This is a genomic window from Acinetobacter terrestris, assembly GCF_004331155.1.
GTDB lineage: Bacteria > Pseudomonadota > Gammaproteobacteria > Pseudomonadales > Moraxellaceae > Acinetobacter > Acinetobacter terrestris.
Genome location: NZ_SJNZ01000016.1, coordinates 1 through 57671 on the forward strand (window position 1 = coordinate 1; position 57671 = coordinate 57671).

A 57671-nucleotide genomic window follows, 5' to 3' on the forward strand; every position below is an offset into this window, starting at 1 on the left:
AAATTTCTGTCCAACATGGTGTACTTTAGCAAGTTGCTCAAAATCCTGTCGCACGACGGGTTTAATAAGCTGATGAAATACGGTATTCTGATGTGACAAAACCTGAATCCTGGTCGTTAAAGTGTTTGTTTGCACTCATATTTTAACGATTTGGACTCAGGTTTTTTATTTAAATCAAACTATGGGACAGCAGTGCTATCCATAGTCCTTTTTATGAAAATTTATCAACACGTTTTCAGAGTGGCTTGCATTTAGATGCGCTTTTTTTTGATTGCTTATTTATTATTTCAAAATGATTTTTCTCTATCTTTAAAAATTTATGGCTATGAATAGCGTAGCTTGATATCAGACAGGTATTTGCAGATTTAATTTAAAAACAAAAAATTAAGATCATTGTTTTTATGGTGACTTAAATTGTTATGAATTATTTAGGCAAAAAAAAGCCCGCTTTAATGCTGCGGGCTTTTTCGTATTTGGCTCTCCAACCTGGGCTCGAACCAGGGACCTGCGGATTAACAGTCCGTCGCTCTACCGACTGAGCTATTGGAGAATCTGCCTGCGATTATAAGGAGATTTTGTAGAGGGTCAAGCTAAAAGTGTCATGATTCCTTAATTTTTGTGCTGTATGCTTTTTATTTAGACAAATAAATCAAAAACATTAAAAAAACTTGCACAGCCAAAATCGGCTTGTTAGATTGAATGCATAACAGAGCGTTTGAATGAAAGTTCAAACAGTGTGGATTTAAAACCAACTTGCCAGCACTAAAATGGCTAAACAGGAGAAAGCGAATGCATACGCTGACGATTGCCGAAATCTTTTCAAATTTATCTTTTTATCAAGACAACTACCTTTCTATTATCCAAGATCCCGAGCGCTATCAGACTGCGGTTGAAGATGCTTATATCCAGGTGTGGCCTGTCGGCACTCAAGCCTTATATCTGGGTGACTTATTACAGCTTTGGTTTAGCGACAAATGGTTAATTAATTCACCTTGTCAATTGCTGCTAGATCGTTATTCCAATGGCCGTAAACAACCTTTGCAACGTGATCATGATCTGTATTTATACCAGTTGAATGGCAGTGCCTTGTCTGGACGCAATAATTCCAAAGTGTGGTCGGTATCGGAGCAGAAGAAACTTGCTATATCGCTTGATAGCGTATTTAAATATTTATGTATTTATAGAGGAACGTCACGTCCGGAAGTGTCTTTCCCAGAGTTAACAAAATCACTTAAGTCTGCTGTTTAATGATGATCAGATGCGAAGAGCTCAAGGCCACTTAAGGCGTGGTTTAAGCTCTATTCAGCTTTAGCATTATTATTAAATGCCATCATTATTTAAATGCCATCATTATTTAAATTGCATCTTCCGTATTAATGAATAATCATACACGTTGCAGTGGCATGTGCATAAAGTTTGCCGTCTTAATCCCATAATTGAGCTTCGGCAATGCCCAAATTTTTACTGATATTAATGGTTTTGGCTACGGCTTTAAGTTCAGTATTTAAGGGAATCGGACGGCACATTTTGACATTTAGATCGATGGTTGTATAACTTAGACCGGTCTCTAGCATGGGAAATACAGCACAGCCATTCACTGAATCCAAAAACGTCGCAGCAAAGCCACCATATACCCTCCCCATAGGGTTCAGATGACGTTCATTCGCTTTGACCAAGAATGTTATATGCCCAAGTTCAACTTCAATTGCTGACATGGGAATGGTTGCCGCCATAGAAGGCATGGCAGGTTGTCATTACACATCTCTTGCATAATCTGCAATCCTGAAAGATGGTTAATATTCATTGCCTGTCTTTGTTGTTTTAAGTTTTAAAGTGGAATTTAAATTCTAGATGGATGGGTAGATATTGAATCATCAATTAAAAATTGTATGATCGCATTATGCAGAGCCTTTTGCTTAAGCTTAAAGCAGAACTATTAAAATAATAAAACCAATCAGGAGTGCTGATGAAAGCAAGATGTTTATGCGGTGCAACTCAATTTGAAGTAAAACTCAGGAACCATGAAGTTGCTGCCTGCCATTGTTTGATGTGCCGCTGCCAAACCGCTGGACCCTTAATGTCTGTAGACGTAGAGAATATAAATTTTATCGACCAGCAGCATTTATCCGTTTTTAGCTCATCAGAATGGGGAGAGCGAGGCTTTTGTCATGCGTGTGGCACATTCATTTTCTGGCGCAGTAAAGGTCATTCATTTGCCAATATTAATGTATTTACTTTGGAGCAACCGCCAGAGGATCTGAATTTCAATTTAGAGATTTATGTGGATCATCGGCCGGCATTTTATTCATTCAATAATCAAACCAAAAAAATGACCGGAGCTGAGGTTGTCGCCCTATTTAATAGCAATCAATAAAAAATATAAATTTAAGCACTGATAAGGAGATTGGCTAAAAATATGAAAGAGATCGTTTAAGCTGATGATGAGAATATTTGATTAACCCATTGAATGAAAGAATTTGATAAGTACAAAAAAACCCGCGATTAACGCGGGTTTTTTCTTAAAGACTGAAGAAAGTCTTTAAATTATTTTGCAGCTTTTTCAGCTTCGATAGAAGCAATCGCAGCGTCAACGCCTTCGATTGAATCAGCAGCTTTTTTGATACGAGCTAATGCATCTACAAGCACTTCGTCAGCAGTTGCATAAGAAATACGCATGAAGCCGCCAAGACCGAATGCATCGCCAGGAACAACCGCAACACCAGTTTCTTCCAATAACCATGCAGAGAATTCTGTGCAAGATTTAAGACCTTTTGCACGAATCAATGGTTTGATGTTTGCATAGGCATAGAATGCGCCATCAGCAGGAAGGCAAGAAATACCGTTGATTGCATTTAAGCCATCCATCACTAAGTCGTGACGACGTTTAAATGCCTCAATCATAGGCTCAAGCACGTCTTGAGGACCATTCAACGCAGCTTCAGCAGCAACTTGTGAAATAGAAGTTGGGTTTGAAGTTGATTGAGACTGGATTTTTTTCATTGCGCCAATAAGTTTAGCAGGACCCGCTGCATAGCCAATACGCCAGCCAGTCATTGCATACGCTTTAGATACACCGTTCAGCACGATTACGCGGTCATAAAGGTCTGGAGCAACAGTTGCGATGTTGTAGAACTCGTCATCCCAACGGATTGGTTCGTACATGTCATCTGAAGCAACCATAACTTCTGGGTATTTACGAAGAACTGCAGCCAAAGCTTCTAATTCAGCTTTAGTGTAGATCATACCGGTAGGGTTAGATGGGCTGTTCAGCACCACTAAACGGGTTTTGTCAGTGATTGCAGCTTCTAGTTGAGCAGGAGTGATTTTGAAACGTTGTTCTTCACCACATTTAACTACAACTGGAACACCTTCAGCGATGATCACCATGTCAGGGTAGCTGACCCAGTATGGCGCAGGGATGATCACTTCATCACCTTTGTTTAACAAGGCAAGTGCCAAGTTAAAGAATGACTGTTTACCACCGCAAGAAACCAAAATCTGGTTTGCTGCATAGTCAAGGTTATTATCGCGTTTGAATTTCGCGATAATCGCTTTTTTAAGACCTGGAGTACCGTCAACAGCGGTATATTTGGTAAAACCGTTGTTAATCGCAGTAATTGCTGCATCTTTGATGTGTTGCGGGGTATCAAAATCTGGTTCACCTGCACCCAAACCAATTACGTTTTTACCAGCAGCTTTAAGTTCAGCAGCTTTATTGGTAACAGCAAGTGTAGGGGACGGTTTGATGGCATTGACACGATCAGAGAGACGTACGTCCACGGCAGTATTCCTTCTTATAGGGATTAAAAAATAAAAAAGCACACTATCTTAGCCTAAAAAACAGGAGAAAGGGGTGCAAGAAATATACGATATGTAAAAAATATATTTTTATGAATAATTGTTTGAATGGTTTTGGCTTTAATAGAGACAATTTTATGTTTTTATAAGAATAAAAAATAACTTAAAAAATTGAATATTTAGAAAGAACTTTAATCTGCATAAAAAGACTGGATGAAATAAAAAAGTTTAAACATAAAAATGGCTACATTGAAGTAGCCATTTTTACGATGCAATTTAAATAGAATAATTACATGAAACGAGATAAGTCTTCTTCAGGACGCGCAGTGAGTACTTCAACCCCTGTTTTGGTTACTAAAAGAGTGTGTTCATATTGTGCAGATAACTTATGATCTTTAGTTACTACAGTCCATTTGTCACCTAATAATTTAGTTTGCCAAACACCAGCGTTCACCATCGGTTCGATGGTGAAAGTCATCCCTTCTTCCAGCACCATGCCGGTATTTGGTTGACCGTAATGAAGGACTTGAGGTTCGTCATGGAACACAGTGCCAATACCATGACCGCAATATTCACGCACCACACTGAAACGCTCAGATTCAACATATTTCTGAATGGCATTACCAATGTCACCAATGGTTGAACCGGGTTTAACCGTTGCTATACCACGGTACATGGCTTCTTGCGCTACTTTACATAGACGGTTAGCCAAAATGGAGGTTTCACCACCGACGATGTACATCATGTTGGTATCGCCGTGGTAACCGTCTTTAATGACAGTCACATCAATATTTAAAATATCGCCTTTCTTTAACACTTTAGCGTCAGATGGAATGCCGTGGCACACCACATGGTTCACAGATGTACAAATCACATGCTGGAATGCAGGACGGCCAGGCGCTGCACCGTAACCTAAACATGCTGGAATGGCATCCTGTTTGTTGACAATATAGTCATGACAAATCGTATCAAGCTCAAGGGTCGTCACACCCGGAACAATATGCGGTTTGATCATATCCAGAATTTCAGCTGCTAGTCGTCCCGCTACACGCATTTTTTCAATTTCGTCAGGGGTTTTAATGAGTCGACGTGGAGCTTCGTAAGTACTGTTCATGATCTCTAAAAACTTTTGGAAATTTGTATGTGACTATGGTATAAATAGCCGCCCATTTTATCAAATGCTTTTTCGTGAATAAATTTCACGGGCTTTGTGCGATGGGGCAAAAAATCCGCACATATATCGACACATTTCTCTGGGTGCTCTGCAAAGAGTGGAGAATGCGGATATATGGAGGCCTAACCCAAACTTTAAGGTATAGAAAATGGCAGATTACAACGTAAGCATGCGCGACCTTCTTCAAGCTGGCGCGCACTTTGGTCACCAAACTCGTTTCTGGAATCCAAAGATGCGTGAATACATCTTTGGTGCGCGTAACAAAATTCACATCATCAACCTTGAACACACTGTTCCTGCGTTAAATGATGCTTTGAACTTTGTTAACAATCTTGCTAGCAAAAAGAACAAAGTATTGTTCGTTGGTACTAAACGTGCTGCATCTAACATCATCCGTGAACAAGCGCAACGCGCTGGTCAACCATATGTTGATCACCGTTGGTTAGGTGGTATGTTGACGAACTGGAAAACTCTTCGTCAATCAATCAACCGTTTAAAAGACCTTCAAACTCAATCTCAAGACGGTACTTTCCTTAAGCTTACTAAACGTGAAGCTTTAGAGCGTACTCGTGAGATGGAAAAACTTGAACGTGCTTTAGGCGGCGTTAAAAACATGGGTGGTTTACCTGACGCATTATTCGTAATTGACGTTGACCACGAATCAATCGCGATTAAAGAAGCTAAAAACCTTGGTATTCCTGTAATCGGTATCGTTGATACAAACTCTAACCCAGACAACGTAGACTACGTTATCCCGGGTAATGACGATGCAATCCGTGCTGTTACACTTTATGCTTCTGCTATGGCTGATGCGATTCTTGCTGGTAAAGAATACGCTCAATCACAAGCAAACGCTCAAGCGAAAGCTGAAGAAGTTAAAGAAGCTCCAGAGGCTTAATGCGTTTTGACGCAAGGTTGTCATTTTTGCGACATGTAATGGTGGCAAATTAAGCGTCAAGAAAGCAGAACGGCCCAGAGAACACTTTGGGCCGTTTTTGTTGAACAGATTCATTTTTCTACCGTATTTAGGAGAACAACATGACTGCAGTTACTGCGAGCATGGTAAAAGAATTACGTGACCGTACTGGTCTTGCAATGATGGAATGCAAAAAAGCATTAACAGAATCGAATGGTGATGTTGAATTAGCGATTGATAACCTTCGTAAATCAGGTCAAGCAAAAGCTGCTAAAAAAGCAGGTAATATTGCTGCTGATGGCGCGATCACGATTGCTCAAGAAGGCAACAAAGCGCTTCTTTTAGAAGTAAACTGCCAAACTGACTTCGTTGCTAAAGACGAAAACTTTGCTGGTTTTTCTGCTAAAGTTGCTGCTGCTGCGCTTGCTGCAAACGAAACTGATGCTGCTAAAATTGCTGAATTGAAACTTGAAGATGACCAAACTGTTGAAGAAGCGCGTATTGCTCTTGTTCAAAAAATCGGTGAAAACATCCAAGTTCGTCGTGCGAAAATTGTTGAAGGCGAAAACCTTGCAGTTTACAAACACGGTTTAAAAATCGGTGTTGTTGTGTCTTACACAGGTGATGCTGCGACTGGTAAAGGTATTGCAATGCACGTTGCTGCGTTCAACCCAGTTGCTGTAAATGCTGAAGGCGTATCTGCTGATCTTATCGCTAAAGAAAAAGAAATTGCTGAAGCGAAAGCATTAGAATCTGGTAAACCAGCGAACATCGTTGAAAAAATGGTTACTGGTTCAGTTGAAAAATACTTGAACGAAGTTGTTCTAGAGCGTCAAATGTACGTAATCGACAACGACAAGAAAGTTGCTGACGTTCTTAAATCAACTGGTACTACAGTTGCTCAATTCGTTCGCTTCGAAGTAGGTGAAGGTATTGAGAAAAAAGCAGAAATGAGCTTCGCTGAAGAAGTTGCTGCTGCTCAAGCTGCTGCAAAATAATATTAGCTTAATTTTTTAAGTTAAATTGTTTCGAAAAAAGCCCCGTTTGGGGCTTTTTTTATAAAGATGATTTATGTGAAGACAATTAAATTTTGAGGAACAATAAAATGGCAAATAAAACCAATCTGGGGATTGGTGCAGTTATTATTGTCTTAATAGCCGCCTATTTCGGAATTGATTTACAAGAACAACAGAATTCTTCAAATCAGCCATTCGGCAATTTAAAACCACAAACTGAAATTTTAGCGAAAACAGAACATCAAAAAGAGCCTATAGAATCAAAATCAGTAATTTCATCTACTCAAAATGATGATGAAAAAATTCAGCGGGCATTTCAGCAACAAAAAAGTGATATTCAGGTCCAATCAAGTGGGCGAGTGAAAGCAATTTTACGTGACGATAATAATGGTTCACGTCATCAAAAATTTATTCTGGAATTGGGGCATGGGCAAACAGTATTGGTCGCTCACAATATTGACTTAAGCCCGCGTCTGGATGGCTTGGAAAAGGGTGAAATTGTCCAATTTTATGGTGAATATGAATACAGTGATCAGGGTGGTGTAATTCACTGGACGCATCATGATCCACAAAAAAGTCATGCTGACGGCTGGTTGAAGTATAAAGGAAGAACCTATCAATAAAAGTTCTTCGAAAGGCTAAAATGATAATGGTGTCTAAATTGCTGTCATTTGCGATTTTTGACGTTTTTTCCATTTAGGTATCAATTTACCTAGATAGGCATTCATACACCATACAGGGCCAATGAGAAGGAATTGGAGGTCTTTAAGGAAAGAAGGCTTTTTTCCTTCGATTTTATGCCCATAAAACTGTCCGATCCAAGCCAAAATAAAAATTGCGATATAGAATCCAACACCCACCGGCAAGATAAAAATAAGCCATGCCATTACAGCGAGCAGAGCAGCCATTGCCACCGCAAGTACCAGATCAAGACGCGCATAAAAGACAAAAGTTAAGACCAGGATCAGGGCCGTGAGTAATGCGCTGAAATGAGCAAGAATTCCAATGATTGAAAAAAGAATGGCAGGCACACACACCCAATGAATGGCTTTGTTGGTTTTGTCTTGATGACTCTCACTATATTCATCTAACCATTCGCTTATTGTTTTCATCATCCACTCCAGCTGGATTTAAGTTGCATAGACTTATTTTTGTTTAAATAAAATATAAACCAGAACGAGGAGGGGGTCAAAATTCAATTATCGCAATTTGTAAGCAGCTTTTTAAGTGAACTAAAAAAGCGTTATAGCGTATAGGTGTTTTATAGTGAGAGATGGCTTATGCAACAAAAGCAGGGGGTAGGTGAATTAAGCCTGCTTTTTGATAGATATTAAAAAAGCCACATTACGTGGCTTTTAAGTCAAATGTATTAGGAGGCGAGCATCATCTTAAGAATTTGGACCATCCACACGTTCGATATTTACTTTCGCAGTACCTGCGTTAGTAATACCCAACTGTTTCGCAGCGCCATAAGACAAGTCTAGAACTCGGTTGCCATGGAATGGACCGCGATCATTCACTTTTACCACAACACTTTTACCATTGGTTTTATTGGTTACACGAATATAGCAGTTCAATGGCAGGCTACGGTGAGCTGCAGTAAGACCATTCATATCGAATGTTTCACCACTTGCTGTTTTACGACCATGAAACTGGCGACCATACCAAGATGCTGCACCTGTCTGGCTAAATTTGCGAACTGTATTTGATGCAACAGTGTTTAGCTTTTCAATCACTGAAGGCTCGTCTTCAGGGATTTCAATTTTTGCTGCAATAGTTTGACGACGGATTTTATCGCCAGAACGCTCAGTGATTGAAAGACTATTTAAATTTGAGAAGTGTGAATTGAACTTTTGAGCGTCTTTATTGAGCACACGTGTGGCCAAGCGAGAGTTGTCATGATCAGTATTGAATGATGACTGAACCAATTCCGCTTGAGACTGACTCAGGGCAAAAGCGGTCGTTAAAGCTAAAATATATTTAACCGATGAATGCATTATTAAACTCCTAAAGACCGTTGACTTAATTTCATTTAAAAGCTTGAAATATAAGTAATCAAGTCTGTTAATTCTCTTTTGCAACTACATTTGACGAGATGGATAATATTCATGCCATGCTAAAGCTGTCTACTCTTTAACTGAAATTATTACAAAAAGGACAGAAATAGAACGTTTTTCGGTTAAAAAATAATCAATATTGTAACATCATATTTAAAATGCCTATTTTGTGCGCCATTTTGCACAAAAAAAGCTTGACTTTAGTTATTTTTGGTAAAAGCCAGTCTTAACGACTGGCGATTTCAGTGCCTAATTGCCATACAGCGGTGGCATACATACGGCTCTTGTTGTATGTCGTAATCACTTGAAAATTTGGGTAAGTAATATAGTAAATTGGTGCATAGCTGTCTTGAAGCTGAATAATATTTACCATATCCAGGTCATCAATTTTTACAATCGGATTTGTTGGTGTAACACCTTGATTCTTTAAGACTCCATACGGAGTAGGTTGTTCCAGGTTTTTGGCGATAATCGATTCCGGATTGTTTCCGGTATAGCGTGCTGAGAAGCCAATCGGTTGATTACGTTGCCAGCCATATTGAGCCAGATAATTGGCAATCGAACCAATCGCATCTACCGCTGAATTTCTGAGGTCAATATGCCCATCGGCATCATAGTCAACGCCGAGCTTGGTAATGTTACTTGGCATAAATTGCGGGTAGCCGATTGCACCGGCATAAGAACCTGTCACTGAATTGGTCGGAACGCCATCTTTATATGACCATGCAATCAGTGCAGAGAGTTCATCTTGAAAATATTGTGCACGGCGTTCGTAACCAAAACCTAAAGTGGCCAATGCATCACGAGTAACAAAATTGCCTTTATTTGCACCGAAACCTGTTTCTACACCTAAAATGCCTAAAATCACCGATTGAGGCACGCCAAACTGTTGTTCAGCACGGTTTAACGTATCGGCATACTGATTTTTAAAACGTACCCCGCGCTGAATGGTGCTTTCAGCCATAAAGTTGGTTTTATATTGATACCAAGGCTTACTTTCACCCGGGCGATTCATAATATTAATAATATTCGGCAGATTTTTTGAGCCATTCATCGCCCAATCGACTTGCTCGCCACTTAAGCCATAAGTCTGCATGGTTTTTTGTTTAAAGCTGTTATAAGCAGGCTGATTGTAAAAATCATTGGCCTGACAAAAACTGGTGATAGAAAGTGCACCGAGAAGTAAAGGAAGACGTTTAATTTTGTTATAAAAGTTGATACTTAACATATTACTCAAAGTTCCAAAAACATAATCAGTGTGTGTAAATTGACATCACGACGCTAAAAGCACGCATTACAAATATAAGGGTTGAAAATCCATCTCATGAAAGGTAACGGAATTTTTCAAGTGGTTAAGATAGCATTGACTGAGGCTGCATCAACCCGTACATATACAAAAAAAGACAAAGATCGTGAGGCCATGCCTAAGGTAGCGTAATTGAAACTTGTCCTTTGGGCTGTACTTTGCTGTTTTAAGTGCAAGGATAAAAACAAAAGATACGCTTAATTAGCCGATCAAGCCTGCTCTTTTACCTCGTTTGCAATGATACGGCCTATCAAAGCATCAGGTAAGGAATTTAGCAGCAATTTAGCTTTCTTAAGCGGTATTTGATTAAATAACCATCTGAATATATTCCCCGGTGGAACAGGTGTTTATTGCGGGCAAATCATCCGATATTGAGCTGTGACGCAAAATAATGTTTGCTTCTTGGTTTTTGTAGCGAATCTACAAAAAATTCCATAAGGAAGCGAAAGATAGCGCGGACTTATTGCATTTTATTTTTATTTAAAAATTCGAATATGACGCTACTAAACGCAAATTTATCCATAGAAGCTTTATCTTTATTATCATTGCGATAAAAAGATGAAGTGGATAAAAAATTCTGCGCTGAACAAAACAGTGTAGAGAGTAGAATTGGGCTGAATTTAAATTTCCTCATCACTTTATATGGAAATAATTTACAGGTAAATGTAGCGGTGGGAAAGATAGAAACATTCTGTTTCTGAAATCATCGTATACACAGCGCATCTGTAAAATTTGCGCAAGATAGATACCCATAAAAACGCTATTTATTCTATTCATTGTTTGATAGCACGATTTTTCCATAAAAAAACCCGGCGATTGCCAGGTTTTCGATTTTTTTAAATGCTTAAGGGTGAAATTTAAGCATGAAATAAGGTGTCGTGATATTCCGCCAGTGCCAGAAGCTCAGCTTTATTCAAATTTGGAATGATTTTATCCACCGCAATATGCACGGCTTTAATCACTGCAGCAGAGCCTATATCGGCAGCTTTGCGCTTGATCATGCCTAAATCCAGGGTCTTGTTAAAGTCACTCATAAAATGACGCACAGTCGCTTCAGCAAATTGCTTATACGATTCAGTGAGCGCTGCTTTACTGACTTCATTGCCGGCTTTAATTTCCGCATAGCTATGTTTAAGATTGGTCACCAAACTGGCATCTAAAAGTTCGCCTACACGGAAGTTGCCTTCCGCATCTTTAAATAAGCTTTTTTCAGAAAATTCAATTGATTGCTTGACCACATCATTTGAAGATTTACCCATCAATTGTTTCAATAAAACAGCAACGGTTGACTTGATATAACCCGCAAGTTTTTCAGCCGTATCACGTTTATCACTGGCCGGAAAACGACGCACAAGTTCAGTCAAAATACTGTCAATGATTTCTTCATTAATCAGCAATGCTGTTTTGTCGCGTAGAGGGTAAAGCGGTTCACTCGAATTTTTCTTTTCCTGAGCGGTTTGAATACTTGTTAATAATTCTGCAGACGGAATAAACCCAAAAAATGGCATGTTAAAAAACCTCAATGTTCTTCATTTTATTGTCGCGCCAAACGAATGGGGCGAGGCATCCATGTCGCATCCGATACACGGCAAGGGTTGATGTCTAATCCACCACGACGTGTATAAGTTGCATAAACCATCAGTTTTTCTGGCGCAAGGTTCTGCCAGATGTCGGCAAACATCTGTTCCACGCATTGTTCGTGGAAGCCATTATGCTGACGGTAAGAAATAATATAAGCTAAAATGCTGCGATAACAAGGTTTTTTACCCCGATATCGAATAAAAACTGTGCCCCAGTCGGGCTGGCCAGTGACTGGGCAGTTACTGCGTAATAAATGTGAATACAGCTGAATTTCAACTTCGTCACTATTTTCTGGATCTAATTTTAATAAAGTTGCATCTGGGTGGTTCTCTAAGCGTTCAGGGCTTAGATCATCAATACAGATACCTTCAGGTTTGGAAATCTCCAGATCATCAGCCTGAAATAAAGTCAGGCTGATTGGTGCACCTGCCGCTAAGGATAAATCTTTTTCAACCGTGGCAATAAAAGCGTCTTTTGAATCGAATTTGCTAAAGTTCATACTATTAAAGTAGAGCTTGAGTGATTTGGACTCAATCAGGTTAGGTGAAGATGCCGGTAGGGTAATGCGGCCAATTGCGACCTGTGGAATGCCCGCTGCATTTAACCAGGAAATTTCAAAAACATGCCACCAGTCTTTACCTTGCTGAATGCCTTCAACATGGGCATATTTTTCACGTGCTTGGGCACGCGCAATTGGAAACAGAATATCGGGTTGATATTCTGTTGGATAATTGGTGTCTTTACCTAAGAGAGAATGTTCTACACTCATTATTCACGCATTCCTGAACCACGAGAAAGTAAATAGTAAGCTATGCCATAAAGCGCAACGCAACATAAGCTAATGACGCTCAATGAAACGGAAACATTGACATCACTATGACCTAAAATGCCGAAACGGAAGGCATTAACCATATATACGATCGGATTAATTAAAGAGAGATTTTGCCAGAACGGACTTAAAGCACTAATGGCATAGAATACACCACCTAAATAGGTGAGTGGAGTCAGCACAAAGGTTGGAATAATTGAAATATCGTCAAAAGATTTCGCATAAACCGCATTAATTAACCCACCGAGTGAAAATAATAATGAGGTAATTAAAACGGTATATATAGTCACGAACCAGTTGGTGATATATAAGTCAGTAAAGAACAGGCTCATGGCTGTCACAATAATACCGACCAAGACGCCACGACACACACCACCAATCACATAGCCCCAAAGAATCATATGCAGTGGCACAGGACTCATAATTAGTTCTTCAATGCTTTTTTGGAATTTTGCGCTAAAGAAACTGGATGATACGTTGGCATAACTATTGGTAATCACCGCCATCATAATCAGGCCGGGTACAATAAACTGCATATAGCTAAAACCGCCCATTTGACCAATGCGTGAACCGACTAAATTACCAAAAATCACAAAGTACAAACTCATGGTGATGGCAGGCGGTAACAGGGTTTGTGGCCAAATGCGCATAAAACGACGCACTTCTTTATGAACTAAGGTATAGAGCGCAACACTTAATTGATTGAAGTTCATTGCGCAGCTCCTTCAAGATTTTTTTCGACCATTTTCACAAACAGTTCTTCTAAGCGATTCGATTTATTACGCATACTGCGGACTTGAATGCCTTGGGCTTCCATAAGCTGGAACAGTTCATTCACAGTATGTGCTTTGTCCATGGTGACTTCTAAAGTGACAGGATCGATTAAATTAAAACGCACCCCAATAATTTCAATATTAATGGGTTGAATCGGTTCAACCAAATCAAAAATAAAGGATTCTTCACTCAGCTGATTCAAGAAAGATTTCATGCTGGTATCTTCTTTAATCACACCACGGTCGATAATGGCGATCCGACGACACAGCATTTCAGCTTCTTCTAAATAGTGCGTGGTTAGAATAATAGATGTGCCATTTTCATTCATTTCGGTGAGAAAATCCCACATTGAACGGCGCAATTCAATGTCTACACCCGCAGTCGGTTCATCCAGAATAAGCAGTTTTGGTTGATGCATCATGGCACGGGCAATCATGAGACGGCGTTTCATCCCGCCAGAAAGCATACGTCCTTGAATGGCACGTTTATCCCAAAGACCAAGTTTTTCTAAGTATTGCTCAGCCCGTTGTTCCGCAATTTTTTTTGGAATGCCGTAATAACCGGCTTGAGTCACTAAAATATCAAAGGTTTTTTCAAATTGACCAAAGTTAAATTCTTGCGGTACAACGCCTAAACATTGCTTGGCTTCAGAAGGATGAGTGTCCAAATTATGGCCAAAAATCTCAACCGTACCTGCGGTTTTTTTGGTGAGTGAGCTAATGATACTGATGGTGGTTGATTTACCTGCGCCATTGGGTCCGAGGAGTGCATAAAACTCACCTTCAGGTACAGTTAAATCGATACCTTTCAGTGCCTGAAAACCATTTCGGTAAGTTTTAGATACGTCTCGCAAGGTCAATGCATCAGTCATGAAGTTCTCACATGGTGAATAATATGAGTATTGTGAGTGATCTTCGCTAATAAACCAAGTAAATAAGGAGGAATTCTATGTTGCATTTATGGAACATTGTTTAAAGTCTGAGCACAAAAAATGACGACTTCTATATAGTTGCTTTACCTTATGGTTTTTTTTGTTATGATGTGCACGCGCGCTCATAGCTCAACTGGATAGAGTACAGGTCTCCGAAGCCTGTGGCGTGGGTTCGAGTCCCGCTGAGCGCACCAAATTCAATAATCATAAGTTCTCATATCTTCTCAAAAGTATTGATATATAATAGTTTCTAGAAAAATAGATTCTCATCGTTTCTCACCTTTTACCGCAAAGATAACGGTATTTTATGCGGTATATACCAAAAACCTAATTTAAATGTATCGTAAAGAAGCCAAAATCGTCGTAAATCTTACCGACTCAAAGATTAGATCAGCTATTTCAAAGCATGAAAGCACCAGATAAAGCTATAAAGTTCTCAGAAGGTGGTCGGTTTATACTTATTAATAGATAAAAAAGGTGGCACTTATTTACGCTACGATTATGTACGTCCAATTATAAAAAAGATCAACGATTGGTATTGGTGCTTATCCAACTATTAATTTGGCAGATGCACGCCGTGTGCTTGAAGAATTTAAAGAATTAATTGCTCAAAATATTGACTCTGCAATTGAACACAAAGTCTAAGAAGAAAAGCGCGCTTTACTTACTGAATAACTTTTGAACTATTAGCGCATAAATTTAAGAAAACTGAATCTGTTGCTGCTTCGACTGCAAAATCTAATGACTATATACCAGTATCTATTTAATGCCTTCGGTAACAAGCTAATCAATAAAATTACATTGCGTCAGACTCGTCAAAAATGCTGTGCCATTTTACTTGATTCAACTGAAGAATGATCTATAGATTAATCCATGCAATGATCTACTCAAATTTGGAATTATCAATTGTATTTTTTTTATACAATTATTTTAGAGTGTTAACGAGTCTTGCCAGAAAAATTGTATCAGCTTATAGTAAAACTACAGTAGGTCGTACATGACGCTACAAAGTAGTTGGACGGATCAATGACAGCTCGTTGAGTTTGCAACCTTAGGGTTGAACAAGAAATCAGCACTAGCCTTCCAACATAAAAGCCCGCAGCAATGCGGGCTTTCTTATTTTTATATCAAAAATATTTTTATGATTGAAATTTTAACCAGTTTAAGTGTGTAGTAGGGAAGAGATACTGTTTCGAGTGACTTTTAACTTTTTTGTCTACGTGATTTAAAGTAAATCTCCGATATCTGGATATAAAAAATTACATTGCCAAAAAATCTAACATTTGCAAGTCCTCTCTATGAAAAAACATATGCTATAAAAAGAGTCATTAAATCAAATAAAAAGGGAAATCCTATGAATGAAATGATTGAGGTGAAGGTAAAAGACCAGTTTAGCAAAATACATGAAGTGTATGCATCACTTCGAGCTATTCCTGAAAATGCTGATTCGAATAAACTATCAATATTTCAAAGAATTGAACATATTGTTATAAATGGTGAAATTATTCTGCCGAGTATTGAATTGCTTTTTGAGAGTTGCAATTCGGACAGCATTTATCGCATTGTCGAGTAATGCCAATATGGTTAAATATATAGTTTATTCAAATCGTAAGTCCCTAAAATAAAAAACTCACCTAACAGGGTGGGTTTTTTAATACGTTTCAGTTTAAATGGGTGGTTTCTATTTGTTTAAGTGCTATTAATACATAACGATATAAATAAAAAAAAGCCCACCGAAGTGAGCCAAGGGCTAAAACTTATAATAAATTTACTTCGACATCATATTTATCAAATTCTTGAATAATGCTTTGAATGACTTTAATTCCAATTTCATCATTACAGCTAAATTGTTCATCCTTACCGTGTGCGCTGTCATAACATTCGATCTGTTGGATCAGCCAGCGATTCTCGACCTCTGTGTTATGAATAATGACTCGCACAGGTTGCAGGTTGTCACTCACTTGGCGGGGCAATACACTGGTAATGGCAAGTTGGATGTTGGTCAATTCATCTGTAGCACTTAGAAATGTCAGCACCCAATTGCCAACTTTTTTTAAGTACATGGGATTGTCAGCTGAATGAAATTCTAAATAATGTAGAGACGTCATAATGAATTCCCCTGAAATACTTACTATATGAAGTTTTTAGAAAATATTCGCCATTAAGCAAAGGTCGTATTTCGAGGTTTTTTCAGATTAGAAACTTATATAATTTGATTGTATTGATCTAAATCCTATTGTTTTTTTTAAATAAAAAATAAATTCCCTAGTTTAGCTAAGACCTGAAATGAATCATAAAACAGAAAAATCCTCTTAAATTTTATGAGGCATTGAGCTTTTGTAGAGAAAAATTAATTTGCTTTAAACACTGATTCAAGTCATGAGAGGAAATACGACTTTCTTGTAATTCTGTAATCCATTGCATCTGACACAGTTTTAAATTGCGTAAATCCTGAGTTTGCAAAATACGGTTAATTAGTTGTTTTGCCATTAAGCCACAGTTTTGTTGTAGGCGCTGTGCCATTAATTGTTTTACCTCTTCGAAGCTTAATGCGTCTAAGCGCACTTCTATTTCATTTTGTGGTGCTGTCAGTTGAGAAATAGGTTCAACGATGCTTGAAAGAGAGGGAGATAAAACAGTTGTGCTAATCGGTTCAGCAAACTTCTCTGCAAGTGTTGTTGGGGTTTGAGTCGGGAGGCTGGTTTCAATTTCACTCTTCATTTCAGCTGAAGAAACTGTGGTTTGAGTTTGCTCAATAGCAGAATAGGTAATTAAACCCATATCGAGCAATTGTTGGAGCAATTCTGCAGATGCGATACGACGTTTAAACTGTTCATTAAGAAGATTAAAATCTTCTGTTCCAATGAGCAGTAACAGTCGGCGTTGCCGGGCATTCAAATCCATTGAACGTTGTTTTAAACTTTCAAGGCCTAATTGCGTTTTGTGATATTGAGACATGCCTTAATTTACGCTCCAAAATAAATTAAGGCAGATTATATTCAGTCATAATGACAATAATATGTAAAAAATATTACAAATCAAAAGATTATAAGGTCACGATCTTTGCATTTTCGATTGCCTTACGTAAGTAAGGGTCTAGGTCTTCTTGACGAAGCAGCCATTGCATATAATCTGCGGGTAAATCCGCAATGGTAGTACCACGGTGTTTACCAAAATTAATGCTACGTGGAATACGCGCATCTTCAGATGCTTGATAAAGTTCTTCAATGGTTTTAATTTTTAGATGATGGATTTCATGCATCAAAATATTCGCCGTTAAAATAATATCCATATCGGCACGGTGTGCTTTTTTAATCATATCGCGGGCTTTTGCGCTGCCTTTGGTAATCATATAAATGAGCGCGGAAATATTATGTGCTTCAGCATCGGGCCAAACTAAACGTGCAAGAGCAAGGGTACAAATGGCTTTAATGTTTTTGCAATCTACGCCACATTTTTCAAGTGCACGAATATCGTAATCAATATTGTGACCAATAATATAAATGGTTTCATTTGGAAGGGTGAAAGTCTTATAGTGAGGCTGGTCGACTAATTCAGACTCTAAAATATGATGTACCGCCATCGCCGCATAAGAAATGGGTTCATCTACACGATAAAGCTGGTCAAAAATTTGGGTCTTATCGAGGGTCAGTTTGCCTTCATTAATTTCAACAGGGGCATACGCAATCTCAATCGGCTGTCCATTTAGTGTATGGGTTTCTGTATCGAGAATAATTGCTTGCATGACCTGGTCCATAACTGTAGCGGAAGTTTGAACAAATTTAACACTTTCAAATGTACTGACACAAACCGAAAACAGTGACTTTTAGCGATTCTTTCTTATTTCTGCCCAGAGATGATGTTTAAATCGTCTTGTTTTAATTTCTCGCTCGAAATGTCTGTTTAAGCAACCGTAAAAATACACTTTGATTTCGGCTTAATTCATTGAGTTTATGAACGCGGGCACTATAAATTTGATAATAATTTTAAATAAAGTTTGATGAATATTCTGTTAGCAATTAATAAAATTAAAAACGATGTGAACTTAGTTAATGAGTTTTATTTTTTAATGCTTGTTCAAATTAACTAAACAGAATTTAAGAATAATAAGATGAATAGTTGTATATTCCACCCAATCAAAAGTGTTGAATTTTTGTAAACATGACTGAATTATAATTTTATAAATCAATAACTTAAACTATATAAATAATTATTCAATTTTATTGTGCTTATTTGGTCGGAAATTCTCTTGTTCAAAATCAAGAATAAAGGTAATAGTTCTTATCTACATGATATTTGAATCATCACAACAAAAAAATGTATAGGGAAATGCAAACATGAAAAAAACATTGCTTACGGTGTTAATGAGTAGTTCTGTCCTATTTTTAACTGCATGTGGAAGTGACGATAACGATTCGGTCTTCAATGGCCCAAATAATGGAATTCCGGTCAATAATATCCAAGATCCTGTAGTGAAGGTGACAGCCTATACTGGAGATGGTATGCCGGAAGTAGCTGCAGATAGCCAGCTGATGACATATAAAATGCTAGGAGTGGATAATAAAGAAGTTATGGCAACAGCTTTAGTATTTGTTCCAACAACTGTACAACCTGCAAATGGTTGGCCGATTGTGGCTTGGGCACATGGAACTACAGGGGTAGCAGATAAATGTGCACCAAGTCAGCAAGGCCTAAAGGGCACTCAATACCTTCTACAAAAATTGCTTGCAGCAGGCTATGTGGTCGTGGCCCCGGATTATGAAGGTTTGGGTTCACCAGGCAATCACCCGTTCCTACATTTAAAAAGTGAAGCGTATTCGATTACTGATGCAGTCGTGGCAACACGTGAGTACCTAAATCGGCAAGGTAAAAAAGCTGCTCCACAATGGGTAACGATTGGCCATTCTCAAGGCGGGCACGCTGCTTTGGGTGCAGCACAGTATGCTTCAAGAGCAAAGCTTGATTATAAGGGAACGATTGCTATTGCACCGGCATCAAACCTTGCAGCAATATTGCAGGGAGGTGAAAATGCGGTGAAAGATCAGCCTACAAATATACAAATACCTGTTTTAGCGTCTTTAGATACATATACTTCTTTGATTGTTGCTGGAATGCAAGAGCATAAGATTTCGGTCAGTTATGCTGATGTCTTTAAAGCAGATACTGCAAAAATTGCACCTATTGCAGAAATAGAATGTTCAGATCTGGTGGGGGCAGCTTTGGGTAAAGGCATGACGGATTATGTTTCATTACCTGAGCATTTGGGTTCCTTGAATGGTTATGGGCGAAATCAGGATAACTTTATGTTGATCCCGGTGATTCAAAACTTCTTAGCCAAAGATTCACAGCCAGGTACAGTAAAACTAAGTCAGCCAGTTATTATTTATCAAGGTGGAAATGACCCGACAGTGCCTCAAGCAGCAACTGATCTGCTGAAAGCAAATGCAGAAGCTAAAGGAACGAAAATTCAATATATAACCAATGCAGACTGGGACCATGGTACGGTGTATACATCTAACTTTGACAGTTTTGTAGCCAATGTTAAAACTCTGTTTGCACAATAGTCCTTAACTTTTTGATGAGTTTCTGTTTAGAAAGCAGCCGAGATTTGACCTTGGCTATATAAAGGATAAGGAATGTTGAATCTTTAATGCCAATTCAATAACTTGATTTGACTTAAATAGCTCATGTTTCATATTTACATGAGCTATTTTTATTTAAAACTGAGCAAAGTTCATTCTCGATATTTATAAACTTCATGCTACAATACGCGCCAATCTTAGCACGGCTTAAAAGCCCTAATTTATAGGACCTCGCTAATGTTTGCCAATATCTCGATTTCTGAATTTGACCCAGAATTAGCTAAAGCAATTGATGCTGAAGGTGAGCGCCAAGAAGTGCACATCGAGCTAATCGCTTCTGAAAACTATTGCTCTCCAGCAGTTATGGAAGCTCAGGGTTCAAAACTCACTAACAAATATGCGGAAGGCTACCCTGGTAAACGCTATTATGGCGGTTGCGAATATGTAGACATCATCGAACAATTGGCGATTGACCGTGCTAAAGAACTCTTTGGTGCTGACTATGCTAACGTTCAGCCACATGCTGGTTCACAAGCAAACTCTGCTGTTTACCTAGCGCTTCTTAACCCGGGCGATACAGTTTTGGGTATGAGCTTGGCTCACGGTGGTCACTTGACTCACGGGGCTAAAGTTAGCTTCTCTGGTAAAACATATAACGCGGTTCAGTACGGCTTAAATGTTGAAACTGGCGAGATCGATTACGAAGAAGTTGAACGTTTGGCTGTAGAACACAAGCCACGCATGATCGTTGCTGGTTTCTCTGCATATAGCCAAATTGTAGATTGGCAACGTTTCCGTGAAATCGCGGACAAAGTTGGCGCTTACCTGTTTGTAGATATGGCTCACGTTGCAGGTCTTGTTGCTGCGGGTGTTTACCCAAGCCCAGTACAAATTGCTGACGTTACAACAACAACTACGCATAAAACACTTCGTGGCCCACGTTCAGGTTTAATCCTGGCTAAAGCAAACGAAGAGATTGAGAAAAAACTTCAATCTGCAGTATTCCCAGGTAACCAAGGCGGTCCACTGGTTCATGCTATTGCAGCTAAAGCAATCTGCTTTAAAGAAGCGATGGCGCCTGAATACAAAGAATATCAAAAACAAGTTGTGGTAAATGCTAAAGCAATGGCTGAAGTATTAATCGCACGTGGTTATGACGTTGTTTCTGGTGGTACTGAAAACCACTTGTTCCTATTGTCTTTAATTAAACAAGACATTACAGGTAAAGAAGCGGATGCCTGGTTAGGTGCTGCTCACATTACTGTGAACAAAAACTCTGTACCAAACGATCCACGCTCTCCGTTTGTGACTTCTGGTATCCGTATTGGTACTCCAGCAGTAACAACACGTGGTTTTGGTGAAGCTGAAGTACGTGAACTTGCTGGCTGGATCGCTGACATCCTGGATGCCAAAGGCGACGAAGCGGTAATTGCGAAGGTTAAAGAAAAAGTTGCAACTGTCTGTGCTAAATTTCCTGTTTACGCAAAATAAGTGAACAACTTGAGAAGCCCCCTCAAGGGGGCTTTTTTTATATATGATCAAAAGTCATATTTTTCAAATATCATATTTCTGCTATAACAGAATAATACTCCATAAAAGATATAACTCATTTTGCTATTGCTGTAATGACATCTTTCTTTCAAAGGAATCAGGTAAATGGCTAAACCAACAATTATTATTTCACAACAAGATCTTCAGCGTTTAGAAACCATGCTTGATCATCAATCTAAACTGAGCCCAACCATGCAACATCTTGAAGATGAGCTTGCGCGTGCTGATGTTGTTGCTCCCCAAGACGTCCCTGAAAATGTAGTGACCATGAATGCGCGTGTGCGTATTGTTATTGCGCCAGCTCGCGAATCTACGGATATTACCCTGGTTTATCCACATGATTTTCGCGGTGAAAAAGGACAAGTCAATGTACTTGCACCGGTAGGCGCAGCAATTTTGGGCTTGGCAGAAGGGCAGGAAATTGAATGGCCACAGCCTGATGGTCATTTAATGAAAGTGAAGATTGAAAAAGTGTTGTATCAGCCAGAACGTGCCGGCGATTATCTATAGTCTTTAAATGATAAAAATGCTGCGTATATGAGACGCAGCATTTTTATTGAACTTTACTGAACAACAAATATTGTTTAAACGAATAGTCTTGAAGCCATAAAAAAGGCAAAGTAAAAACTTTGCCTTTTTTTGATCTGTACCGATCTTAGTGGTGGTGACCACCAGCGCCGTGTACATGACCGTGTTCTAATTCTTCAGCAGAAGCTTCACGAATTTCAATGATTTCAACTTCAAAAGTTAAATCTTGACCAGCAAGCGGGAAGTTTGCATCAACAACAATGTTGTCGCCTTCAACAGCTTTAACAGTCACGATTTGAACGCCGTCATCAGTTTGAGCTTGGAACTGCATGCCCGCTTGGATGTTATCTACACCTTGGAACATTTGAGCAGGAACTTCTTGTACTAGTTCTGGGTTGTATTCGCCATAACCTTCAGCAGCAGGAACGTTTACTGTGAATTTTTCACCAACAGTTTTGCCTTCCAAAGCATTTTCTAAACCAGGGATGATGTTACCTGCACCGTGCAAATATGCAAGTGGTTCACCTTGTGATTGGTCGAGAGTTTCGCCTTCTGCGTTAGTCAACGTGTAGTGGAAAGAAACCACGAGGTCATTTGCAATAGCAGTCATGTTATTGATCCATTCAATTTTTAAAGGAGACATCATAAAGTGAAAAGCAGATTTTGTAGATGATATTTATCAAAAAATTGCATTTTCTACGTTTTTAATGACATTTGGTTAATAATAGGGACGCTTTTTAAAATTTCAATGCAATTTTATCTTTGGACCTGTTTTTCTTGTGACAAAATCCTTAGCGGTCAAAAGGCCGGCATGGGGGTAGCCATGAATAGCGGCTTGATGCAGTCGATATAAAGAGATATACATCGATTTCGCAATAAAACCTTGCACATTGACTTGTCCGAGTAATTCGCCGACGGCTTTATTGTGGCTTAATGACACCAGTGAGCCTTTGTCGGAAAATTTGAACATTGGCTGTGGTTTGCCTTGAATCCGGGCTTTCATGGCATCCACCAGAAAACTGGCTTGCTGGCTAGCCACTTGAGCGCGCGGGCCGAGTACAGCTTCGTCAGCAGCGGGCTGGCAATGGGCACAGTCGCCAAAAGCAAAAACGTTCGGATCGGATAGGGTTTGCAGTGTTGCATACACTTTGAGGCGCTGAATATTGTCTTTTTCAAAGCCGGTTAATTGTTCTAGCACCGCAGGCGCTTTAATTCCTGCCGCCCAGACTTTCAGTTCTGCCTCAATTGATGTTCCATCAGCAAAATAGACTTTGTCCTGATCGACTTTTGCAACCCGATGTTTGGTCAGTACCTTAATTCCAAATTGCTCTAATTGATGGCTGGTATGTTTGGCGATCGTCTCGGAAAGCGCTGGCAAGACACGGTCGGCAGCTTCAATCACGGTAATATTGACATTTTTCGGGTCAATTTTATTTAAGCCATATTTAAAGAATGTCTGTTTGGCTTGATACAGCTCAGCTGCAAGTTCGATCCCGGTTGCGCCTGCACCAATAATCGCGATATTCAAGGCACGCGTAGTTTCATGGTTTTGTGCTTCTAAATATAAATGCAGTAAATCTTGCTGAAACACATCGGCCTGTTTTCGGCTGTCGAGGAAATGACAGTGCTGTTTCACGCCTTCGGTATTAAAGTCATTCGATGTCGAACCCACGGCAATAATCAGCGTGTCATAATCCAGACGAATATTTTTTTGAATCTGATCGGGTCTAGATAACTGCGCTGCTTCAAGCGTGATTTGTTTGGCTGTCTGATCAATTTCAGTAAAGTTGCCTAAGACAAACTCATAATGATGTTTGGAGGCATGGGCGAAATAATTGGTTTCTTCAGTATGTGGATTAAGTGTACCCGCAGCAATTTCATGTAAAAGCGGTTTCCAGATATGGGTGAGTTTCTGGTCAACCAAGGTGATTTTTGCTTTATTGCTTTTACCTAAGGTATTGCCCAGTTGGGTGGCCAGTTCCAAACCGCCTGCGCCACCACCCACAATTACAATTTTATGTAGATTACTCATTTTTGACCTATTTGTTATTTTAAAGACGAAAAAAAGAAGATGGCATCAATATGCCATCTTCAATTCATTGCTTTTGTTTAGATTGTTATACAGCTTACATAAAATAAAGAAATGTCACGCAATTAGCCTAGAGGATAAGTTTTAACTTCGACTTCATCACTGGAAAAAAAAGTGAAAAGCTGTTTAAACCAAATCGCAATTTTCTGGAAGAAATTGGCTTCTTCAATTTGCACGTCATTTTCAATGTCAATGGTTCGAATCAGCTGGTTATTTTGATAAACCTGCACGGTCGCCAGCTGCATGACTTTAGCTAATGGGGCAGTCAGGAATTTTTCTTTGATTTCGACATTTAGGTGGGTTTTGGTTTCTTGTAATGGGTTAATCACCTGAATGGTTCCATTGCCTGTATTCAGCATAATGCGCTGGTTCACGGTGTCATAGGTTTGCAGATCAATCGCATAAGGCTGGTCATATAAAGAAGTCGTCACAATCTGCGGTTTGCTGGTTTCCAGTTTGAACATTTTTAACGTCGATTTAATCACCGGTAATTCAGCAATCAGCTGCTTGTCTTTAATCGCAACTTCATTGCGGGTATAGGTATAAGCCATGTTCAGCAGGGTGTGGGCAACTTCAGCACGTTTTAAAGCATTTTTTGTGCCCATGACCACCACAATCAGACGGCGTTCCGGCAGTGCCGGATTACCGGTAGAGCGGTGCGCTGTGAGTGCCAGGTTATAGCCGGCAGCTTTGGTAAAGCCAGTTTTTAAACCATCCACACTTGGGTCAAATTTAAGCGCCAGATTGGTTGCACGGTGAAAACGCTGGTTATAACTGAAACTTGGCATCACTGAATAATGCAAGTATTCAGGGGTCTGTAATGCAAGTGCCTGACCCAGAAGAGCCATGTCATGTGCTGAGGAAAAATGATCTGGCATGGTAATACCAGGCGCATTAGCAAAATGTGTATCATTCATTTCCAAGGCTTTTGCCTCTTTATTCATGCGTTCAACGAAAGCTGGAACATTACCTGAAATACGTTCAGCTAAAGTCACGGCCGCATCATTGGCTGACATTACGATCAAACCTGCCAGAAGCTGATCAACGGAAATCTGTTCACCTTCTTTTAAGTACATCTGTGATTCATCCCACTGCACCATTTTTACCACGGGGGTTGCAGTAATGATTTCATCCTTTTTTAAACGACCCGCTTCAATTTCTTTGAGTGCTATATAAGCCACCATCATTTTGGTCATGGATGCGGGTGCACGTTGCACGTGGCTATTGTGCTCGGCAATGACTTGTCCGGATTGGGTATCCAGAATGGTCCAGGCCGGCGCTTCAACGCTTTCCGGAACAAGGTTCAGTAATGCGGCATTGACTATCGTGGAGCACAATAAACTAAGAGATGCGAGGAGGTAGATGACAGCTTTCAATGATGTTCCTTTATTTGCCAATCCATTGACTTTAAAAACGCAAAAAATATTGGGCATGCTATGCCTTTTTTTTAACTATGGCTAGTCGGAATTGTAGACAATTGCGACAGTTCGCATTGCTTTACAAAAAAATGCTAAGCTAATTGCCAAGATACCTTTTTTATTTTGTATTGCCCATTATGTTGCATTATCAAATCGAATTTGACGATTATCGTCAGCATTTAGTTCACGTGACAGTTCGCTTTTTAGCAGACCCTACCCAAGTGTTATCACTACCGACCTGGATTCCGGGAAGTTATTTGATTCGCGAATTTTCAAAACATATTGAAGCGGTCAAAGCCTATGATGAAGATGGCCGCATTCTACAGATTCAAAAATTTGAAAAGAATAAATGGCGTTTATTTAATACCGATCATGAACTGATTACGGTTGAATATGATGTTTATGCCTATGACCTGTCTGTTCGCGGTGCATATGTGGATCAAACCCGTTTATACGTGAATCCAGCCTGTACCTGTCTGGGACTGGAAGGTCAGGAAGATAAAGCCATCGAGGTTGAAGTGTTCTTACCGCCAGAATTGAAACATTTTCAGTTGGCTACAGGTTTGGAACATAAAAGCCTGGTGAAAGGTCGTCATACTTTAAAAGCCAAAAACTATGCACAGCTGATTGATTCGCCATTTGAACTGGCAGAGCAAACCCGTTTTAGTTTTGAAGCCAATGGTATTCCTCATGAGTTTGTGGTTTCGGGCAAACATGCCATGAATGCACAACGTATGCAGCAGGACATTGAAAAAATCTGCAGCACAGAAATTTCAATGTTTGGTTCAGCGCCATTTGAAAACTATACCTTTATGACCATGGCAACCGGCAATAGTTATGGTGGTTTGGAACATCCAAATAGCACCAGCCTGATTACGCCACGTGATGACCTGCCAAAAGCGGATGAGCCAGAAGAACCATCGAAAGACTATCAGCGTTTCTTGGGTTTATGCAGTCATGAATATTTCCACTCTTGGCTGGTGAAATTTATTCGTCCTGAAAACTTTGTCAATTACGATTTGAACAGGGAAGGCTATACCTCACTGCTTTGGATCTTTGAAGGCTTTACTTCTTATTACGATGACCTGATTTTGCTGCGTAGCGGTGTGATCAATCAGGAATCGTATATTGCTTTATTAAAAGCACAGATTGACCGTTACCTGCAAAACCCGGGGCATGCGATTCAAACCGTGGCGGAATCAAGTTTTGATGCATGGGTGAAATTCTACCGTCAGGATGAGAACTCGAATAATGCAGGTACAAGCTATTACAACAAAGGTTGTCTGGTGGCGTTGTGTCTGGATTTAGGATTGCGTCTTAAAGGTTCAAGCCTCGATGCGTTAATGCGTAAGCTGTATGAAAATGCACAAAACGGCATTCAGGTGAATGAACGCACCGTTTTTGATTTGTGTCAGGAATTGACGGGTCAAAGCTGGCTTGAGCAAATTAATCATTTGATTAACACCACAGACGAATTGCCACTGGATCAGTTGTTCCCTGAATTTGGTCTAAGTTTTGAATTGAAAAATGAAAAAGCTTTGCCATTCGGGCTAAAAGTTGCAGATAAACCTGAAGGTGTGGTGATTCAGCAGGTTCGTCGTGACAGTGCAGCAGCGAAAGCCGGTCTTTCTGCCAATGATGTGATTATTGCCATTGATGGCTTAAAGGCGTCTGAAAAACTTCTTGAGAAATATTCAAAACAAGAAGGTACTTTCACTGTGTATGCATTCCGCCGTGATGAGTTCATTCAGTTTGAAGTTCAAGGCGGGGCAATTGATTTGACTACTGTTGAATTGAAAGTTGAAGATCAGGCAAAAGCAGAGAAGTGGTTGAAGGCTTAATTTGCTAGTTTTATTAAAGTTATGTAAAACCGATGCTTAGGCGTCGGTTTTTTATTAGAAAATATGAATCAGAAAAGTTTAAATTGGGGAATAGGAATTACAGTCGTTTGGTTGGCTGTGATTGTTGCCTTTTGGATTTTTGGAGGGTTGGAATCACCATCATCGTTAAATGAATTGGGTGATTTTCTGGCAGGAATATTTGCACCTGTGGCTTTCTTTTGGTTGATCTTGGGTTATGTCCAACAAGGGAAGCAGAATAATTTAAATAGTGAAGCTATAAAATTTCAAATGGAAGCAATGAACAATGCTATAAAACCTATATTACAAATTCTTCAAACTAAATACTTGTCGAAAAACGAATATACCAAAGAGCTTTCAACACCAAAGATAGAATTGATACCTGCTGCACATATCCATTTTGTATTAAAAAATATAGGGTGGAAAGCTGTAAATATAAGATTCGTGGATAAAGATGATCAGGCAGAGATATACAGATGCAATACTTCAATTTTGGATACAGATAAAGAAATTGAGTTGAAATTTGAACTAAAGGAACACGAATTCAGAAGTCTTCAATATAGTGGAGATGTCTGTATACCTTTAAAATTAATCTTTACGAATGTATATGGGGTTAAATATATTCATTATCATGATTTTAATCTTTCTAAACGTGCAATGGATAGTGTGAGTGTTGATGTCATGTCTTTTTTAAACTAAAGCTCACTTATGCAGGCTTTATTTTTAGAACGAATAATTAACCCCCGACCACGTCCCCGATGCGCTTTAGTATTTGGACGTGTCGTGCCATTTACTTTTGATTGAGTTGGTTAGGTTTGGGTAAGCAATACATTTTTAATGTTAATCAATTTAACTCCTCCCATTTCTCACCTTACCGAGCTTTAAGGACAACATTTATATCTTGAATTCTCCCACAATGTCCCGCTGGCGATTATCGCTCGAAAATCCTTAAAGTTTAGTAAAACTTAAGTGAGGAGTGTCTAGCTCCTAATGATAACTTTTTCGACTTATTCGGACAAAATTTGTATCGTATTCCTTTATGAATGATTTATTTGCATGATACCCAACATGTTTTAAGTAATTGGGTTGTAAAACAGTAAATCGAACAGTTTAAATTTTAATCACCAAGACAAAGTGTAAAATAATTAAGTATTTGATAAGTATAATTTATATCTTGTTTTGGTTCTAAATTGTCGAACATGCAATTAGGTGTGCAAATGTAGTCGCAAAGACTGGCTAAGGCTGCTCATATTCGAAAAAAGTCGAAATTTCAAGTAGAATAGAAACATTGGTGAACAACACCGATATATACGAATTTTCAGCCAAGAAGCAATATGAAAAGATATTGTTGTTTAGCTGAGGTGTAATGAGCACCGATACTTTCGATGTTTTATTTAAGCAAACCGGTTCGCAGAGCTGGGCCAAAAGCTCGGTTCTCAAAACTCAATCCAACGCAAGGGGCTATATATGGCTGGTGGAAAGTCAACTATCATTTACACTCTGACTGACGAGGCGCCATTGTTGGCGACTTATTCGCTGCTGCCGATCATTGAGACCTTTACTAAGCCGGCCGGCATCGAGATTGTCAAAAGTGACATCTCTGTAGCCGTTCGCGTGCTCGCAGAATTTTCAGACTGCCTAAATGAAGAGCAGAAAGTTCCCGATATCCTCGCGGAGCTAGGTCATCTTACACAAGATCCAGATACCAACATTATCAAACTTCCAAATATCAGTGCCTCTGTTGGTCAGCTAACAGCGTGTATTAAAGAACTTCAGTCGAAAGGCTATGCAATCCCGGATTATCCGGAAAACCCAACCACTGAAGAAGAAAAGTCAATCAAGGTTCGTTATGGCAAGTGCTTAGGCTCTGCTGTAAACCCAGTATTACGTGAAGGTAACTCTGACCGTCGTGCGCCTGCTGCAGTGAAAAACTACGTTAAGAAGCACCCGCATTCAATGAGCGAGTGGAAACAGTGGTCACAAACTCACGTTTCGCACATGAATGAAGGTGACTTCTACCACGGCGAAAAGTCAATGACACTTGACCGCGCGCGTGACGTGAAGATGGAATTGATCACAAAAAGTGGCGAAACCATTGTTCTTAAACCAAAAGTAGCATTGAAAGATGGCGAAATCATCGACTCAATGTTCATGAGCAAAAAAGCACTTTGCGACTTCTACGAGAAAGAACTTGAAGACTGTCGTGAAGCAGGCATTTTGTTCTCTTTACACGTTAAAGCAACCATGATGAAAGTTTCACACCCGATCGTATTCGGTCACTGTGTGAAAATTTATTATAAAGACGCATTTGAGAAGCATGGCAAGTTATTTGATGAGTTAGGTGTCAACATCAATAACGGTATGGCGAGTCTTTACGAGAAACTGGAAACTTTACCAACGTCTGTACGTGAAGAAATCATTGCTGATTTACATGCATGTCAAGAACACCGTCCAGCGCTTGCGATGGTTGATTCTGCAAAAGGCATCACTAACTTCCATTCACCAAACGACGTGATTGTAGATGCTTCTATGCCTGCAATGATTCGTGGTGGCGGTAAAATGTGGGGTGCTGACGGCAAACCTTACGACTGTAAAGCTGTAATGCCTGAATCGACTTTCGCACGTATCTACCAAGAAATGATTAATTTCTGTAAGTGGAATGGCAACTTCGATCCAAAAACGATGGGTACTGTACCTAACGTTGGCTTGATGGCGCAAAAAGCGGAAGAATACGGTTCACACGATAAAACTTTCGAAATTCCTGAAGCGGGTATTGCCAACATCACTGATCTTGAAACGGGTGAAGTGTTGATGTCGCAAAACGTTGAGCAAGGTGATATCTGGCGTATGTGTCAGGTGAAAGACGCTCCAATCCGTGACTGGGTGAAACTTGCGGTAACTCGCGCGCGTAACTCTGGCATGCCTGCGATCTTCTGGCTTGACCCGTACCGTCCACACGAAAACGAATTGATCAAGAAAGTTGAAAAATACTTGAAAGATCACGACACGACTGGTCTTGATATCCAGATCATGTCACAAGTCCGTGCAATGCGTTACACACTTGAACGTGTTGCTCGTGGCCTAGATACCATCTCTGTAACAGGTAACATCCTACGTGACTACCTGACTGACTTGTTCCCAATCATGGAATTGGGTACTTCAGCGAAAATGCTTTCGATCGTGCCGTTAATGGCGGGTGGTGGCATGTACGAAACAGGTGCAGGCGGTTCTGCTCCTAAACACGTACAGCAGTTGGTTGAAGAAAACCACTTACGTTGGGATTCACTGGGTGAGTTCATGGCGCTTGCTATTTCTCTAGAAGAAATGGGCATCAAAGAAGACAATGCTGCTGCGAAGTTATTGGCTAAGACATTAGACCAAGCGACTGGCAAATTGCTCGACAATGACAAGTCACCATCACGTCGTACTGGCGAGATTGATAACCGTGGCAGCCACTTCTACTTAGCGAAATACTGGGCTGAAGCATTGGCTCAGCAAGACGAAAATGCTGAGCTTAAAGCGAAGTTCGCTCCGCTTGCTAAAGCATTGGCTGAAAACGAAGACAAGATCGTTGCTGAACTTGCTTCCGTTCAAGGTAAAGCTGCTGATATCGGTGGTTATTACGCCCTTGATCAAGAGAAAGTAAATGCTGTGATGCGTCCAAGTGCGACGTTGAATACAGTGCTTGCTGCTGTTTAAGCTTAATTTAATGCAAAGCCGGCGACTTAGCCGGTAATGCAAAGAAAAGCCGGTGCATATGCACCGGCTTTTTTTCGTCCCTAACGTCTAGGACACGAACATTCCTTTTAATAAGCAAACCTTTAAATCAGGAACTTATTTAAACTAAATCTTAACGACCGTTACTACGTCCACGACTACGCGGTGCTTTAGTATTCGGGCGTGTCGTACCATTGGTTTTACGACGTGGCTTATCCGCATCATCCATTTGCCAAATACGCGTTGTACCACCGCTAGCTCTTTTCTTGCCTTTGAATGGCGCTTCGCCTTTTTCTTCACGTGCTTTATCTTTAGCCACAGAAAAATGCTGTTTCTTGGTCGGAGTCTTTTTCGCAAAAGAACGACCTTCATACGGCTTCTCTGCAGGAACGTCTTTAAAGTCTGGGTAAAGTAAAGGTTCGATCTCGACTTGCTCACCAGGCTGTAAGCCAAGTTTTACAATACTAATGGTACCAATTTGAGTACGAATCAAACGTAAGGTTGGAAAACCGACTGCAGAAGTCATACGGCGAACCTGACGGTTACGACCTTCACAAATTTGAATTTCTACCCATGAAGTTGGAACACTAGCACGGAAACGTACAGGTGGGGTACGTTCCCATAACCAATCTGGCTCATCAATTTTTTTTGCTTGAGCCGGCAGGGTGATGCCATCTTTAAGCTCAACGCCTTTACGAAGTTGCTCTAAAGCTTCTTCGGTAATGTCACCATCGACCTGTACCACATAAGTTTTAAACTTTTTGCTGGCAGGGTTGGTAATGAACTGGTTCAAACCACCATGATCGGTTAAAAACATCAAGCCTTCTGAGTCTAGATCAAGACGACCTGCGATACGAAGATCAGGGTCTTGAGTAAAATCAGCCATGGTTTGATGTTTCTCATCGGCACGGAACTGGGAGAGAACGTCATAAGGTTTATTAAGAATAACTATTTTCACTGTAACCTACTAAAAAGACTAAATATATTCTGTTGTGGTTTTCAAGTTACCCGTTTAGTTACCCGCTTTGGGAGGTGTGGGGTAAAAAGTGGTAAAGAAAAGCCCACTATGTGTGGGCTATCATATCAGATTATGTTTTGTGTTCTTCAACTTTATTCTTGACCTCTGATGAATACTGGAGACCATTTTTTCCGAAAGTTGAATAGCCTGCTTAGTATTTCCAGAGATCCTTATGCTATAGAATTTTTCTTTTACCATTGCTAGTCACTGCATAAACGCTTTCGCTAGAATTTTATGATCAATTCCCACTTAGGAAATCTCCTTTAAATTTTGGCAATCAGATGCGACTTCACTCCCGGCACAGGTTGCTCATTGTGGCTTCTGAAATCCAAAAGACTGCGATAAATAACATTCGTGCATTCAAGAATGAAGCTTTAATTTTGTATATAGTGATTTACATATCGTACAAAAAATAATCAAAAGTGGTTTGGAAAGCTACAAATTTGAATGATAGTTTAATATTCATATATTTATTTTAATAATGTGAGGTGAGTAATGAAAATGTTGGCCTTATTGAGTGCAGGTATAGTAGCGAGCTATTGTTATAAAACCGTGAAGACTCACCAGCAGAATTCGTTAAAATCTAATTTTGATGAAATTATAAAACAATCTTTACTCAGAGATTTCATGGCTTAAGCAAAATTAAATTTAATCGAACTGTTATATAAATTATTTAATTAAGGAACTTGCTTATTAATTTGCAATAGATCTTGTTAAGTGTTTAAAATTTGGACAAGTTGTTAAAAAATATAACTTAATTGGAACATTTGGAAACAGAGCAGTTGTATAAAACCTACTTATTTAAGAGGTTCTCAATGATATCTTTCTTTTATTCCAATAACTTGAAAACAAAAATTAGAAAATTGTGAATTAAAAAGCCTACTTAAGTTGAGAGAGTTAAGTAGGCTTTTTATTAATTTTAAAATTGAATTTTAATATAATATTTTCCACCTAAATCTATCCAACTTCCTAGATGTTTTTTACTTAAATTTTTAGAACCTAAGTCACCTGTAGTGGGTACATCTAAATAAATACCAGTATCTGGACTGTTTTTACTGCTTGCCAATTTATTCTAAAGTGCGAGTTACATAAATGATCATTCTTAACTATTGAATAACGCGGTCAAGTGTTTAACCATAATACTTTCTTGGTTAAATAAGTGATGGATCGCGATGATAGATGATGAAAAGCCCTTGGATTTCGATGATGATGAAGAGCCTCTAGATCTTGAGGATGAAGAATTTATCGATGATAAGAAAGAGGATGAGATGTACAACACGATTACCAAAGACGGTTCAAGTGTTGATCCTGCTGATGATGAGGGACATCCTAATCGCCCTGAAGAGGGCGAACTCATCGAAGATGAAGAGTAAATCAATGGTGTAGAACATAAGCCCAATTCAATATTGGGCTTTTTATTGTCTGTGAAATGGAGGTAATAAAAATCTTATATAGCAGCAGTTTTAGGCTTACCACCGTAGAGATTAACAACAAAAAATGCCCATATAAATGCGTTGTACCGTATAAGGCTTATAGCATTGAAATTCCTGTATCTTCGGATAATAGTATTGAGGTGATAATAGTATTGAGGTTTTGGATTGCTTCAGTATTAACCTGACTGGACTGTGGTAGAAAATGATCCAGCAATTTTGACTGATGGCGGCTAGATTTATATCAACATCGCTAAAATCTACCTTGCTTTATCTACATTATTTTGAAGATCGCCGTTTTACATCCAATGCGAATAGATTGAAAAAGATTAGAAATGATTAGAATTATGGTCATATACAGTTATAGTTTATGTTGAGTAGATAAAGGTAGATTGCTAAAGAATTAAAACTTAAGAATAATTAAAAATGATGATTTTTATAGAAAAGGATGACTTTGAGAATGATCAATACTGGAGCGTTAAGTTTCATTTTGTGCAGAAATGGCATTATTTTCCCTATAAATCTCGGAACCATGTAAATTCGATTAAAGTAATCTGTGTGAAGATAAGTTGAAAGTATTGCATATTGGCAATTATTTTATAGATTCGCCAGAGAGAATAACAATAGGGAGAACAAGTACAATGGGTTATCAGAAGATCATAGTACCTGTGGATGGTAGCAAAATTACCGTAAAGGCAGACTTGTCACTGAACGTTCCTAACAATCCCATCATTCCCTTCATTGAAGGCGATGGTATTGGTGTGGATATTACACCGGCAATGAAAGCAGTGGTTGATGCTGCAGTTCTAAAAGCTTACGGTGGCAAACGCTCAATCGAATGGATGGAAGTTTATTGCGGCGAAAAAGCGGAAAAAATCTATGGTACTTACATGCCGGAAGAAACATTTGAAGCACTGCGTGAATTTGTTGTTTCTATTAAAGGTCCATTAACAACACCAGTTGGCGGTGGAATCCGTTCTCTCAATGTCGCTTTACGTCAAGAATTGGACCTGTATGTCTGTGTTCGTCCAGTGCGCTGGTTCGAAGGTGTGCCTTCTCCAGTTCAACATCCTGAACTGACTGATATGGTGATCTTCCGTGAAAACTCTGAAGATATCTATGCCGGAATCGAGTGGAAAGCGGATTCACCCGAAGCTAAAAAAGTCATCAAATTTCTAAAAGAAGAAATGGGTGTGACTAAAATCCGTTTCGAAGAAAACTGCGGGATTGGGATTAAGCCGGTATCGAAAGAAGGCACGCAACGTCTGGTTCGTAAGGCAATTCAATTCGCGATTGACAACCACAAGCCTAGCGTGACTCTCGTGCACAAAGGCAACATCATGAAGTATACCGAAGGTGCGTTCAAGGAATGGGGCTATGAAGTCGCGCTTGAACGTTTTGGTGGTGAGCTGCTTGATGGTGGCCCATGGGTACGCATCAAGAATCCTAAAAATGGCAAAGACATTATCATTAAAGATGTGATTGCTGATGCGTTCTTGCAACAAATCCTGATGCGTCCTTCCGAATATTCAGTCATCGCGACGCTGAACCTGAACGGTGACTACATTTCTGATGCACTTGCAGCTGAAGTGGGTGGTATTGGGATTGCTCCGGGTGCAAACATCGGTGGTGCAATCCAGATGTACGAAGCCACTCACGGAACTGCACCTAAATATGCAGGCCAAGACAAAGTAAACCCGGGTTCAATTATCCTGTCTGCTGAAATGATGCTTCGTGACATGGGCTGGACTGAAGCGGCCGACTTGATTATCAAAGGGGTGTCTGGTGCGATTGCGGCAAAAACGGTTACCTATGACTTCGAGCGTTTAATGCCTGACGCAACTTTGTTACGTTGTTCGGAATTTGGTCAAGCAGTTATTGAAAATATGGAATAAGTCTGGAACTTAAACCTTGTATTAGAAAATCCTGTCACTCGTTTCGTAATGCCAGTCAGTTAAGAAGTTGGCTGGCATTTTCTATTTTGAAGTCATCATGTTTTTGATACGCGGAACATCATTCGCAACTATTTGAGGCATGAGGTGCATTGCACCGCAAGATTAAAAGTTACTGTTTCTGCGCTGAATTTCCTACTCGGTGGTAGTGGACGAGTTTTGCGATGAAAAGACTTTAAATAAATTATTTAAAGTCTTTGTAAGATGCTTTTCTTGCGAAGCTTCGCTTCTCATTTGGCCAAACAAAGAACTGTCGAACTCAAAATATTTGATTTTTAAAAAATAAGACTCTGCTGTGAATAATCCAAAAGCTAAGAAGTTTATGGTCAACCCCCTTAACTGATCAGCATTAGCCACTCTTTGCAGGTTTTTTATATTTACAGAAATCATATTTCATTCAATAGAACTAAAAATTTAAGATGAAATGGATTAAATTATTTTAATTTTTGAAATTAATGCATCAGCATCAAAAAATGTTCACAAAGATTTTCTGCTTCAGTTTAATGATTGCATTTATGCTGCTTTCAGGTTGTCAGCCGCCGCCATCTGGTGAAGCAGTAGGCATGCGTTATCCCATTTTATATATGCAATTACAAAAAATGGAGTTACCTGCACAACTTGCAATGCCGGTTGAAAATATTAAACCTCGCCAGATTAATGACACCTGGGGGGCCGCGCGTAGCGAAGGGCGTCAGCATGAAGGGATTGATATTTTTGCCAAGCGAGGAACACCGGTACTCAGTGCCACACAAGGAATTGTCTCTCGGGTTGGCACGAATAATTTAGGCGGGAAAGTTGTTTGGGTGACAGGCCCAAATTTAAGCCGGCATTATTATGCACATTTAGATGATTATGCTGAGCAGATTCAAGAAGGCGACTGGATTGAAGTCGGTGAGGTCATTGGTTATGTGGGAAATACCGGCAATGCTAAAAATACCCCGCCACATTTGCACTATGGCATCTATTTAAATGGGCAAGGGGCAATCAATCCTTATCCATATTTAGTGCCATCTTCTTGAAAAGTGATCGCTTAATTGATCTGTTCAATGGTTTTGTATTGACCTGAACGGGTATGCCAAACCAATTGTAACGTTCCCAATAATAAAACCAGAGCGGCCAGAGTAAACTGTTGCTGGTAGGTCACCCCGAAATGTTGCAGTGTGCTAAAACTTAAGCCACCAATCAACTGTACCGAGGCAAAACACAGCGTGGCAATACTCCAGAGTTTTTTATAAGCCAGGCCATAGAGCTGTAAAATAGTATAAGACGTTAAAAAAACCACGGCCGGATTGAGCATTCCTGTAAGGAAAGAGGAAGTAAAAGTCAGAAAAGGGCTTAGCTTTAAAACTGCAATAAAAATGGCCAGAATATAGAGGCTGTAAAGCATTTTCAGTGCACTGAAATTTCCAAATCTTTTAACCAGTAGATAAGCTGAAAAAGCCCCAAGCGCACTGCCTAAGCCATAGAGTATCCAGTTAAGATTAATCCAAAATAGATTTAGGCCCAGCTCATGGCCGAGATAGTCAATCCAGAATAATGAATGGGGAATATAGGCAAATGCGCTGCAAGCGTACACAATCAGCAAACTATAAAACAGGTTATTAAGTGTTACTTTGGTTGGACTTTGGGCCGATTGTGCAGACAAATGATGCTTAAATTGTTGCAGTAAAATACTTAAGCAAATACAAATAATAAGCGCGAATCCACATAAAATCAGCCAGGCTGTCTGTATCGAAATCCGGTCTAGATAAGGCAAGAAAAGCGTAGCCAATAAAACCCCAAGCCCAATACCGCTAAACCCAATAAAATTGATTTTAAAACGGTCCTGAATGTCGCAGCATTGTGCAACCACGCTAGGTGACAAGATCATCAATAATCCGCCACTTATTCCCGAAATCACACGCCAGAAAATGTACCAAACCTGAGGGAAATCTGCAAAAGCACAGCACATTAAACTGAACATACCTGCGATGGCGGCAATCTGAATGTATAGGGTCATAATTTTAGTTTGCGGGAGTTTCATGGCCCAAAATGCACCCATCAGATAGCCGAGTAAATTGGCACTGCCCAAAAGACTGGCAAAACCCACTGACCAGTCAAATGCTTCACGTGTACTGGGCAACAGCGCAGTATATGAAAAACGCAAAATGCCAATTCCCAAGCACATGCTTAAGCATAAAAAAATACTGAGCTTGATATTATTTGAGGACATCCATATTCCTGCAGTTATTTATTGTTGATTCAACACCATAAAACATAAGTGCCGAACAATAAATAGGATCAGAAGGAATAAGCATTTTAAAAATAGGCAGATAGGAATTATTAAGCAACATTAAGCCTACTTTTATAGAACTGTGTTACATGCACTACTTTATTTGGAAAATTGAATTTTTTCATTAAAGGCATACAATGCCGCTAATTAATTGTATTTCTCACCACTATGAATCTCCCATATCGCGCTGATATTGATGGCTTAAGAGCTATTGCTGTCTTGTTGGTGATTTTTAACCATATCGGATTATCTTTCTTTTCTGGAGGATATATTGGTGTTGATGTCTTTTTTGTAATTTCAGGTTATTTAATTACCCTCATTTTAACCCATGAGATCCAATCCAAACGATTTTCTATCGCACGCTTTTACAAGAAACGTGTGGTACGTCTAGCACCTGCTTATTTTACCGTGCTCAGTGTCGTCAGTATCATTGCATGGCAAGTCATGCTACCGGGTGAGTTGACCCAATATTTTGACAGCGTCATGTATGCCACCTTGCTCATGGCGAATATCTATATGCGCAATGAAGTGGGAGATTACTTTAGCCAAAGTGCTGAAGGTATACCATTATTGCATCTATGGTCGCTGGGGGTAGAAGAACAATTCTATATTTTCTGGCCTTTATTGTTATTGCTGTTTGTTGGAAAGGTGTCACGTAAATATACTTGGGCTGTAATCACCACATTAATTGTCATTTTACTGTTTTATGCCCAGCACAAGTTGACGCAAAATGCAGAGAAGGCTTATTACAGTATGCCGGTACGTGCTTTTGAGTTGCTGATTGGTGCGTTGATTGGCTTTCTGCCACAGCTCAAACTGCCGAAAAAACTGCTACAAAGCCTGGTTTGGGTCAGTTTAATTATCTTGTTTGCGACAGCCGTGTATTTTGACAAACAGACGCCGTTTCCTGGCGCAATGGCGCTTATACCGTGTCTGGCGACAGCACTGATTATTTATCTGGGCCAATGTTCACCGTCAAGCAATGTTTTACTGAGCAATCGTTTAAGTACTTGGATTGGAAGAATTTCTTATCCCTTATATTTATGGCACTGGCCGATTATCGTGTTATTCGGCATTTATATGCAGCCATTAAATGCTGAAAATCAGGTGGTGATTGTACTATTGTCCATCATGCTGGCATTTTTAACCTATCAACTGATTGAAAAACCGAGCAAACGTTTTGTGATGGCAGCGAATTACAAAGTGATTATTATCGGTTTTCTGGTGCCAGCCATAATTTTTATTGCCATTGCCCAGACCATCAATATAAATAAAGGTTTTCCGGACAGATTCCCGCAGTCTGTTTATATCAAGCAACAGGCGCTTAATTCATATGCGCATGTGATCCGAAATAAATGTATGGATATTGCGGACCCGAAAGCTTTACCAGACCCAGATGATTGTGTATTGGGTGATGCTAAACCCAACATCGATTTTTTATTGATCGGTGATTCTCATGCCAACGCTTATACCGCGATGCTGGATGTATGGGCTAAAGATGCGAATTTACGCGGCTATGACAGCACGCAAAGTTCAACGTTCTATTTACCGGGCGTACAGCGCTCCGAGTCTAATTTTAATCGCTGGGAAGAACTGAGTAAATTTCAATTACGCAATGATGCGATTACTGCTCATCTTGCCAAAACCCATTATCCAGTGATTATCTTGGCGGGTTCATATGTGCCGTATTTTGGTCATGAGGTGAAACTAGAAGATGGTATTCATCATTCAAATGAGGAGATATTCAGGACTGGTTTTATGAAAGCCCTGGAAATTGCCTATCAGTCCAGTGATCAAGTCATTTTACTCAATGATGTGCCGCGACTGGATCAAGAGAAAGTGCCAGCAGATTGTAATCTGCGTAATGAAATTCTAAATACGCATGCTCAATGTACTGTTTCTCGAAAAAATTATGAGCAACAGTTGCAACAATTTAATCGAATTGTGGCAGACGCAAAACTGAAATATCCTGACTTGAAAATTATTGACCCAACGAAAGCCATTTGTAATCAGCAGGTGTGTAAAATTATGATCAACAATGTGCCTTTATATCGCAATAAAGACAGCAATCATATTAATGATCAGGGTTCTAGGCAATTAGGCATTGAATATTTAAAACAGTATGGCAATCCGCTTAAAGATTAACAAAGGCTAACAGAAGGCATAAAAAAACCGCGTTATAAAACGCGGTTTTTTTGAAACTATGACTTAGCGCATTTTTGCCAGGAAGCGACCTAAACGGGTAATCGCTTCACGTAATTCATTTTCAGCTGGCAAGAATACCACTCGGAAATGATCTGGAGTTGGCCAGTTAAATCCCGTACCTTGAACCAGCAATACTTTTTCAGCACGCAACAAGTCGAGCATAAATTTTTCGTCATCCTGAATTGGATATACTTCTGGATCTAATTTAGGAAAACAGTACATCGCACCTTCAGGTTTTACACAAGATACACCTGGAATTTCGTTCAACATTTCCCAAGCGATATTGCGTTGTTCATATAAACGACCACCCGGACGAATCAGGTCATTAATCGACTGATAACCACCTAACGCGGTTTGAATCGCATATTGCGCTTGATGGTTGGCACATAGACGCATTGATGCCAACATGTCTAAACCTTCAATGTAGTCCATTGCGCGTGATTTATCACCGGTAATGGCCATCCAGCCTGAACGGTAACCCGCAATACGGTAGGCTTTAGACAAGCCATTGAATGAAACGCATAAATGGTCACCCGCTAATGCAGCGACAGAAACGTGCTCGATCCCATCGTAAATAATTTTGTCGTAAATTTCGTCAGCAAATAAAATCAGGTCATATTTTTTCGCTAAAGCAACAATTTGTTCAAGCACATGACGTGGATAAACCGAACCAGTTGGGTTGTTTGGATTGATAATCACGATACCACGGGTATTTGGCGTGATTTTGCTTTCCATATCCGCAATGTCTGGATACCAGTAGTTTTCTTCATCACATTTATAGTGAATCGCTGTACCACCAGACAAGTTTACCGCAGCTGTCCATAATGGATAATCTGGCATTGGAACCAGCATTTCATCGCCATCATCCAGCAAGCCTTGCATTGCCATGACAATCAGTTCAGACACGCCATTACCGATATACACATCATTGACCTGCATATTCAAAATGCCTTTTTGCTGGTAATACTGACAAATCGCTTTACGCGCAGGGAAAATCCCTTTCGAGTCTGTATAACCCACAGCATTGGGTAAGTTTAAAGCCACATCATTAATAATTTCTTGTGGCGCTTCAAAGCCGAATGAGGCGGGATTACCGATATTAAGTTTAATAATTTTGTGACCGGCTTCTTCCATTTCGTTGGCCGCTCGTAACACAGGTCCGCGAATGTCGTAGCATACATGCTCGAGTTTAGACGATTTTTTAATTTCGCGAGGGGTTTGGAAAGTGTTCGGCATTTTAATGTTCTCGGAAGGAGTGGAGGTCACTTTTGCATAACGATATAAATAACTTTTAAATGTCTCAGTTGTTACTAAATCAAGATTGTATTCATCCCGAAGTAAAGCAACAATTTTTTCGTGCGTAAATCCTGCCTGTTGATACTGTTTAATCACAGGAAGCAAATTTTTAAAAATAACGCTCTTTTTTTGCGACATTTTTTAATCCTGAGCAAGCTTATGACAAAGAGTAACACTAAATTTGCTCACAAAAAAGCATTTCTTAAGTAAGTTGCTCACTCTGTTTTTTAAAATTTGCTTACTTTTTGCTTTTTGTGGGGATTATAGGTCTTTTGTAAAATGTTAATGAAAGACTAGAAATTTAAATATGAATGACGTAAATATAAGATTATTTTATTTTAAATAGCAAGAAAGAAGGTGCGTAGCCATGGGAAAACTCAATAAAACAGACCGAGAATGGCAAAGAGAGTTATCACCAAATGAATTTCGCATTACGCGACAAAAGGGGACAGAACCAGCATTTACAGGAAAATACTGGAACACAAAACAAGATGGTACTTATGTCTGTCGTTGTTGTGGCGAGCCGTTATTTAGCTCAGAGACAAAATATGATAGTGGTTGTGGTTGGCCAAGCTTCTATAAAGCCTTAAATAATTCTGCAATTGAAGAACATCAGGATACAACGCATGGTATGGTAAGAACTGAAATTGTTTGTCATCATTGTGACGCACATTTAGGCCATATTTTTGAAGATGGTCCACAGCCAACAGGATTGCGCTATTGCGTAAATTCGGCTTCATTAGAATTAAAAACACAAGAAAAAAATGACGAGGAAACCTATCCATGACCAACATTTATCAGTTTGAGGCTGAGTTGTTAGATGGAAAAAATAAATCATTTGCTGATTATGAAGGCAAAGTTTTATTGATTGTAAATACTGCCAGTAAATGCGGTTTTACCCCCCAGTTTGCAGGTCTTGAAAAATTGTATGAGAAATACAAAGATCAAGGCTTGGAGGTTTTGGGATTTCCCTGTAATCAGTTTGGCGGACAAGATCCTGGATCCAATGATCAAATCGGGGCTTACTGCCAAAAAAATTATGGCGTAACCTTTCCGATGTTTTCAAAGGTTGATGTTAAGGGTCCAGAAGCGCACATTTTATTCCGTTATTTGACCAATAACAGCAAAGGAATTCTAGGTAATGGGATCAAATGGAATTTCACCAAATTCCTGATTGGTAAAGATGGCAAAGTGGTAAACCGTTTTGCACCCACCACCAAACCTGAAGACCTGGAAAGTGAAGTGCAAGCTGCTTTAGCCAAGTAATTTTTTTGAGCTGGAAAAATATATAGGGCGATCCATGGATCGCCCTTAATTCATTTATATTGTGTAGTCAAATGTCAAAAAAGCGATTTTCCCCCAGTTTAACTGCGCTAGTATTGGCTTGTGAGCCAAGCCCAGTATTTGCAAATGATTAAAAAATTGATGCATTGTTGCAAAGCTTAACTACGCCACAAAAAAACTATGTGCCCTCAGCATTGGATTATAAGATTGATCCAAAACTGCTGAATAAAAGTTATGAGGTTAACTGGTTAATTCCGCCAAAATTTAATTTCACGGCAACAGAATTAAAGGCTGCTCAATCACCGGTAAAAGTGAAAATGACCGTGATAGCCAGTAGCGGGATAATTGCCAAAGTTGAAATATTAAAAAGTACAGGCTCAAAAGGATTAGATGCTAAAGTGATTGATGCAGTAATGCGGGCAAAACTTGAATCTATCCCAATGGTTGACCGGAATATCACTTACACTTTAATTCATGAGCTTGAAATAAATAAACCACTGTGAAAACAGTGGATTATTGTGAATCAGATTATTACTTAATAGATTAGAGAATGGCTTTCAGACGCTGAATTGCTTCTTCACACTGCGCAATATCTGCCACCAAGGCTAAACGTACATGGTTTTTACCCGGATTGCCTTGTTCGGTATCACGCGACAGGTAACGTCCAGGAAGCACTTTAATATGCGCTTTTTCCATCAGAATTTTGGCAAATGCTTCGTCATTGTCGACTTTCAACCAGTAATAAAAACCTGCATCCGGTTTTTTGAGTGGCAATAACTGACCCAGCTCTTTTTGGAACAGATCAAACTTGGCACGATAAAGTTTACGGTTATCTTCCACATGTGCTTCATCGTCCCAAGCGGCAATTGATGCCAGCTGATGTTGCACCGGCATCGCTGCACCGTGGTAAGTACGATATTGCAAATAGGGCTTAAGTAAGGCTGCATCGCCAGCGACAAAGCCTGAACGCATACCCGGCAAGTTTGAGCGCTTAGAAAGTGAATGGAACACAACACAATTTTTATAGTCATCGCGTCCAATTTCAGCACAGACTTCTAGTAAGCCCACGGGTGCTTCATCAAACCAGAGTTCTGAATAACATTCATCCGACGCAATGACAAAGTCGTATTTGTCTGAAAGTTCAATCAATTTCTTGAACTGTTGTTTAGACAATACTGCACCAGTTGGATTGCCTGGTGTGCAGACAAAGAGTAATGCTGTTTTTTTCCAGACTTCAGCAGGAACGGCATCAAAATCACCGAGGTAATTATTTTCTTCAGTACAGTTAATGAAATACGGTTTTGCACCGGCAAGCAAAGTTGCACCTTCATAAATTTGATAAAACGGATTTGGCATCACCACATACGGCGCATCTTCACGGTTCACCAAAGCCTGAACAAAAGAGAAGATCGCTTCACGTGTTCCTGAAACCGGAAGAACATTGCTTTCAGCACTCATACTGTTCAGCTTGAAACGACGTGTCAGCCAGTTGGCAATGCTTTGGCGCAGTTCAGGTAAACCTTTGCTATTTGGATAAGTCGATAAATGCTTGAAGTTGTCAATAATTGCCTGTTTTACAAACTCTGGCGCAGGATGCTTCGGTTCACCAATCGATAATGGAATGAGTGGTAAATCTGCAGGTTGAATATCCTGAAAAAGTTTATTTAACTTTTCAAAAGGATAGGGGTGCAATAATGACAAACTTGAGTTCATGAAATCGATACCGCTTAATTTAAGTTAATGTTGGCCAGAGACTTGATTCGAGGCTTCATCGAGTGCTGATTTTAATTGCACAGCAAAAGTTGCAGCTTCTGAATCGGACATTGGAATGCCATCTTTTTTAGTGACAAAGAAAATGTCTTCTGCGCGTTCCCCCAGCGTTGCAATTCTAGCAGAGAGAATATCCAAACCTTGCATCATAAATAAACCGCCTATTTTGGCCAGTAAACCCGGATGGTCAAGTGTTGCTATTTCAACCATGTTTTGCTGTAGCGCGGCATTCAGGGTGATGTCGACGGTATTTTCAATATCGAAATGGCGTAACTGGCGTGGAATACGACGTTGCATTAAACCTGGATATTTATCTGATTGACTGAGGGCTTTGACCAAAGCTTCAATTACGGTTTCTTCGCGTTCAGGGTCGGTCAGCAAGGTACCGAAACGGTCAAGCACGACATAGGTATCCAGACTAAATGCAGTAGATGCAGTAATAATTCGCGCATCTTGAACATCCAGATTCATCCGGTCAAATACAGCAACGGTGGTGGCAAATAAATTGGGCTGATCTTGAGTGTAAATAAAGATCTGCACTGCATCCTGGGCAAATTGACGATGGGCACGCATTAACACCAAAGGTTCAGTATTGTTGCCATGCTGCAAGATGGCACGGGTATGCCAGGCAATTTCATCGGCTGATTCTTTAATGAAATATTCATCGCCCAGTTCCTGCCAAATGGTTTCGACATCATAGAGAGAGAAGTCATTGACCAGCAGTTCACTGGCAGCAAATTTGGTGTCTTCAATCAGCATTTGATAATCGACAGGGCGCCCAAGACCGGTACGAATCACATCACGGGCATGGGTATACAGCTGGCGCATGAGCGATGAACGCCATGTATTCCAGAGCTTCGGATTGGTCGCGTTAATATCCGCAACGGTTAGTGTGTACAGATAATCCAGATGTTCCATATCACCCAGTTTTTCAGCGAAGGCTTGAACCACGTCTGGATCGGAAATATCTTTTTTCTGCGCAGTCATGGACATGAGCAAATGACTTTGAATCAGCCATGCAACCAGATTACATTCACGCTCGGTAAAGCCATGTTTGCGACAGAACTTGATCGCATCTTCTGCACCCAATTCACTGTGATCGCCGCCACGACCTTTGGCAATGTCATGGAATAAAGCGGCCAAATAGACAATATCGCGACGTGCCAGACGCTGGAACACTGAACTGACCACAGGGAAATCTTTGGCAAATTCGGGTTCTTTAAAGCGGTTTAAATTGCGCAGTAACAATAAGGTATGCGCATCTACAGTATAAATATGGAACAGGTCATATTGCATCAGACCCATAATCTGGCCAAATGCAGGAATATAATTACCCAGAACACTATATCGTTTCATCGCAACGAGCGTCTCATAAAGACGATGCGGTGAGCGAATGATGGCCATAAACAGGGCTTGATGTTCAGGATTATCCCGATAGCTTTGATCAATGCGTTTTGCAGCGAGGATCAGAAGACGCAAGGTACGTGCGCGAATACCCTCAATTTCTGGACGATTGGCCAGTAAATAGAAGATTTCTAGAATTGCGCTTGGGCGTTCCGAGAAAATTTTGTGATGCTGTACTGCAAGTTTGCCATCCACCAGCTTGAAGTTTGCGTTAATTTCTTCAATTTTACGCTCATAGTTGGGTAAACGTGGCGTAATGACCGATTCATTAAAATAAGCCAGCAGCATTTCATTCAGTGTGGACACTTGCTGCGCGCTACGATAATAACGCTTCATGAATTGTTCGATTGGGTAGTTTTGTGAATGATGTTCTTCACGGGTGTAGCCGAACAGGGCTGCAATATCACGTTGATAATCGAACAATAAACGGTTTTCATCGCGTTTGGTTAAGCGGTGTAAATGATGGCGAATTTCCCACAAGAAACTTTCTGCTTCTTCTAAAACACCGAGTTCAAAATCTGAAATAAAACCTAAATGTACCAGATCATAAATACGGTTGACCCGGAAATGGCGTTTTGCAATCCAGCCAATTTGGTTGATGTCGCGAATACCGCCCGGGGCATTTTTAATATCCGGTTCGAGATTGCTTTCAGTATTGTTATGCTGAGCATGGCGTCGTGCCTGCTCATCCATTTTGGCATCAAAAAAGGTTTTATCTGTCCAGGTTTGTGACACGATCCGACGCGGCCATTTGGCCAAATGTGGATTGCCAATAATCAGGCGTGACTCAATCAGGGCGGTGGCAACGGTTAAATCACTGGTGGCCTGTTCTACACATTGGGAAATGGTGCGTACACTAATGCCCGGTTTGAAATTACCCACGTCCCATAATGATGAGATAAAGGTTGAAATCAGTTTTTCCTGATCGGGGGTGATTTCATCTTCCGATAAAATCATGATGTCGACATCGGAATAGGGCAACATTTCCCGACGACCATAACCGCCCACAGCAAATAAGCCTAAATCGGTCTGATCCAGTTCGGCATGTTTCCAGAGAAACTGTAAGGCTTCATCAATCAAATTGGATCGGGCCGAAATGACTTCACGAATCGACTGTCCATTTTCAAAACCTTCCTGAAGCTGCTTTTCAACATCGGTGCGCCATTGATTGATCGCTTGAATGTCATGGTTACTTTTAACGTAATTCAACAGTGGAGAGGTATTGATCATGAACAGGGGTCCGTAAATAAGGTGACAGGTTTAGTTTTGCTGAACACTGACTTGAGTCGCCGTGTGTAGTGCGAGTTCACGTGCCTGATCGGTTGTTTCAGCACGTGCCGTTGCAACACCCATGCGACGACGTTTAAAACCTTCGGGTTTACCAAAAAGGCGTAAATCTGTATCCGGATTAGATAAAGCAAGATTTAAGCCAGAAAACGAAAGATTGCGATCATCCACGCCTGCATAAATAACTGCACTAGCTGCAACGCTATGGCGTGTGGTATTCACAGGCAGGCCTAAAATGGCACGTGCGTGCAGTTCAAATTCACTCTGGAATTGCGAGGCAAGTGTCACAAGCCCCGTGTCATGCGGACGTGGTGATACTTCACTAAACCATACTTTATCGCCTTTGACAAACAGTTCGACCCCGAAAATACCGCAACCGCCCAAGGCTGCCGTTACTTTATGCGCGATCCGTTTAGATTCATCCAATGCTGCAGCAGTCATGGCTTGAGGCTGCCAGCTTTCTACATAATCGCCCGCATCTTGACGGTGTCCGATCGGGTCGCAGTATTGGGTTTCGATTTCACCCGTTTCAGCATTTTTAGCACGGACAGTAAGCAGGGTAATTTCAAAGTCAAAATCAATTTGCGATTCCACGATCACTTTGCCTTGATTTACACGACCGCCAGTTTGCGCATATTCCCAAGCGGCATCGACTTCATCAAAGCTTTTAACGCGAGACTGGCCTTTACCTGAAGAGGACATCACCGGTTTAACAAAATTTGGATAGCCAATGTCATCGCAAGCAGCGCGGAAAGACTCAATCGAGTCAGCAAAACGATAAGCAGAAGTTGGCAGACCCAGTTCTTCAGCAGCCAAACGGCGGATCCCTTCACGGTTCATGGTCAGGTTAACCGCTTTGGCTGAAGGAATAACGGTGGCAATCTTTTGTTCTTCGATATCGACCAAAACCTGAGTCGCAATCGCTTCAATTTCAGGAATAATTAAATTGGGTTTAACTTGTTCGATCAGTTGTTTGAGTTCTTCGGCATCTGCCATATTTAAAGTATAAGAATAATGGGCAACTTGCATGGCAGGTGCGTGATCATAACGGTCTGCAGCGTGAACTTCCACACCCAGACGTTGTAGCGAAATCACCACTTCTTTACCCAACTCTCCTGAGCCTAAGAGCAAAATTTTAAATGCAGAAGCTTGAAGGGGAGTACCAATAGTCACGCTCATGTAAATCATCCATGCTTGATTTTATGGGCTTTTAGCATAGCAGAACTGACTGGGGGATTAAGCCTGGATTCACATAAAATAATGATATTGTCCAACAATTTTATTTATAAAGTTTATAGAGATTTACATCTTAAATCAGGCAGATTGCTTGAACCGATCTGGAACAGGGTTTAAATGATAAATACGGTTTTGCGGGTTCAGTTTTTCCATTTCTAAAATTTGATGCTGACTTAAATCCAGCCAGCTTAGGAGTTTCATTGTTTTATAGCGTTGCCAGCAGAGATATGGAACGGCAAAAGGAAGGATGAAGCCAAGGGTGAATAATCCAAGCCCCATCAGACAAAGCATTAAGGCATCCTGCAGCACCTTGCCCAACTGGAAATGACCGACAGAAAATGCCGCAAGGGAAAAGAATAGAAAAGCAGTGCAAACAGAAAGCCAAACAATTGAAGTGCATTCGGCAATACACGATGTTTAAAACTCCAGTAGCCAAATATCAGATTCTGCGGATGCAAGTGCACGACCTGTTGGGTCTGATTCAGCATGGCAATAATCTGATTTTTGCCATTATTTTCAAAATAAATGGCCCGGACTAAATCTGCTGGTTCAGCATGTACTTCGATAAAATGACCAACAAAGTTTTGAGCATTAATGAAGCATTCAAAATAACAGGCAGGAAAGCTGTATCGGGAATATGGTGATGGTTCATCCCGCCGTTGATGAATAAAGATTTTCCCTTCAATAAGCTGTTTGGATTCAAACATGCAAAATGATCCTTATTTTTGTTTTTATATTCAATATAAAAGGCTTATACACTCAAATTAGCATAAGCCTTTGTTCATCTTAAGATGAATTTTTAATTTTTTAAAAGTGAAAGGGCAGATAGGTATAAATTAAGCCATAAGTCACGGCCGCGGTTAAAGTCGCAGGTACAATCTGCTTAAACTTAAAATACAGCCCGGCTAAGGTTAAAAAACCGATCAGCATGGCAAAGCTTTTATTCGGCGTTTCCATCAGCGGTGGAAGGGTGGCAACCACCAGCATGGAACTAATGGCGGCAATACCAATACTGCCTAAGGCAATTTTAATCCAGACCGAACCACGCTTTTGCGAGTTTTGCTGATGTTTTTGAATGACATAAAAAGGACCAAACCGTGATGCAAAATTGGCAATCCCAACGATGATGCCCACCAGAATAATTTCAAGATTCATGCGTTTCTCCAAATTCATCATCGTGTTGTTTTAAAACATAGTGCTTAAATAAGACCGCCAAAATACCGGATAAAATTCCAATGAAAATCGCTGCCGACAAATTAATGAAATAGCAGGCGATGGCTGAAACAATTAAACAGACAGCGACGATTAAAGTATGTTTCTTTTCAAAAGCTGCAAGCAGGAAACTTAAGAACAGGGCAGGAAGCAGAAAATCCAGTGCGGCTTGTAGGAATTGCGGTAAGTGACTGACCTGATCTGCAAATAATCCACCCAAGAACGAACCTAAAGCCCAAGACATCCAGCTGAATAAGCTCACGCCTAGCATCCAGGACTCTGACCATTCCTGTCGACGCTGCGAGAGTTTAATCATCCCGGAAGCAAAGACTTCATCGGTCAGACCCCACGCCCAAAATGCTGTCTTTTTTAAGTTTAATTTATCTTGAATCAGGTTTTGCAGCGCGGGGCCGTAGAGTAGATGACGAATGTCTAAAGCAATCACGGTAAGCGCTGTCATCCAGATGGATGTACCGCTGCCGAGTAAAGCCACCACTAAAAACTGGCTGGCGCCGGCATACATGGAACAGGATAAAAACAGGGCTTCCCAAGGGGTAAAGCCAAATTGTGTCGCGGAGACACCGAAAGCAAAAGAAACCGGAAGATAAGTAAAAATAATGGCTTGACTATCTTTAGCGCCTTGCCAAAAACCAGCAGCTTGTACTGGAGGAATTTTGTGCTCAGACACGACACACCTAAGAAAAGTTAGACAAAGGGGAGAAAATGATGATTGAGTATTCTACCCGAATTCACTAGCATAGTGCCGAAATGTTTGTATAGGCAGCGGATATGTTTGCGTCCAAATCACGTGCAATAGGGATGATTTCTGTACTGTGCAGTATTTTTGCATTGCAGGCTTGTGGTCAATCATCTGAAGAACCCGAGCAGAAAGTTGAAATTAAGGCTGCACCAAAGCTCAGCAATGATGCAACCACGTATGCCCATGAAGCCTGGAAATTTATCAATCAGGTCGATGGCTTGGTGTATGCAAAACAGTTGAATGTGCTTGAAGAACAGGTGCGTAAACCTGCCCGCAAGTTAAGTACCGATTGGCGTATTAATGTCAAAATGACCGACTCCGTGACTGAAGGAAAATATGCATTGTGCCGTAAAGCATTGACCAGTCTGGAAATATGGGCGCGTGAAAGCATCGATCAATCCAGTTCGGCGGCACAAAAGCAAGCAGATTACGAACGAGATAAACAACAGTGCAAGGGTGCGATAGATAATCCTGAACTGGGAAATACTGACCCGAAAAAGAAAGGGGTTTAAGTCAGATGAAACGAGGCAAATGCCTCGTTTTTTTTCATGCAATTTTTTTAAAGCTTATTTTTTACTTATAGTTAAAAAGAATTAATAAGAGAATAAAACGATAACTTGATAAATACATATTATTATCGCTAAATGATAATACGTGTATAATAAATTGCATTGATGTTATTATTATTTTGATAAAAATCTAAATAACTTCCATGTAGTAAATAAATAGAGGAAGAAAAGATGTTTAATAAAGTGTTTTTATCAATAAGTGTGGTTTTGACTCTAACTGTTTGTCAAAGCGTTCCAGCCGCGCTTGCTTCACATGCTGCAGATCAGGTTCAAGTGATTCATTCATCTTCTTCAAATATCCAGCAAGAAGTTGCACCTTGTACCAATGGTTTTGATGCCGTGAATGTATGTGAGTTACTTTCATAAGCGGTAAATATGAATGAGCAGACCAGTACATTCACTTTTTATGCGTATGTCATGCTTAGCTATAGATGAGTGAAATACTGCAACGGTATTGCATCTCAATGATTCAGATATTGTTAATATCTAATATTTTTTGTTCAAAGCTCTGGAAATGCATGCGCGATTCGATGCAATTTAGCCAGATCCAAAATTTCGATTTTCCGAAAAGAAAGCCGCAAAATATTCTGCTTCTCTAAAGCCTGCAGTTCCTGGTTCACGGTTTGTCTGGAACAGGTCAGCATTTGCGCCAATTGTTCTTGGGACAAATGAATGGTGTTGGTTTCAATCATTAAATGACTGCCATAGCCATTTAAGATAAACATTAAGCGTTGTGCTAAACGCTGGGTCATGTTTTGGGTCTGAATCGAAATGAGTTCTAAAAAAGCAAAACGTAACTTTTGACTGGTCAATTGCGCAATGTGATACCAAAAAACCGGATGTGCTGCGAGCAGTTTGTGAATGGCGAGACTTGGAATATGCAAGATCAGACTTTTTTGAATGGCGATGGCATCGTGCGAGCGAGGTTGGGCATCGACCAGTGAGATTTCGCCAAACCACATAATCGGTTCCACAATTGCCGCTACGGATTCTTTGCCTTCAATATCAATATAGCCTAAGCGAACAGCGCCTTCTAAAACGGCATAGATGCCATTAAATGTATCTCCTGAATGGAAGATAGCTTGTTCCTTGGCAAAATGCTGTTGCACCGCATGGCTCACAATAAATTCCTTAAACACTGAAGGCAATTGTGAAAACCATGCGTTCTGTTCTAAATGAGCAATATAAACGGAGGATAGCACTTCAATTCCTTTTTGATCTGAGTTGTCATTTAGCCGACAACTTTGCCTTTGGTTTTTTTATATAGTCGAAGCATGAGTGTAACAAGGAAGAACAACATGACCAAATTAGAACAGCTGCTCAGCCAGTATGCAGCGTATCACCTAGATCATAAAAACATTTTGACGCATTTTGTGGGCATTCCTTTGATTGTCTTTGCCATTGTTTGTTTAACCGCAAGAGCAGGTGTGATGCTGTCAGGAATGGAGTTGACCTTAGCGTCGGTAATCCTGATTGCAAGTGGCATATATTACCTGAGTTTAGACCGCATTTTGGGTCTGATCATGCTAGTCATCTATGCGATCGCTTATCCATTCGCTTACAAGATTGCACAGCTCGATACCAGTCTTTGGCTAAGCTTAAGTATTGGCATCTTTGTCGTAGGATGGGCATTTCAGTTTGTGGGGCATTTTTATGAAAAGAAAAAACCGGCATTTATGGACGATATTATTGGCTTAGCCATCGGCCCATTATTTGTTTTGGCGGAAATGGTATTCATGCTCGGTTTTCGTAAAGGCCTAGAGCAACGTATACTAGACCACGCTCATTTGTTACGCGCTAAAATGGATAACAAGCAGATCTCAGCCTTAAACTAGTTGAATTAGTGTATAGCCATAAAAAAAGCCCCGAATGAGTCGGGGCTTTTTTCGTTTTAACGATTAAACATTAAAACGGAAGTGTAAAACGTCACCGTCTTGAACGATGTAAGTTTTACCTTCTAAACGCCATTTACCGGCTTCTTTCGCGCCAGCTTCGCCGTTGTATTGTACGAAGTCATCATAAGCGATACATTCAGCGCGGATGAAGCCTTTTTCAAAGTCAGTATGAATTACGCCAGCAGCTTGAGGAGCGGTTGCCCCCACTTTAACCGTCCAAGCACGAACTTCCTGTACACCTGCAGTGAAGTAAGTTTGTAAGCCAAGTAGTGAATAACCTGCACGAATGACCGCATTCAGACCAGGTTCTTCCATGTCCATTGCTTCAAGGAATTCAGCGCGGTCTTCATCTTCAAGCAATGAAATTTCAGCTTCAATCTGGTTGCACAGTGGAACCACAATCGCATTTTCAGCAGCAGCAAGTTCACGAACAGCATCCAAATGGGGATTGTTTTCGAAACCATCTTCAGCAACATTGGCAATGTACATGGTTGGTTTTAAAGTCATTAAACCAAAACCACGAACCAGTTTACGCTCATCATCATCAAGGTCAGCTGCGCGAGCCGGTTTGCCTTCATCCAATAATGGCTGGATTTTTTCTAAAATCGCTTTGGTTGCAATCGCTTCTTTATCGCCACTTTTTGCAGATTTTGCTAAACGCGTGATGGCTTTTGCAACTGCTTCAAGGTCAGCAAGTGCAAGTTCAGTGTTGATGGTTGCGATGTCATCCAGCGGATCAATCTTACCATTCACGTGAATTACGTTTTCATCTTCAAAACAGCGAACCACGTGTGCAATCGCATCGGTTTCACGGATATTGGCAAGGAACTGGTTACCCAAGCCTTCACCTTTAGATGCACCCGCAACCAAACCGGCGATATCCACAAATTCCATTGCAGTTGGAACCACACGTTGCGGTTTAACGATTTCCGCAAGTTTGTCCATGCGCAGGTCAGGCACAGGTACGATACCGGTGTTTGGTTCAATGGTACAGAAGGGGAAGTTTTCTGCAGCAATCGCAGCTTTAGTCAATGCATTGAAAAGTGTAGATTTACCAACGTTCGGCAAGCCGACAATACCGCAATTAAAACCCATGAAATGACTCACAAAGTATTATTTAAAAATTGTGGCTGATTTTACATGAAAGCCACCACAAAGTCAGGTCATGGCTTTCATGTTTATTGAAAACAACTGAAATGTATATTGTTTAAATTTTACGTTTATCCAGCTGGTTGGCAAGGGTGTCGCCCGTTGCCTGAATCAGCATGACCAAAACAATCAGCACCACAATAACCGCAAGCATGATTTGCATATCAAAACGCTGATAACCATAGCGGTAGGCAATATCGCCCAAACCGCCTGCACCAATGGCACCGGCAATCGCGGAGGAGTTAATCATGGTGACTAAGGTTACGGTAAATCCGGCCACAATACCGGGCAGTGCTTCGGGCAGAAGTACATGCCAGACAATCTGCTTGCGGTTACAGCCCATGGCTTGTGCAGCTTCAATCAAGCCTTGATCAACTTCGCGTAAACTGACTTCGGCGATACGTGCAAAGAAAGGTGTCGCGGCAAGGGTCAGTGGAACCACTGCTGCCCATACGCCATAACTGGTGCCAACGATGAGACGAGTCAGTGGAATCAGCGCGACCATTAAAATCAGGAAGGGGATTGACCGGGTAATATTTACGATCCATCCCAGCGACTGGTTAATGCTTTTCGAGGGATAAATGCCATGCTCCGAGGTATTGACCAAAATCACGGCCATCGGCAAACCAATCAGCAAGGCAAAAAATGCGGAAACACCGACCATCAATAAGGTATCGATGGTACCGGTAATCAACAGATCAATGAGTTGGTCGTGCATAGCCCAATACCTCTACATGTGCAATTTGGTTTTTTAAATGTTGCGTGAGTTGCTGCAGATCAATCTCTAGATCAGCTACACCCACAATTAACGTGCCGACCAAATGATTTTGAATGGTATCAATATGACTTTGATACAAATGCACCGAATGCCCAAAGCGATTTAAAATCTGCGCAAGGTCAGGTGAATGCCTGGCTTCACTGGCATATTTCAGTTTTAAAATAGTATGTGAAACTGTGTTGTCCTTTTCAGGATAAAGCGCAAATGGCAAATCCAGTTGTTCAAGATTGAGTAACTCCTGGGTAATGGCTTTTTCTGGATTGGAAAATACCGACCAGACTTGCCCTGACTCCACAATCTCACCTTTTTCAATCACCACCACCTGATCGCAGATTTCACGGATCACCTGCATTTCATGGGTAATCAGCACAATGGTAATGCCCAGTTTCTGATTGATTTCTTTGAGCAGGGAAAGCACCACCGAGGTACTTTCAGGATCGAGTGCAGAAGTCGCTTCATCGCAGAGCAGAATTTCAGGATGGCTGACCAAAGCACGGGCAATCCCGACGCGCTGCTTTTGTCCACCAGAAAGCTGTGACGGATAATGCTCTGCCTTATCGCTCAGACCAACCAGTTGCAGTACTTCATTGACGCGTTGTTCAATGTCCGCCTTATTAAAGTTTGAAATTTTTAACGGCAGGGCAACGTTTTCCCAAACGGTTTTTGCCGACATTAAATTGAAATGCTGGAAAATCATGCCAATTTTTTGGCGCAACTGAATTAAATCCTGGTGATTTAATGTGGCTATTTCCTGTTGATGGATATGAATGCTGCCTTCATTGGCCTGTTCCAATCCATTTAAGGTACGTAGCAGTGAAGATTTGCCCGCGCCACTTTTACCAATAATGCCCAGAATCTTGCCTTGGGGAATATCCAGATTAATATTCTTTAAGGCATGTACCTGTTTGTCCTGTACATCATAAAATTTATTCAGGTGCCGGATTTGAATATGCGGCACTGAAAAATCGATTTGTGAACCAAAACTCACCATGGTTATTCTCCTTATTTCCAGCCTTCAAACCACATGCCTTGCCCAAAATCTTCATTCAAAATTTCACGAACTTTGACAGAGTTTTGGAATGCTTTTACAAAGGTAGCCAGCTTTTGGTCTTCATCTGAGTAGTCTTTACGCGTCACAAATAAAATGGCGTATTTTTTATCTACCGGGTCAATCATCAGGGCTGAATTGGGGTCAGCAACTTTTGCCATTTTTAAATAATGCGGAAAGCCCATAATCAGGTCCGCTTCGTTATAGGCATGTGCTGTTTGTGGACCTTCAACTTCAATCAGCTTGAGTTGTTTCGGATTGCTGGTGATGTCCTGCAGGGTGGTTAATTCATTATTGACATCTTTTACCGAGAGCAAACCTGCACGGGCTAAGAGCGTCAAGCCACGCGACAAGTTCACCGGATCATTCGGCACCACCACTTTGGCCTGATTGGGAATTTGATTCAGCGACTGATATTTTTTTGAATATAAACCGACATGACTGCCCGAACCTTTGCCAAAGGCATGCAGGTTATAACCCGTTTCACGCACGGCATTGGCCAAGAACACACTCTGCTGAAAAAAGTTGGCATCAATATCACCGTTTTGAACCGCAACATTCGGTGCTTGCCAGTCTGAAAACTCGATCAGTTCGACATTAATGCCTTGGGCTTTGACTTCGTCAGCCACACTTTTTAAAAGTTCGGCATAGGGTGGGCTAATGCCAATTTTCAGTGTGTCACTGTGTGTGTTGCTGTTGATCCAGCGATAGCCTGCAAGTCCGGCCACCAGCGCAATCACCACTGCCGTGATGACCCAAAGTTTGGTATTGTTTTTAACTGTATTTGACATGATCTTATTTCCAGCCTGGGAACCAGAGTTTGGCACCAAAGTCTTGGTCCAAAGCCTGTTTCACTTTTGCCGAGTTTTGATAGATCTCCACAAATTTTTTCAGCTTGTCATTTTTATCTTGGTAATCATCACGCACTGCAAACAAAATGGCATAACGTGTGTCAGCGTTAGAGTCGAATAACAAGGCTTGTTCAGGATCAGCCGTTTTCGCTAAACGTAAGTAGTGCGGGTAGCCAAAAGCCAGATCGACATCATCAATGGCACGCGCCGTTTGTGGGCCTTCAACTTCGACAAACTGTAATTTTTTAGGATTGGTCTCAATGTCTTTCAGACTAGATAAATAATTCTCTGGATCTTTAAGAGTAATTAACTGTGCTTGTTGTAAAAGAAGCAGCGCACGTCCCTGATTCACAGGATCATTAGGAACGACCACTTTGGCATTGTCTTTTAACTCATCAAAACTTTTGATTTTCTTGGAGTACAAACCGACATGCGTTGCAGCACCTTTAGCGAATGCCTTAATCTTAAAGTCGGTTTCTTTTTTCGCGTTATCCAGGAAAGGCTGGTGCTGAAAAAAGTTGGCATCAATATCGCCATGGTTCAAGGTAATGTTAGGTGTATTCCAGTCGGAAAATTCTACCAGTTTTACATTCAAGCCTTGTTGTTTGGCCTCATCTGCTGCGACTTGTAAAGGTTTGGCAAATGATGGACTGATCCCAATCACCAGTTCATCAGAAGCTGATTTTTTTTGTTGATTCCAGACCACCAGCCCAATAATGACTGCGGCAATAATCACCCCAATAATGGTGAATTTGGTTTTAGCTGTTTGTGCCATGTTGCACCTCAAAATTTATGCGGATTGTTTTTGGTCTAAGTTGGAATTCGAAGTTGAGGCGGAGCTTTGACATCGAAATTTCTGAACAGGGTGTGAGGCAGACAGTTGGTCGCCTTGCTGAAAAAGTTTGTGTCTTAAACTGCCGTGTTCATATGCTATTTTATAACGGCCGCGTTGTTGTAATTCAGGAATCACCAGTCGAATAAAATCATGGTGCGATTCAGGTGCAACGGTACGGGTTAGATTGAAACCATCGATTCCTGTTTCATCCATTAGTTGAATCAGTTTTTCAGCAACAGTCGCACCACTGCCGACAATTAAGGGATAACGTCCACCGAGTACATGCTGTGCTTT

At 40.4% G+C, this 57671-nt stretch carries 57 protein-coding genes, 2 tRNA genes and 1 pseudogene (1 of these 60 running past the window's edge); 25 read left to right on the forward strand and 35 right to left on the reverse strand.

All coding sequences use genetic code 11. The features are described from left to right. On the reverse strand, window positions 1–99 hold a 99-nt coding region (locus E0H81_RS10145; protein ID WP_131318624.1), incomplete at its 3' end, for a DUF4372 domain-containing protein. A gap of 375 nt (window positions 100–474) precedes the next feature. Then, window positions 475–550 (reverse strand) — tRNA-Asn (locus E0H81_RS10150). A 239-nt stretch (window positions 551–789) separates the two neighbouring features. On the opposite strand from E0H81_RS10150, the gene E0H81_RS10155 reads away from it, so the two are divergent. Beyond that, window positions 790–1248, forward strand: coding sequence for a hypothetical protein (locus E0H81_RS10155; protein ID WP_131318627.1), 459 nt, complete (start codon window positions 790–792; stop codon window positions 1246–1248). Between the two features lie 176 nt (window positions 1249–1424). Here the strand turns inward: E0H81_RS10155 and E0H81_RS10160 are convergent. Beyond that, a pseudogene (locus tag E0H81_RS10160) lies at window positions 1425–1804 on the reverse strand (PaaI family thioesterase). A 162-nt stretch (window positions 1805–1966) separates the two neighbouring features. Here E0H81_RS10160 and E0H81_RS10165 point away from each other — a divergent pair. Next, window positions 1967–2374: a GFA family protein gene (locus tag E0H81_RS10165; RefSeq protein WP_131318629.1), complete on the forward strand. Its 408-nt coding sequence runs from the start codon at window positions 1967–1969 to the stop codon at window positions 2372–2374. A 170-nt stretch (window positions 2375–2544) separates the two neighbouring features. Here E0H81_RS10165 and E0H81_RS10170 read toward each other — a convergent pair whose 3' ends face one another. Continuing rightward, window positions 2545–3780 carry a pyridoxal phosphate-dependent aminotransferase gene (locus tag E0H81_RS10170; protein WP_131267875.1) on the reverse strand — a complete coding sequence of 412 codons (1236 nt, stop codon included), beginning with the start codon at window positions 3778–3780 and terminating at the stop codon, window positions 2545–2547. A gap of 307 nt (window positions 3781–4087) precedes the next feature. Further along, window positions 4088–4912: a type I methionyl aminopeptidase gene (map, locus tag E0H81_RS10175; RefSeq protein WP_131267874.1), complete on the reverse strand. Its 825-nt coding sequence runs from the start codon at window positions 4910–4912 to the stop codon at window positions 4088–4090. Window positions 4913–5120: 208 nt separating this feature from the next. Between map and rpsB the strand changes: the two genes are divergently transcribed. From rpsB to E0H81_RS10190, 3 genes are all read left to right on the forward strand, one after another. Continuing rightward, window positions 5121–5870: a 30S ribosomal protein S2 gene (gene rpsB, locus E0H81_RS10180; RefSeq protein WP_067724130.1), complete on the forward strand. Its 750-nt coding sequence runs from the start codon at window positions 5121–5123 to the stop codon at window positions 5868–5870. Window positions 5871–6010: 140 nt separating this feature from the next. After that, window positions 6011–6886, forward strand: coding sequence for a translation elongation factor Ts (gene tsf / locus E0H81_RS10185; RefSeq protein ID WP_131318631.1), 876 nt, complete (start codon window positions 6011–6013; stop codon window positions 6884–6886). Window positions 6887–6993: 107 nt separating this feature from the next. Continuing rightward, window positions 6994–7527 (forward strand): DUF3465 domain-containing protein, encoded by a 534-nt coding sequence (locus E0H81_RS10190; protein ID WP_131318633.1) that lies wholly within the window; start codon window positions 6994–6996, stop codon window positions 7525–7527. Between the two features lie 33 nt (window positions 7528–7560). Here the strand turns inward: E0H81_RS10190 and E0H81_RS10195 are convergent, their stop codons facing one another. The 7 genes from E0H81_RS10195 to E0H81_RS10225 all read right to left on the reverse strand — a co-directional run bounded on the left by E0H81_RS10195 (window position 7561) and on the right by E0H81_RS10225 (window position 14322). Then, a complete protein-coding gene (locus E0H81_RS10195; RefSeq protein WP_131267871.1) occupies window positions 7561–8016 on the reverse strand; it encodes an Mpo1 family 2-hydroxy fatty acid dioxygenase in 456 nt (151 codons plus the stop codon). Between the two features lie 276 nt (window positions 8017–8292). Continuing rightward, window positions 8293–8901, reverse strand: coding sequence for a septal ring lytic transglycosylase RlpA family protein (locus E0H81_RS10200; protein ID WP_131318635.1), 609 nt, complete (start codon window positions 8899–8901; stop codon window positions 8293–8295). A 286-nt stretch (window positions 8902–9187) separates the two neighbouring features. Continuing rightward, window positions 9188–10189: a lytic murein transglycosylase B gene (mltB, locus tag E0H81_RS10205; RefSeq protein WP_131318637.1), complete on the reverse strand. Its 1002-nt coding sequence runs from the start codon at window positions 10187–10189 to the stop codon at window positions 9188–9190. A gap of 935 nt (window positions 10190–11124) precedes the next feature. Then, window positions 11125–11775, reverse strand: a complete 651-nt coding sequence (locus E0H81_RS10210; protein ID WP_131318639.1) for a hypothetical protein — start codon at window positions 11773–11775, stop codon at window positions 11125–11127. 26 nt (window positions 11776–11801) lie between these two features. After that, complete coding sequence (gene queF / locus E0H81_RS10215) at window positions 11802–12617, reverse strand: NADPH-dependent 7-cyano-7-deazaguanine reductase QueF (protein ID WP_131318641.1); 816 nt, start codon at window positions 12615–12617, stop codon at window positions 11802–11804. Beyond that, window positions 12617–13390: an ABC transporter permease gene (locus tag E0H81_RS10220; RefSeq protein ID WP_131267866.1), complete on the reverse strand. Its 774-nt coding sequence runs from the start codon at window positions 13388–13390 to the stop codon at window positions 12617–12619. Before E0H81_RS10220 ends, queF begins: the two co-directional genes overlap by 1 nt. Continuing rightward, the gene (locus E0H81_RS10225; protein WP_131318643.1) at window positions 13387–14322 is read right to left on the reverse strand and encodes an ABC transporter ATP-binding protein; all 936 of its coding nucleotides are present in this window, start codon (window positions 14320–14322) and stop codon (window positions 13387–13389) included. Before E0H81_RS10225 ends, E0H81_RS10220 begins: the two co-directional genes overlap by 4 nt. Before the next feature lie 178 nt (window positions 14323–14500). On the opposite strand from E0H81_RS10225, the gene E0H81_RS10230 reads away from it, so the two are divergent. The 3 genes from E0H81_RS10230 (at window position 14501) to E0H81_RS10235 (ending at window position 15955) form a co-directional block, all read left to right on the forward strand. Further along, window positions 14501–14576: transfer RNA gene (locus E0H81_RS10230), tRNA-Arg, on the forward strand. 337 nt (window positions 14577–14913) lie between these two features. Further along, window positions 14914–15027, forward strand: coding sequence for an Arm DNA-binding domain-containing protein (locus E0H81_RS16410; protein ID WP_378235312.1), 114 nt, complete (start codon window positions 14914–14916; stop codon window positions 15025–15027). A 709-nt stretch (window positions 15028–15736) separates the two neighbouring features. Continuing rightward, complete coding sequence (locus E0H81_RS10235; RefSeq protein ID WP_131267864.1) at window positions 15737–15955, forward strand: hypothetical protein; 219 nt, start codon at window positions 15737–15739, stop codon at window positions 15953–15955. Window positions 15956–16139: 184 nt separating this feature from the next. On the opposite strand, the gene E0H81_RS10240 is transcribed toward E0H81_RS10235, so the two are convergent. The 3 genes from E0H81_RS10240 to E0H81_RS10250 form a co-directional block, all read right to left on the reverse strand. Next, window positions 16140–16490: a hypothetical protein gene (locus tag E0H81_RS10240; protein ID WP_131318645.1), complete on the reverse strand. Its 351-nt coding sequence runs from the start codon at window positions 16488–16490 to the stop codon at window positions 16140–16142. Between the two features lie 211 nt (window positions 16491–16701). Beyond that, the gene (locus E0H81_RS10245; RefSeq protein WP_131318647.1) at window positions 16702–17340 is read right to left on the reverse strand and encodes a hypothetical protein; all 639 of its coding nucleotides are present in this window, start codon (window positions 17338–17340) and stop codon (window positions 16702–16704) included. Window positions 17341–17428: 88 nt separating this feature from the next. Beyond that, a complete protein-coding gene (locus E0H81_RS10250) occupies window positions 17429–18127 on the reverse strand; it encodes a putative quorum-sensing-regulated virulence factor (protein WP_131318649.1) in 699 nt (232 codons plus the stop codon). Between the two features lie 592 nt (window positions 18128–18719). Between E0H81_RS10250 and E0H81_RS10255 the strand changes: the two genes are divergently transcribed. The 3 genes from E0H81_RS10255 (at window position 18720) to rnk (ending at window position 22025) form a co-directional block, all read left to right on the forward strand. Beyond that, the gene (locus E0H81_RS10255) at window positions 18720–19946 is read left to right on the forward strand and encodes an alpha/beta fold hydrolase (protein ID WP_131318651.1); all 1227 of its coding nucleotides are present in this window, start codon (window positions 18720–18722) and stop codon (window positions 19944–19946) included. Between the two features lie 255 nt (window positions 19947–20201). Beyond that, complete coding sequence (gene glyA / locus E0H81_RS10260) at window positions 20202–21455, forward strand: serine hydroxymethyltransferase (RefSeq protein WP_131318653.1); 1254 nt, start codon at window positions 20202–20204, stop codon at window positions 21453–21455. A 165-nt stretch (window positions 21456–21620) separates the two neighbouring features. After that, window positions 21621–22025: a nucleoside diphosphate kinase regulator gene (gene rnk / locus E0H81_RS10265; RefSeq protein ID WP_131318655.1), complete on the forward strand. Its 405-nt coding sequence runs from the start codon at window positions 21621–21623 to the stop codon at window positions 22023–22025. Between the two features lie 145 nt (window positions 22026–22170). Here rnk and slyD read toward each other — a convergent pair whose 3' ends face one another. The 3 genes from slyD to E0H81_RS10280 form a co-directional block, all read right to left on the reverse strand. Further along, window positions 22171–22653, reverse strand: a complete 483-nt coding sequence (gene slyD, locus E0H81_RS10270) for a peptidylprolyl isomerase (protein ID WP_131318657.1) — start codon at window positions 22651–22653, stop codon at window positions 22171–22173. 135 nt (window positions 22654–22788) lie between these two features. Then, window positions 22789–24075, reverse strand: coding sequence for an NAD(P)/FAD-dependent oxidoreductase (locus tag E0H81_RS10275; RefSeq protein WP_131318659.1), 1287 nt, complete (start codon window positions 24073–24075; stop codon window positions 22789–22791). 122 nt (window positions 24076–24197) lie between these two features. Beyond that, entirely contained in the window at window positions 24198–25508 is a 1311-nt protein-coding gene (locus E0H81_RS10280) for a D-alanyl-D-alanine carboxypeptidase PBP6B (RefSeq protein WP_244926530.1), read from the reverse strand. Window positions 25509–25687: 179 nt separating this feature from the next. On the opposite strand from E0H81_RS10280, the gene E0H81_RS10285 reads away from it, so the two are divergent. From E0H81_RS10285 to E0H81_RS10295, 3 genes are all read left to right on the forward strand, one after another. Beyond that, window positions 25688–27391 carry a M61 family metallopeptidase gene (locus E0H81_RS10285; protein ID WP_131318663.1) on the forward strand — a complete coding sequence of 568 codons (1704 nt, stop codon included), beginning with the start codon at window positions 25688–25690 and terminating at the stop codon, window positions 27389–27391. A gap of 63 nt (window positions 27392–27454) precedes the next feature. Then, window positions 27455–28108 (forward strand): hypothetical protein, encoded by a 654-nt coding sequence (locus tag E0H81_RS16225; RefSeq protein ID WP_131318664.1) that lies wholly within the window; start codon window positions 27455–27457, stop codon window positions 28106–28108. A gap of 768 nt (window positions 28109–28876) precedes the next feature. After that, window positions 28877–31108, forward strand: coding sequence for an NADP-dependent isocitrate dehydrogenase (locus E0H81_RS10295; protein ID WP_131318666.1), 2232 nt, complete (start codon window positions 28877–28879; stop codon window positions 31106–31108). A 151-nt stretch (window positions 31109–31259) separates the two neighbouring features. Here the strand turns inward: E0H81_RS10295 and E0H81_RS10300 are convergent, their stop codons facing one another. After that, window positions 31260–32084, reverse strand: a complete 825-nt coding sequence (locus E0H81_RS10300; protein ID WP_131318668.1) for an rRNA large subunit pseudouridine synthase E — start codon at window positions 32082–32084, stop codon at window positions 31260–31262. Between the two features lie 555 nt (window positions 32085–32639). Between E0H81_RS10300 and E0H81_RS16230 the strand changes: the two genes are divergently transcribed. The 4 genes from E0H81_RS16230 (at window position 32640) to E0H81_RS10315 (ending at window position 36545) form a co-directional block, all read left to right on the forward strand. Further along, window positions 32640–32780, forward strand: a complete 141-nt coding sequence (locus tag E0H81_RS16230; protein ID WP_235943487.1) for a hypothetical protein — start codon at window positions 32640–32642, stop codon at window positions 32778–32780. A 536-nt stretch (window positions 32781–33316) separates the two neighbouring features. Beyond that, on the forward strand, window positions 33317–33517 hold the full coding sequence (locus E0H81_RS10305) for a hypothetical protein (protein WP_131318670.1): 201 nt from the start codon (window positions 33317–33319) through the stop codon (window positions 33515–33517). 698 nt (window positions 33518–34215) lie between these two features. Beyond that, window positions 34216–35469, forward strand: a complete 1254-nt coding sequence (gene icd, locus E0H81_RS10310; protein ID WP_131318672.1) for an NADP-dependent isocitrate dehydrogenase — start codon at window positions 34216–34218, stop codon at window positions 35467–35469. Window positions 35470–35999: 530 nt separating this feature from the next. Continuing rightward, window positions 36000–36545 (forward strand): M23 family metallopeptidase, encoded by a 546-nt coding sequence (locus tag E0H81_RS10315; protein ID WP_131318674.1) that lies wholly within the window; start codon window positions 36000–36002, stop codon window positions 36543–36545. Between the two features lie 11 nt (window positions 36546–36556). On the opposite strand, the gene E0H81_RS10320 is transcribed toward E0H81_RS10315, so the two are convergent. Further along, window positions 36557–37738: a YbfB/YjiJ family MFS transporter gene (locus E0H81_RS10320; protein WP_131318676.1), complete on the reverse strand. Its 1182-nt coding sequence runs from the start codon at window positions 37736–37738 to the stop codon at window positions 36557–36559. 228 nt (window positions 37739–37966) lie between these two features. On the opposite strand from E0H81_RS10320, the gene E0H81_RS10325 reads away from it, so the two are divergent. Beyond that, a complete protein-coding gene (locus tag E0H81_RS10325; RefSeq protein ID WP_131318678.1) occupies window positions 37967–39943 on the forward strand; it encodes an acyltransferase family protein in 1977 nt (658 codons plus the stop codon). 63 nt (window positions 39944–40006) lie between these two features. Here the strand turns inward: E0H81_RS10325 and E0H81_RS10330 are convergent, their stop codons facing one another. Next, on the reverse strand, window positions 40007–41437 hold the full coding sequence (locus E0H81_RS10330) for a pyridoxal phosphate-dependent aminotransferase (RefSeq protein WP_131318680.1): 1431 nt from the start codon (window positions 41435–41437) through the stop codon (window positions 40007–40009). 229 nt (window positions 41438–41666) lie between these two features. Here E0H81_RS10330 and msrB point away from each other — a divergent pair, with 229 nt between their 5' ends. The 3 genes from msrB to E0H81_RS10345 all read left to right on the forward strand — a co-directional run bounded on the left by msrB (window position 41667) and on the right by E0H81_RS10345 (window position 43086). Further along, window positions 41667–42086, forward strand: coding sequence for a peptide-methionine (R)-S-oxide reductase MsrB (msrB, locus tag E0H81_RS10335; RefSeq protein ID WP_131318682.1), 420 nt, complete (start codon window positions 41667–41669; stop codon window positions 42084–42086). Further along, window positions 42083–42565 carry a glutathione peroxidase gene (locus tag E0H81_RS10340; protein ID WP_131318684.1) on the forward strand — a complete coding sequence of 161 codons (483 nt, stop codon included), beginning with the start codon at window positions 42083–42085 and terminating at the stop codon, window positions 42563–42565. The genes msrB and E0H81_RS10340 overlap by 4 nt, the downstream gene beginning before the upstream one ends. Before the next feature lie 167 nt (window positions 42566–42732). Next, window positions 42733–43086, forward strand: coding sequence for an energy transducer TonB (locus tag E0H81_RS10345; RefSeq protein ID WP_131318686.1), 354 nt, complete (start codon window positions 42733–42735; stop codon window positions 43084–43086). Between the two features lie 40 nt (window positions 43087–43126). On the opposite strand, the gene dapC is transcribed toward E0H81_RS10345, so the two are convergent. From dapC to E0H81_RS10375, 7 genes are all read right to left on the reverse strand, one after another. Then, window positions 43127–44296, reverse strand: a complete 1170-nt coding sequence (dapC, locus tag E0H81_RS10350; protein ID WP_131318687.1) for a succinyldiaminopimelate transaminase — start codon at window positions 44294–44296, stop codon at window positions 43127–43129. A 24-nt stretch (window positions 44297–44320) separates the two neighbouring features. Then, window positions 44321–46987 (reverse strand): [protein-PII] uridylyltransferase, encoded by a 2667-nt coding sequence (glnD, locus tag E0H81_RS10355; RefSeq protein WP_131318689.1) that lies wholly within the window; start codon window positions 46985–46987, stop codon window positions 44321–44323. 30 nt (window positions 46988–47017) lie between these two features. Continuing rightward, window positions 47018–48232, reverse strand: a complete 1215-nt coding sequence (gene purT, locus E0H81_RS10360) for a formate-dependent phosphoribosylglycinamide formyltransferase (RefSeq protein WP_171458592.1) — start codon at window positions 48230–48232, stop codon at window positions 47018–47020. A 126-nt stretch (window positions 48233–48358) separates the two neighbouring features. Then, window positions 48359–48571 carry a hypothetical protein gene (locus E0H81_RS16235; RefSeq protein WP_244926531.1) on the reverse strand — a complete coding sequence of 71 codons (213 nt, stop codon included), beginning with the start codon at window positions 48569–48571 and terminating at the stop codon, window positions 48359–48361. Then, a complete protein-coding gene (locus tag E0H81_RS10365; RefSeq protein WP_244926532.1) occupies window positions 48571–48987 on the reverse strand; it encodes a hypothetical protein in 417 nt (138 codons plus the stop codon). The genes E0H81_RS16235 and E0H81_RS10365 overlap by 1 nt, the downstream gene beginning before the upstream one ends. 100 nt (window positions 48988–49087) lie before the next feature. Continuing rightward, window positions 49088–49435, reverse strand: coding sequence for an L-valine transporter subunit YgaH (ygaH, locus tag E0H81_RS10370; protein ID WP_131318693.1), 348 nt, complete (start codon window positions 49433–49435; stop codon window positions 49088–49090). Further along, window positions 49425–50180 carry an AzlC family ABC transporter permease gene (locus E0H81_RS10375; protein WP_131318695.1) on the reverse strand — a complete coding sequence of 252 codons (756 nt, stop codon included), beginning with the start codon at window positions 50178–50180 and terminating at the stop codon, window positions 49425–49427. The genes ygaH and E0H81_RS10375 overlap by 11 nt, the downstream gene beginning before the upstream one ends. A 101-nt stretch (window positions 50181–50281) precedes the next feature. Between E0H81_RS10375 and E0H81_RS10380 the strand changes: the two genes are divergently transcribed. Together E0H81_RS10380 and E0H81_RS10385 are read left to right on the forward strand one after the other, a co-directional pair. Further along, a complete protein-coding gene (locus E0H81_RS10380) occupies window positions 50282–50764 on the forward strand; it encodes a hypothetical protein (protein WP_131318697.1) in 483 nt (160 codons plus the stop codon). Window positions 50765–50992: 228 nt separating this feature from the next. After that, entirely contained in the window at window positions 50993–51187 is a 195-nt protein-coding gene (locus tag E0H81_RS10385; protein WP_131318699.1) for a hypothetical protein, read from the forward strand. 134 nt (window positions 51188–51321) lie between these two features. Here the strand turns inward: E0H81_RS10385 and E0H81_RS10390 are convergent, their stop codons facing one another. Continuing rightward, window positions 51322–52023, reverse strand: coding sequence for a Crp/Fnr family transcriptional regulator (locus tag E0H81_RS10390; RefSeq protein WP_131318701.1), 702 nt, complete (start codon window positions 52021–52023; stop codon window positions 51322–51324). Window positions 52024–52119: 96 nt separating this feature from the next. Between E0H81_RS10390 and E0H81_RS10395 the strand changes: the two genes are divergently transcribed. Next, window positions 52120–52656, forward strand: coding sequence for an Mpo1 family 2-hydroxy fatty acid dioxygenase (locus tag E0H81_RS10395; RefSeq protein WP_131318703.1), 537 nt, complete (start codon window positions 52120–52122; stop codon window positions 52654–52656). 63 nt (window positions 52657–52719) lie between these two features. Here E0H81_RS10395 and ychF read toward each other — a convergent pair whose 3' ends face one another. The 6 genes from ychF to E0H81_RS10425 all read right to left on the reverse strand — a co-directional run. Beyond that, a complete protein-coding gene (gene ychF / locus E0H81_RS10400) occupies window positions 52720–53811 on the reverse strand; it encodes a redox-regulated ATPase YchF (protein ID WP_131318705.1) in 1092 nt (363 codons plus the stop codon). Window positions 53812–53923: 112 nt separating this feature from the next. After that, on the reverse strand, window positions 53924–54583 hold the full coding sequence (locus tag E0H81_RS10405; protein WP_131267831.1) for a methionine ABC transporter permease: 660 nt from the start codon (window positions 54581–54583) through the stop codon (window positions 53924–53926). Next, window positions 54564–55634: a methionine ABC transporter ATP-binding protein gene (locus E0H81_RS10410; RefSeq protein WP_131318707.1), complete on the reverse strand. Its 1071-nt coding sequence runs from the start codon at window positions 55632–55634 to the stop codon at window positions 54564–54566. The genes E0H81_RS10405 and E0H81_RS10410 overlap by 20 nt, the downstream gene beginning before the upstream one ends. A gap of 11 nt (window positions 55635–55645) precedes the next feature. Then, a complete protein-coding gene (locus tag E0H81_RS10415; RefSeq protein ID WP_131318709.1) occupies window positions 55646–56482 on the reverse strand; it encodes a MetQ/NlpA family ABC transporter substrate-binding protein in 837 nt (278 codons plus the stop codon). Between the two features lie 4 nt (window positions 56483–56486). Then, the gene (locus tag E0H81_RS10420; RefSeq protein WP_131318711.1) at window positions 56487–57317 is read right to left on the reverse strand and encodes a MetQ/NlpA family ABC transporter substrate-binding protein; all 831 of its coding nucleotides are present in this window, start codon (window positions 57315–57317) and stop codon (window positions 56487–56489) included. 15 nt (window positions 57318–57332) lie between these two features. After that, on the reverse strand, window positions 57333–57671 hold the final stretch of the coding sequence (locus E0H81_RS10425) for an LLM class flavin-dependent oxidoreductase (protein ID WP_131318714.1). It continues 1086 nt past the right edge of the window; the window shows 339 of its 1425 coding nt (coding positions 1087–1425); its start codon lies off the right edge, out of view; it ends in the stop codon at window positions 57333–57335.

Coding starts and splice junctions, on each gene's coding strand:
- E0H81_RS10155 (WP_131318627.1), top strand. CDS start 790: ATGCATACGCTGACGATTGCCGAAATCTTTTCAAATTTATCTTTTTAT.
- E0H81_RS10165 (WP_131318629.1), top strand. CDS start 1,967: ATGAAAGCAAGATGTTTATGCGGTGCAACTCAATTTGAAGTAAAACTC.
- map (WP_131267874.1), bottom strand. CDS start 4,912: ATGAACAGTACTTACGAAGCTCCACGTCGACTCATTAAAACCCCTGAC.
- rpsB (WP_067724130.1), top strand. CDS start 5,121: ATGGCAGATTACAACGTAAGCATGCGCGACCTTCTTCAAGCTGGCGCG.
- tsf (WP_131318631.1), top strand. CDS start 6,011: ATGACTGCAGTTACTGCGAGCATGGTAAAAGAATTACGTGACCGTACT.
- E0H81_RS10190 (WP_131318633.1), top strand. CDS start 6,994: ATGGCAAATAAAACCAATCTGGGGATTGGTGCAGTTATTATTGTCTTA.
- E0H81_RS10195 (WP_131267871.1), bottom strand. CDS start 8,016: ATGAAAACAATAAGCGAATGGTTAGATGAATATAGTGAGAGTCATCAA.
- E0H81_RS10200 (WP_131318635.1), bottom strand. CDS start 8,901: ATGCATTCATCGGTTAAATATATTTTAGCTTTAACGACCGCTTTTGCC.
- mltB (WP_131318637.1), bottom strand. CDS start 10,189: ATGTTAAGTATCAACTTTTATAACAAAATTAAACGTCTTCCTTTACTT.
- E0H81_RS10210 (WP_131318639.1), bottom strand. CDS start 11,775: ATGCCATTTTTTGGGTTTATTCCGTCTGCAGAATTATTAACAAGTATT.
- queF (WP_131318641.1), bottom strand. CDS start 12,617: ATGAGTGTAGAACATTCTCTCTTAGGTAAAGACACCAATTATCCAACA.
- E0H81_RS10220 (WP_131267866.1), bottom strand. CDS start 13,390: ATGAACTTCAATCAATTAAGTGTTGCGCTCTATACCTTAGTTCATAAA.
- E0H81_RS10225 (WP_131318643.1), bottom strand. CDS start 14,322: ATGACTGATGCATTGACCTTGCGAGACGTATCTAAAACTTACCGAAAT.
- E0H81_RS10235 (WP_131267864.1), top strand. CDS start 15,737: ATGAATGAAATGATTGAGGTGAAGGTAAAAGACCAGTTTAGCAAAATA.
- E0H81_RS10240 (WP_131318645.1), bottom strand. CDS start 16,490: ATGACGTCTCTACATTATTTAGAATTTCATTCAGCTGACAATCCCATG.
- E0H81_RS10245 (WP_131318647.1), bottom strand. CDS start 17,340: ATGTCTCAATATCACAAAACGCAATTAGGCCTTGAAAGTTTAAAACAA.
- E0H81_RS10250 (WP_131318649.1), bottom strand. CDS start 18,127: ATGCAAGCAATTATTCTCGATACAGAAACCCATACACTAAATGGACAG.
- E0H81_RS10255 (WP_131318651.1), top strand. CDS start 18,720: ATGAAAAAAACATTGCTTACGGTGTTAATGAGTAGTTCTGTCCTATTT.
- glyA (WP_131318653.1), top strand. CDS start 20,202: ATGTTTGCCAATATCTCGATTTCTGAATTTGACCCAGAATTAGCTAAA.
- rnk (WP_131318655.1), top strand. CDS start 21,621: ATGGCTAAACCAACAATTATTATTTCACAACAAGATCTTCAGCGTTTA.
- slyD (WP_131318657.1), bottom strand. CDS start 22,653: ATGACTGCTATTGCAAATGACCTCGTGGTTTCTTTCCACTACACGTTG.
- E0H81_RS10275 (WP_131318659.1), bottom strand. CDS start 24,075: ATGAGTAATCTACATAAAATTGTAATTGTGGGTGGTGGCGCAGGCGGT.
- E0H81_RS10285 (WP_131318663.1), top strand. CDS start 25,688: ATGTTGCATTATCAAATCGAATTTGACGATTATCGTCAGCATTTAGTT.
- E0H81_RS16225 (WP_131318664.1), top strand. CDS start 27,455: ATGAATCAGAAAAGTTTAAATTGGGGAATAGGAATTACAGTCGTTTGG.
- E0H81_RS10295 (WP_131318666.1), top strand. CDS start 28,877: ATGGCTGGTGGAAAGTCAACTATCATTTACACTCTGACTGACGAGGCG.
- E0H81_RS16230 (WP_235943487.1), top strand. CDS start 32,640: ATGAAAATGTTGGCCTTATTGAGTGCAGGTATAGTAGCGAGCTATTGT.
- E0H81_RS10305 (WP_131318670.1), top strand. CDS start 33,317: ATGATAGATGATGAAAAGCCCTTGGATTTCGATGATGATGAAGAGCCT.
- icd (WP_131318672.1), top strand. CDS start 34,216: ATGGGTTATCAGAAGATCATAGTACCTGTGGATGGTAGCAAAATTACC.
- E0H81_RS10315 (WP_131318674.1), top strand. CDS start 36,000: ATGTTCACAAAGATTTTCTGCTTCAGTTTAATGATTGCATTTATGCTG.
- E0H81_RS10320 (WP_131318676.1), bottom strand. CDS start 37,738: ATGTCCTCAAATAATATCAAGCTCAGTATTTTTTTATGCTTAAGCATG.
- E0H81_RS10325 (WP_131318678.1), top strand. CDS start 37,967: ATGAATCTCCCATATCGCGCTGATATTGATGGCTTAAGAGCTATTGCT.
- E0H81_RS10330 (WP_131318680.1), bottom strand. CDS start 41,437: ATGTCGCAAAAAAAGAGCGTTATTTTTAAAAATTTGCTTCCTGTGATT.
- msrB (WP_131318682.1), top strand. CDS start 41,667: ATGGGAAAACTCAATAAAACAGACCGAGAATGGCAAAGAGAGTTATCA.
- E0H81_RS10340 (WP_131318684.1), top strand. CDS start 42,083: ATGACCAACATTTATCAGTTTGAGGCTGAGTTGTTAGATGGAAAAAAT.
- dapC (WP_131318687.1), bottom strand. CDS start 44,296: ATGAACTCAAGTTTGTCATTATTGCACCCCTATCCTTTTGAAAAGTTA.
- glnD (WP_131318689.1), bottom strand. CDS start 46,987: ATGATCAATACCTCTCCACTGTTGAATTACGTTAAAAGTAACCATGAC.
- purT (WP_171458592.1), bottom strand. CDS start 48,232: ATGATTTACATGAGCGTGACTATTGGTACTCCCCTTCAAGCTTCTGCA.
- E0H81_RS16235 (WP_244926531.1), bottom strand. CDS start 48,571: ATGCTTTGTCTGATGGGGCTTGGATTATTCACCCTTGGCTTCATCCTT.
- E0H81_RS10365 (WP_244926532.1), bottom strand. CDS start 48,987: ATGTTTGAATCCAAACAGCTTATTGAAGGGAAAATCTTTATTCATCAA.
- ygaH (WP_131318693.1), bottom strand. CDS start 49,435: ATGAATCTTGAAATTATTCTGGTGGGCATCATCGTTGGGATTGCCAAT.
- E0H81_RS10380 (WP_131318697.1), top strand. CDS start 50,282: ATGTTTGCGTCCAAATCACGTGCAATAGGGATGATTTCTGTACTGTGC.
- E0H81_RS10385 (WP_131318699.1), top strand. CDS start 50,993: ATGTTTAATAAAGTGTTTTTATCAATAAGTGTGGTTTTGACTCTAACT.
- E0H81_RS10395 (WP_131318703.1), top strand. CDS start 52,120: ATGACCAAATTAGAACAGCTGCTCAGCCAGTATGCAGCGTATCACCTA.
- ychF (WP_131318705.1), bottom strand. CDS start 53,811: ATGGGTTTTAATTGCGGTATTGTCGGCTTGCCGAACGTTGGTAAATCT.
- E0H81_RS10405 (WP_131267831.1), bottom strand. CDS start 54,583: ATGCACGACCAACTCATTGATCTGTTGATTACCGGTACCATCGATACC.
- E0H81_RS10410 (WP_131318707.1), bottom strand. CDS start 55,634: ATGGTGAGTTTTGGTTCACAAATCGATTTTTCAGTGCCGCATATTCAA.
- E0H81_RS10415 (WP_131318709.1), bottom strand. CDS start 56,482: ATGTCAAATACAGTTAAAAACAATACCAAACTTTGGGTCATCACGGCA.
- E0H81_RS10420 (WP_131318711.1), bottom strand. CDS start 57,317: ATGGCACAAACAGCTAAAACCAAATTCACCATTATTGGGGTGATTATT.